The following is a 56868-nucleotide window of genomic DNA, read 5'->3' as shown; positions in this document are numbered from 1 at the left end:
ATCGCTACGGGCGGCCCACAGGGTGAAGTCGCCCTGGCACGCCCGCTTGATCAGCCCCAACAGATACGCAATCGGCTTGCGGATGTCGCCACGGCTACAGCGAACGGCTGCTTCATTGATCACCGCTTGTCGCTGTTCGGGCTCGAGCTGGCGCAGCGCCTGGACTGCGCGGCGCTGTTCAGTCGGACTTAGCTGCAGACCCTCTGGCCAATCGGCGCTGCCATCGGCCGAGGCGGGCGGTACTGTACATTTTTTGCTTTGTTTTTGTACGGTACGGTCGTGCGCTGGATTCCGAACGGCAGCCGGCACTGGGCCTTTTACGCTGGGTTCGGAATCGGCCGAGGACAGTGCGGCAGACCGAACGCTGTGCGCCTCGCCTAGTTCGGAATGCAGGGCATGGCAGTCGACCGGCAGCGGCAAAGCCTGTTGAGCGCCTGTTGCGGGGGGCGAGGTCATCACGGTCAAGGCCTCGTCAGCCACCTCCGGATCCGCCCGCAGCTCCTGGAGGAGATGTTGAGCGAGATCGCGCACGCCTTTGGTGGCATGGGACAGGTTTTGGCTGATCAGGGCCAGGTAGCCGGAATCTTGGTCGATGGCTTGCGCTGGCGTCAGTGGCGCGTCGTGCAGCACGTAGACGCAACCGCGCAGGCAACCCTGCTCATCACGATAACGTTCGCTCAGGCTGAGCCAGCGGGTGGCGCGCAGCACGTTCAGCGCGCGGGCGACGGTCTCGCGCGAAGCCTGTGCGCCACACGGGCTGGTCGCCAGGTACGGCTGCAGGTCCTGATAGCGCGGGGTGCGCATCTGCCGCTCGGTGATCAACCAGCGCAGCACCAACCAGAGATTGCGCTCCACGGGTGTGAGCCGGCGATCCTGCAGCAATCCCCGCGGTAACGGTTCGTGGCTGCCGTGGTACACGAAGCCCGGCCCCTCAGCCAGTGCACGGGCGGCCTTGGCTTGCTCGGCCTGCTCCAGACAGCGCTTGAGCGTGACCATGCTCTGGCGCACCACATCGGCCCAGTCCACGGTGTAGAAGTTCAGCATGGGATACCTCCGTACAGCTCGATCTGCTGCCAGATCAGGGTCAGGCTGATCTGTTGTTCCTCGGCCAGCATCATCATCGCGTCCAGCGGCTCGTTGTCCGGATCTTCAGCTCGCAACTGGCGCCAACGGTTCCACACGGCATGTTCCTGCGCTTCGCTGAGCTGGACAGGGCGACCGCGATGGGTCTCGATCTTCAGGATTCGCCGACGCAACGCCGTGTCGGAATGGTCGAGGCCGAAACAGCGGTACATGATGTTCGAACTCGCCCCGAGCTTGAGGGCACGGTTGATCAGACGCTCGTTCAGTTCGTCGCGTTCGGCCTGGGCGATCAGGCGACGCAGCACCGTGGTGTCGACCTTGATCTCGACCCAGGCGATCGTCGAATGCGCCAGGTGGGACAAGGTCGTGGGCGGCAGCGACTGCAGCACCTCGATGTCCTCGTCGCCGAGGCCCAAGGCCTTGCACCGTTGCAGTCGGCCATGGCGCAGTTCATGCAGGACCTGGTTCAACATGGCGTGGTTCAGCAGATTGAACGACGTGCTCATGCGGCACCTCCGGGTGTCAGCGGGTGGACGACAGCGTGAGTTCGATCAGGCGTCGAGAGAGCCGTATAAGTGAAAACAGTTGCGCCAATTGAGGATCGGGGAGCCGCTCAATCCCGATCGCGAGCGCTGGGCGCTCGATCAGTGGCAGGTCGTAGACACCCAGCAGCAGTTGACCAAACAGCGCTGCCGGGAGCTGCTGACGTTGCTCCCAAGCAACGTCGTCCTGCACGCGCAGCAGCGCGCCCAACAGCAGTTGAATACCGGTGCGGTGGGGTGTCGAAGGCGCTGCTGTATCGGGCGCCAACGAGAAGCCCAGGCCTTCCTCCGTGGCGCAGACCATGTGTGGTGCATTGGCGTAGCCGGCCAGTTCGCTGGCCAGTTGCGCGCAGGCGTGGCGCAGTTGCTCCAGATCTTCCAGAGCGGGCGGTATCGGCCAGAGGGCATCTAGTGAATCGGGCAAGCACTGAAGCCCAGCATTGCCGAGATCGGCAGACTGAGCGGGCGGTGGCGCAGTGGGACTATCTATCTGTTCACGGGCGGCGGCGGGAGGCTGCGTCAGGTCTGCCTGTTCTGGCTTCCTGTCAGCAGGTTGCAGAGGGCAGGCCGGTTCCGGTGAGTCGAGCTCTGTGTGGACTTCTGGCTCACTGCTGAAAGTGCTATCGGTGTCTTGGCCCACGCTCAGCGGCGGGGGCAGGGACAGGTCGGGCGTCAGTGGCTGACGTGATGGCTGGCCGCTATCCTGGATCAGCTCCAACGCCAGCAGGCGTGGTGACTGGTCCAAGGATTTCGCCATCTGTGCGAGCAGTTCGTCCTGCAGCTCGGCGGTGTCCAGCTCGGCGGTTGTGCAGTCGAACGTGGACAGCACCTCCAACCATAGCGCGGTGAAATCCAACTGTGTCGCAACGTATCGATTCCACACCGATTCGGCACGTCGACGCAGGCTAAGGGTTCGCTCGATCGAAGGTCTGCCTAAGCCGGCGTACAAGGTCTGCGGGATAGCCGGCAGCAGGTGCTCCAGCGTGTCCAGCATCCGGCTGATGTGCGATTGCGAGATCGGGTAGCCGCCGGCGGATAGTTGCGCCGCCAGTTCGCGTTGACTCAGGCTACTGCCGTCTATCAGCAGCATGTCGCGGAACTTGGCCACGGCCAGTGCACGCTCGATGAAGGTGAGTTGGCCGTGCAGGTCACTTTCGGCCAGATGGCCCAGCAGCGTATGCAGTTCCGACTGCCAGGGGCGAAACAAGCAGTGGATGCGGAAGAAGCGGTCCTCGCGGGTTTCCTGCCACAGCTCACCGAGGATACTCAGGCGGGTGTTGCCACCGTTGCGGATGATGAACTGCGGCTCACCGGGTCTGCGTGTGATGGATGGGGGCTGATCCAGGCCGCGGTCGCGGATGGAGGCCTTCAATTCCTCGTATAACGGGTTACGGATGAAGCGCGGGTTGTGCTCGTAGGGCCGCAGTTGCTCCAGGGTCACGACCATCGGTGTATCGCAGTCGGGATCGGTGGGCGGCAGCTGTGTTGCCCGCTGTGGGAAGTGCCCGTGCTGGAGCTGGCGCGTGATGTCTTCGGAGGTTGGCGGTTTCATGAACTTGCCCTTGATCTGTCAATGCAGACGGACTGCCCAGGCCTTTCCGATCGGCCGCGTGAGTGAGGCAGCGAGGGATGAACGTGGCACTAAGCTGGTCGGCCGGTGATGCATTCCACTGAGGCAACGCTGTTGGGATAAGAGCGCGCACGGATCCTGGTCTGGGCCAGTCGCTGCTCCCACTCAGGGAACAGTTCATTGGCCAGTGCCCGCATGACATCGGCCGCGCAGCGACTGCGCGATCGAGGGGCGGCTTTCGACTCGACCCGATGCACCGGCAGTCCCAATGACGCGGCATTGAGGTACGCGACGCGATCGGGAATCACCGTGTTGCAGACGCTGACATGCGGGTCGGCGGCAAAGGTGTTGCGCAGGCTCTGCATGATCAGGCAGGTGTCCCGCCGATTGGCGTTCACCTGATTGAGCAGCAGTTTCACCGGGGGCAAGTCCACGCCAAGGTAGCGGTAGGGTTCCAGCTCTTCGAACAGGCCGAGCGTGCCGCGGCGCAGTTCGCGTGCCGCGAGCATTTCCGGTGGCAACGGGCATAGCGCACAATCGGAGGCGAGGATGGCCATCTCTACGACCACGCTGCGTGCCCCCTGGGTGTCGACGATGAGCACATCGTAGCGATCAGCGAACGCTGGCAGCAGGTTGCGCAGGCGCAGTCGGCCATCAGGCGCGTGCAGCAGTACGGTGCCCAGGTGCCCGGCGCGGTCATTGGAAACGATCAGTTCAAGCCGTGGGATGGCGGTTTCGGAAATGATCTGTTCGGCAACCGTGAGCCGCTGCGAGATCAGTTCGTAGCTGCCCGCTTCACGGGATTCGCACAGGGCGTAGTAGCTGGACAACGTCGGTTGACTGTCCAGGTCGAGCAGCAGCACCTGCAAGCCGGCGTCGGCAAGTAGGCCGCCGAGGTTAGCGGCAACCGTGGTCTTGCCGGCGCCACCCTTGGTTGAGATCAGTGAAAGGACTTTCATGGCACTACTCCCGAACAGACAGGCGATCCTGAACCCACTGCTCGATCTCCAGCGAGTCCCAACCCACCGCGCGCGTGCCGATGCGTCGACATTGCGGGAATAGTCCGGCCTTCATCAGGTTGTAGATATGTGAGCGTTTGAAGCCGGTTTTCTGTTCCACCTCATCGCGGCGCATGATGTGGCGATCGGCGGAAGCTGGGGCAGGGCTGGCAGGTTGCATGGTGTCACTCCTTAGCGCCATGTGGCGCCCAGTGGGATGTGACTGTCAGTGAAGGCCGGTTGGTTTAGAAAATCATTGCCAGGCAATGGCGGTCATTGCCTGGCAATTCGGTGTTCTGCCTCTACCGCCTGGGCTAACAGACGGCGAGCCTGTGCAAATTTCCGATCAAGGGTGCGTTTGCTCAACCCAGCAATACCGGGGAACAGGGTAGTGATGGCATCGACTACCGCAGTCTGGGTTTTGTAGATTGATCGCGGTTGGCCGCTTTTCGACTTTTCCAGCATGACCGCGAGCAGGGCGCCAATAATCGTGTGGTGCACCTTGGTGGATGCCTCGGATGCAGGCCCAGCTGCCACAAACTGTGATGCCAATTCGTGCTCTTGCGCTTTATAGGCAGCCATCTCTTCGACGAGCGAATCAAAAGCCTGATGCATTTTTTCGTATTCGCGCGCGTAAAAGTCTCGCTCGGCTTGCACAGCCATAAAAACGCTGAGATTCACGCACTCTAGGTGGTCGGTGTTCTTGGGGAATAGAAACGAGGGTTTATCTTCAGGGTGGTTCAGCGCAAACCACGCCCGCAGATCCGGCCGACGAATAGACCAATACACGCGTTCGGTAGGGTTGCTAGGCGTAATCGGACCTCCTAAGAAGGTTGCCGGTAGCTCGCCGCAGGCTATAGCCTCGTAAATTTGCTCCACATGGAAGTGAAGGAAGGGCCACTGTGGAAAATGCCTGAGTAGCTCACCGGAATGAGAGATCTCGACCTGCAAGATCTCCGCTGTGTGGTCGGTGAGGTCGCACCAAAGGATGGCGGCATCGATAGGGTGATAGCAGCTCCTAACTGAGTCCATGGCTAGCAGCCTCCTGCTGAAAAACCTCCTGATCGCTGGCAGGGGCAACGTTTGCCAGCTTCTGTCAATCATCACTGATTCAAATACGTTTTTTGGATCCAATGGTGATGACCTGAGGTTTTTTAATTGGTTCGGCTTGCTGATTGTGTTCACGACGGGTTTCGACGCGATTAACCAACCTCATCTCTCTCAAAACAGGGGCGGGAGGCGGGGATCTCAACCGGGCCTGGCAACCTTCTAGCTCAGGCTACTCAATAGGTTAGATAACATACGGCTTATCCGACCTTATCGTGGCGTGCAAAGCTTAGGGTCGTCGTACCGCAACTCGATATCTCTGTCACGAGTCAGCAGCCGTTTCCTTGGCCCTGCTAACGTCTTGGTAATCGCTGGCGACCACGCGGTGTGTGGGAGAGTCTGCGAAAAAAATTAGTTGATTTGGATTAATCTCACCCCTGGTTTGATACTGCCAGCGTGCACTCGTCAAGCCAAGGTGGCTGCTGGAAACGCTGAAAACTTAGGAAAGCAGACGAACCTCGGCTGATCCAGAACATGGTTGAAAGGCTTGAGTAAGCACCGCACCCCTGAACTGGGGTGATCGATCACAGATCAGGGATGTCAAAAACCCTGAACTTGTGTACATTCATCGGTGCATTTGTAAGAGGTTGTCGCTTCATGAACTCAGACAAAACCTACGTCACGCGTCGGTTGGCGCTTGATGGTGCTGTGAACTTTCGTGATATGGGGGGGTATGAGGCTTCTTGTGGGCGTCAGATCAAAGGTGGGGTGTTATATCGTTCTGATTCGCTGGCTGAGCTAACAGCCAAGGATATGTCGGCAATCCAGGCTTTGAGGCTTCGTTCTGTAATCGATCTGCGACATAACAGCGAGCGCCTCGCAAAGCCCAATCGGCTGTTGCCGAGCTGGGGCGGGCGGACTCATGCACTTGGTTTTCTGCCCCACGGTGCTACATGCTTATTCGAAGCTGTGCGTTCTCGCAGTATTGATGCAGCCCAAGCCCGAGAATCACTATGCTCGATGTATAGGCATTTACCAACCACACAGTGCAAGCATTTTGCTCAAGTCTTACAAGTTTTGCTACAGGAACACAGTTATCCAGCCCTCATCCACTGTACAAGCGGTAAGGACCGTACCGGTTTTGCCATTGCCGTGGTATTGATGGCACTCGGAGTATCCCGAGAAACTATCATGCAAGACTATCTTCTTACCAATGACTACCGCCGTGACTTGTCATTTATGTTGGGTGAGGAAGTGGAGCCTGAAGTTATGGCTATTATAAAATCTGCATCTGCGGAGTATCTGCAGGCTGCGTTCGACGTCATTGATCGCGTATATGGGAGCAGTGAACTATTTTTGCTGGGCGGTCTAGGTCTTACCTTTGCTGATCTACGGCGGTTGGAACGTTTTTTGCTGGCGTGATACGAAATGATAGGAACCTTGAAGGTAAATGCTTAGTTTAAGATCTTGGCAAGCCCCATCCTATATTCAATTTTGCAGCGTGCTGAAGCGCAACATTACGTAGGTAGGATCACGCCTGTTACCACGTTCTCCCCAGGCAAACTGATCCAGTGGAATCGCTGCGGCAGTATCATCCCAAGTCTCAACTTTGGTCCAGTCTAATACTACAGTGCGCTCTTCAATCTTCCATAAACCTTCACGCTTGGACAGCCTGTCAACATAGCGTGCACCCATGACATCTGCTTTGGGTGGGTTGGTATTGCGACGTACCAGCGTGACGGTCACGTATGCTTCCGACCGCGCGATGCCGTCTTCAGTAATGTCGATCAGGACATTTCCCAGAGAGTGCATGGTGGCAGTGTTGGCTTCCATCAGCCGCTGTACAACGAAGTCGGCGAACTCCCACCCCGGACCAGCCCAATACCCATGATCATCATAGCTGTCCGGATGGTAGGCGGAACGGACCAGTTCGACATCACAGCGATCGACGCCACGGCAGTAGGTCGCGAGCACTTCATAGATTTGTTGCTTGTCCAATAATGATTGGAATTCAGCTTGCATGCATGACCTCCTGTTGTCCTGTTACATCAATCAGTAACTTTCCCGCTACCTCTCGCGAGAGGAGTGCAGTCAGAGCGTCAGGTACCCTTGTGAGTGGGTAGCGCCCGGCAATATGAGGCGTGATCTTGCCGGTGTCGATCAACGTGGCCAACGCTCGGAAGTTTTGCTCATTGAGGTCGGGTGAGCGAGCAAGGAACTGCCCCCAGTACACTCCGATGACTTGATAGCCTTTGAGAAGGGGAAGGTTCATTGATAACTGGGGGATTTCTCCGCTGGTAAAGCCGACAATCAGCAACCGTCCGCCCCAGTTCATCGAACGTGACATAGCATGGAACGCCTGACCACCCAACATATCGATGCATACATCGGCCCCTCGGCCATCAGTGGCCTGCAGTACGCCGTTGCGTATGTCTTCGTCGTCGTAAGCGATGACATGATCTGCCCCCTTTGTCTGGGCGGGCAAGGCACGCTGGTGTGTGCGGCAAACGGCAATGACGTTCGCTCCCAGGGCTTTGCCTAACTCAACCGCAGCGAGCCCGACGCCACCTGAGGCTCCCAACACAACAAGCGTTTCTCCGGCTTGTAGATTCGCGCGCTGGACCAAGGCATGAAACGCAGTGCCGTAGGCGACAAACAGCGCTGCCGCAGAGTGATAGTCCAGTCCATTCGGAATGGGGACTACCTCGTGGGCATTCGCAGCAACCTCCTCGGCGAACGCTCCATAGCCTTTGCTCGCTAGTGCCATCACTCGTTGACCTACGGCTATGTTGGTAACGGTTGGCCCCGTTTCGATGACCTTGCCAGTCACTTCGAATCCAGGGGTGAAAGGTAGTGGCGGCTTGACTTGGTATTCACCCTTGATAATCAAGCTGTCCGGAAAATTGATACCTGCAACCGCGACCTGGATGCGCACCTCGTTATCAGCCAGCACGGGCGTTTGGACCGTTGCTAGGCGCAGGTCGTGTGGTTGACCATACTGCGCACAAACGATGGCCGACATCGACGTTTTCATGCTCATGGAGTCTCCTCACTGCGTAGACATCACGGGACGGCTGCGATGATCAAAATGAATAGTTTCTGAGTTCACGCGCGATCACCAAGCGTTGGATTTCGCTTGAGCCCTCATAGATCTGCGTGATGCGTGCATCGCGGTAGTACCGCTCAACCGGGTAGTCTTCAAGGTAGCCATAGCCTCCATGGATCTGCACAGCGTGAGAGCAAACCCGCTCGGCCATTTCCGAGGCAAAGAGCTTTGCCTGTGAGGCTTGTGTAAGGCACGGAAGGCCGGCAGATTTTAGACGCGCCGCGTGCAACACGAGTAATCGAGCCGCGTTGATTTGCATATGCATGTCAGCGAGCATGTTGGCAATACTTTGATGCTCGACAATGGCTTTACCGAATTGAGAGCGTTCGCGGGCGTAGAGCAGGGCTGCTTCAAAGGCTGCACGGGCAACTCCCAGTGCTTGTGCACCTATACCAATCCTGCCGCCTTCTAGGTTCGATAATGCTATGGCCAAACCTTTACCTCGGCTCCCAAGCAGGTTGCCGTGGTCAATCCTGCAATCAGTCAAAGTCACCGCACAGGTGTCAGAAGCGCGAATTCCTAGCTTGTGTTCAGTACGGTCTACCACGAAACCAGGCGTATCAGTTGGCACGAGAAACGCCGATAGCCCCTTTTTGCCAAGTTCTGGGTCGGTCACAGCAAAAACGATGGCCAGCTTGGCGCGCCGCCCATTGCTCACGAATTGCTTGGCTCCATTGAGGACCCATTGATGACCTTGTAGCTCTGCACGGGTACGCAGGTTGTGAGCCTCAGAGCCTGCGTGGGGTTCGGTCAGACAGAAGCACCCAATGGCTTTGCCTGTCGCCAGCGCATTCAGCCAGGTTTCTTTCTGTGCCGTGCTGCCGTAGTTGAGTATTGGGCCGCATCCTACGGAATTGTGAATGCTCATGAGAGCACCGGTGGCTGCGTCACCTGCAGAGACTTCTTCCACCGCAAGGGCATAGGCGACATAGTCAACGTAAGTACCGCCCCACTGTTCTGGCACAACCATGCCCAGCAGGCCCAGATCCCCCATCTGGGCTACCAAGTCATCGGGTATCCATCCGTCCTTTTCCATGCGCTGGGCATTTGGGGCAATTTCGCCGCGCGCAAATGCCTTTGCCATGTCGCGAATCATCCGTTGATCTTCACTCAGTTCCAGGTCATGCATGTGAGGTATCCCTTGATATGAGCATGAATGGCCATTCAGCACGGGAGTGCGTGGTTAGGCTCGAGTGCTGAGAACATCTGAACCTGAAGGGCCGATCTGGTTGCGAGTGCTGGCGAGATTGGATTAATAAGGCGCACTCACACCAGCACTTTTACGATGATCAGCAGTGCTTAAAGCGGGCAGGGCGTTTCTCAACGAATGCGCGCATGCCTTCTTTCTGATCCTGGTTTGCAAAAGTCGAATGGAACATCCGTCGCTCAAAACGAACACCTTCAGAAAGCGATGACTCGAAGGCCCGGTTGAGGCTTTCTTTGAGCATCATCACTGCCGGCAGCGAAAGCTCAGCGATCTTGTTGGCCGTTTTCAGAGTTTCTTCGAGCAACGTTTCGACCGGGAAAGTACGAGCGACCAGCCCTGTCTGCTCTGCTTCTGCGGCATTCATCTGCCGCCCGGTCATGCACATCTCCATTGCTTTGGCTTTACCCACAGCCCGACTCAGACGTTGCGTTCCGCCGATCCCAGGAATTACTCCCAGCGTGATTTCAGGTAAGCCAAAACGTGCATTTTCTGCGGCATAGATAAAATCGCACATCAGCGCGACTTCACAGCCTCCGCCAAGGGCGTAGCCTGCCACGGCAGCGATCAACGGCTTGCGGCGGGCGGCGATGCGGTCTGCGGCGGAAAAGAAATCGTCCAAAAAAACCTGTGGGGCGGCGAAATCGGCCATTTCCTTGATATCGGCGCCTGCAGCGAATGCTTTGCTCGAGCCGGTGATCACCATGCAGCCAATTGCCGGATTGTGCTCCAACTCATCCAGCGCCAGATTGATCTCGGCGATAGTCTGCGAGCTCAACGCATTCAGTACAGCGGGGCGGTTCAAAGTGATGAGACCAACACGCCCATGAGTTTCCAACAGCAGGGTTTCAAAATGCATGGTTGCTACTCTCCCATTCAGGGTGTGCCTTTTTATTGTGCGAGGGCTTGCGCTGCAGCGCTCAAATGTCGTGATACGAGAAAAAGCCTTTGCCGGTCTTGCGGCCTAGGTAGCCTGCGTCCACCATTTCTTTGAGCAGAGGAGCAGGGCGGTATTTGGGATCGTTGAATCCACCTTGGAAGCTCTGCATTACAGCGAGTAGAGTGTCCAACCCGATCAAGTCCGCCAAGGCCAACGGCCCGATAGGCTGGTTACACCCCAGCCGCATGCCTAGATCGATTTCCTCTGCAGTGGCAAGCCCTTCCTGAAGCGCAAAAACGGCTTCGTTGATCATCGGGCAAAGGATGCGATTGACTGCGAAGCCTGGGCTGTTGCGCGCTGAGATGGCTTGCTTGCCAATGCGCTCTACAACGCGTATAGCGGCCGAATGGGTGGTGTCGGCGGTTTGTAAGCCGCGCACGACTTCAACTAGGGTCATGACGGGCACCGGGTTGAAAAAATGCATCCCGATGACACGCTCAGGGAGATCGACGACTGCCGCCAGCTCGGTAATTGATAACGAAGATGTGTTGGTGGCAATCAGGCACGTAGGGCTGACAACCTGCTCGATCTGCTTGAGAATCTGTTTTTTGACAGGGAGGTTTTCAGTGGCTGCTTCGATGACCAGCTGGGCCGAGCGCATCACACTGTAGTCCATGGACAGCCGAATTCGCTGCATCGCACCAGACATATCGGCGGCGCTGATCTGCTCCTTGCGAAGTTGCCGTTCCAGGTTGCTGGTTAGCGTTGCAAGGCCACTGTCTAAGGCCTGTTGGGTCAGGTCGATCAACGTTACCTGATACCCTGCCAACGCGCAGACTTGCGCAATTCCATTGCCCATCGTACCTGCGCCGATCACTGCGATGTGCTCAATCGTCATCGTTAAAACCTCATGCCCGTTCAAAAATGACTGCGATACCTTGCCCACCACCAATGCACATGGTTGCCAAGGCATAGCGCCCCCCGGTGCGGTGCAGTTCATGGATCGCTTTGGTCGCGATAATTGCCCCAGTGGCACCAACCGGATGCCCCAATGAAATGCCCGATCCATTGGGATTGACTTTGGCTGGGTCGAAGTCCAACTCTTTGGCGACAGCACACGCCTGTGCGGCAAAGGCTTCATTGGACTCAATTACGTCAATGTCGGTAATGCTTAGCCCCGCCCGCTTTAGTGCCAGCTTGGTCGCAGGGATGGGCCCAAGGCCCATAAACTCAGGTTCGACACCTGCATGAGCATGAGCAACCACGCGCGCCATTGGCTTGAGTGCGCTGTTACTCCGCAGTGCAGCGCTGGTTGCAAGCAACAGCGCGGCGGCACCATCGTTCAGCCCTGAGGCATTACCTGGTGTTACCGAACCGTGATCGAGAAACGCCGGCTTCATCCGGCTTAACTGTTCAAGCGAAATGTCACGCGGGTGCTCGTCGATGGCGAACTGGCGTACTGCTTGCCGCTCGTGAATTTCAACTGCGATGATTTGCTCGGTGAAGTGACCGTGCACGATGGCGTGGAGGGCCCGACGCTGACTTTCCATCGCCAGCAAGTCCTGCTCATCCCTGCTGATGCCAAAACGCTGGGCAATATTTTCTGCCGTTATCCCCATGTGCATTTTCTGGAAGGGGTCATGCAGTATGCCAAGCATATAGTCGATGGTTTCAATGTCCCCCATGCGCGCACCCCAACGTGTTTGCGCTTGAACATAAGGTGCGCGGCTCATTGACTCAGCACCGGCAGCAATTGCAACTTCAGTGTCACCGAGCCAGAGACACTGAGCGGCCGAAACCAACGCCTGTAGACCGGAGCCGCAGAGGCGATTCACATTGAAGGCGGGTACCTCTTTCGGCACACCAGCATTGAGCGCCGCTACCCGCGAGAGGTATGCGTCACGGGGCTCAGTGGGGATCACATTTCCCATGACGACGTGACCCACTTGGTGGGGGTCAATGTCCGCTTTCTTTATTGCTGCACTCACGGCGACCGTCGCAAGATCGGATAGCGGTAGATTTTTTAGCGACCCTCCATAACTGCCGATGGCGGTGCGCATGGCGCTGACAACGAATACATCTGGATTATTCATCGTGAGTCCTTATTGCAAGAGCTAGCTAAACCGGCGGTGGTAAAGCGCAGTCATGTGTCAGTGACGCAACGTATGCATGAGGGGGCGCCGGGCAACCGCAAGGTCGTCCACAAAGATGTTGTCGCCTTTGTAGATAGGCAGGCAGCTGTGTTGATCGATTCGAGCGATAAACTGAGCAGCATCGCGGCTGATTTGGATGTCACCGGCTCTGCCTCCATGACTGTCGGCGATGCAGCGACAGATCGATGAACGATATTCGTGGTACACGGCGACTGCGATACGAGAACTCTCGCTGAGGACCCATTCATTCGGCCTGGCGTTAATCAATTGCTCGATCAAATAACCCGTGGTGTAGAGGTCGATTAGGTTCAACCTTCCAACAGGGCTTGCGCAGAGGAAGTCGACGTTTGGCTCTTCATGTGCCAGAAGTCGGGCCACTACCGCAGATGCGTTGAGTAGCGAGGCGGCATACATATACTGAGCACTCGCTGCCAGCTGTATCAAGGCATACGTCCCACTGGTTATTACCCACTGCTGGCCGTGAACCACGGGCCTAAACTGGCCCGATTCATCCCACCCTTTGCAATGGATTAACGGCTCAGTATTGTCGGGGTCTTTAGACCACTGCTGAGCTCTGCGATGGGCATCCAACTCCGAGTGCATCACGTGAACCGCGCTAGCGCCGTGCTCGAGTGCATGGCTGAGCACCGAAGTAGTGCCAATCACGTCAATCAGTACTGCCACATTGACGGACATCCTGCCTGGGTCAACATCTTCGATGCGGAATGTGGTGGTCAGCTTTGGCTTCATAGCGACACCTGATTCAAAAGATGATTAAGCTTGCCTGATCGGGTCACTGCGACAGTGCTTGGGATATGAATCGCAGGACAGCGTTATTGAATGCATCGTTACGGTCACCGGCGACCATATGTCCGGCGCCGCTGACGTTGGTCAGGTCAGCGTGAGGAATCAGGTCAAGCAGTGCCTGTGCCTGAGCGAGGCTTACAACTTCGCTCTCCCGACCACGAACCAGTAAGGTTGGAACCTTGACTTTGCGCGCGGCTGACTCCATACGTTGGGCAAACTGGGGGTTGGGCGAGCGACTGTCGTCTTGCAAAAAACGCGGATCCCAGTGCCAATACAGTCGTCCATCTGTAGCTCGGTTCAGATTTCGAGCTAGGCCTTCAAAGGAGCTTGGTTTCGGCCTGTTCGGGATGAACCGTGAAACTGCTTCGGCTGCTTCTTCCAGGGAGTCAAAGCCTGCGAGGGTGTTTTGCATGAAACTGCGAATGTGCTGGATCCCTGATGGCGACATGCGAGGGACGATGTCCACAAGCACCAACGCTTCAGCAATCGGTGAGTCACTTTCACCTGTCATCAGCAGCGCGGTGGAACCCCCTAAAGAGGCACCTACCAGAACAGGAGGGCGCGATAGAGTGGAAATAATTTGCTTGAGGTCTGCTATCAACGAATCCGTTGAGTAGTCACCTGTGGGCGAGCGTTCGCTGTCCCCGTGTCCTCGACAATCTGGGCATATCACTCGGTAGCCGCGTGCCATTAAGGCAGTAGCGGCTGAACGCCAGGAGTGGCGAGTCTGACCGCCGCCGTGGAGGAGCATCACAGGAGTGCCATTGATGGGCCCGCCCACATCGGCTGTCAGCCTCAGATTTTGCGAACCGGCGAAATACTGGGTGCGCAAACCATGAGGGGTGGCATCAGCTTCCATAGCGCATTTCTCCCTCTACTGGGTACGGCGTTGAATGCCCTTGTGGGCTAACGTAGTCCACCACGTGCAGGTCGAATCCTGAGATGGCGTGATACTTGATAGGGCTACCCATCAGGCGCAATTTGCCGAGCCCTAGCGAACGCAGAATCTGCGAACCGACACCGATCATGAGCGAGCTGCGGTGGTTGGGAATATTACGTTGCCGGGCATGCGGTACATCGCTGCCTACCGACTCAAGGCTTGCGAGCACTTCATCGGCCGATTCGTCCGCAGCCAGTACGACCAATGCTCCACTGCCTGCTCCGGCAATGAACTCCAGGCATCGATGAATATTCCAGCCGCTGCTGCCTGGTACCTGAATGCTCAATGAATCGCGGGCGCACAAGGACTGCTGGACCCGAGCGAGGGTCGGTACTTGCGTAGACAGATTGCCCATGGTCATGGCGAAATGAACGTTGCCATTGATCGTGTCGCGATAACTGTGCAGCGTGAACTCACCGAAATCGGTGGTGACCTTTTGCTGGTTTACATGCTCAATCGTGCTTTCATTGACCACTCGAAAATGGATGAGGTCAGCGATCGTCCCGATTTTTAGACCATGGCGGTCAGCAAAGACTTCAAGTTCAGGGCGGCGCGCCATTTCGCCATCGTCGTTCATGATTTCACAAATGACGGCTGACTCTTCAAAACCGGCTAGGCGGGCCAGGTCGCATGCGGCTTCAGTATGGCCAGCACGGACTAGTACGCCACCAGGTTCGGCGATCAACGGGAAGATATGGCCTGGTTGGACAATATCCCGAGCTGTCGCCCCAATCGCGGCAGCGACCTGTACCGTCCGCGCCCGGTCTGCAGCGGAGATACCCGTAGTAACTCCGCTGGCCGCTTCAATCGAGTTAGTAAACTGAGTGCCATGGCCAGAGCGGTTGTGGCGGACCATGGGGGCGAGACCGAGCTGCTGACTCTTTTTCTGGCTCAGCGGCATGCAGATCAAACCTCTGCCGTAGCGGGCCATGAAGTTAATATCTGCGTCAGTGACGCAAGCGGCCGCCATCACGATATCCCCTTCGTTTTCGCGGTCTTCATCGTCAAGCAGCACCACCATCCTTCCGGCACGAATGTCGGCGATGATTTCGCTAGATGTACTCAGAGGCATAAGAAACTCCTGGCGGTTTCTACTTCAACTGGTGTTCGCTGCCATGGGGCTCGCCACCCGGCCAACGTACGCAGCGCGATTCGGTGAGCGATGTGCCAACGTCTTCCCAAGTCCCAATGTGAATCACTTGGAAACGGCGGCTCGAGAAGCGCCAGATACCGTTTTCACGGACGTAGGTATCGAGGTAGCGAGCGGCACCAAACAAGCTGCGCCCTCCCATCGCCAATTCCAGATGTGCGCCGACCTTTCCGGTGGCGTGATCCTCATTCTGGAATTCGAAAAGCGTCCAGTTCGGCGTATGGATGGTGAGTCCCATGTGGGTGCGCGCTTCGCGAATGAACCCGACAATCCGCTCCGGGCCCAGCAGAGGGGATTGGCCGTGTGCGTGAAAAGTGGCGGTTTCACTGAACAGGGTGGCCAGTGTTGCGAAGTCGTCATCGTCAGAGGCGACGAAATATCGTGCGATGAGGTCCTGAAGGGCCGCCTTGCTTTCAAGGCGTTGTATGCGCAGCTCAAGGTCGGACATGGTGAGATCTCTTGTTTTTTCTGGAGTATGAGCAGGGTAGCATCGTTAGTCAACGCATAAGTTGACTGGCGTTCAGCTGGGGAAATTCCACGTATGGATACAGGATGATAGCTTTCAACAAATCAGTTGACAGCTCAGAAGGCTGGTGCCTAGGATCAACTCGAGCGTTGATTGGTCTCGTCGATCTTAAGGCCTAATGCTGTCATTGCAGGCCTTTGTGGTTGTCGAGGAGGGCTCTCGGCCTCGTGCTGGATGTGCCTTGCAATCCTTGGGAGCGAATAATGAAAATAAGAAAGCGCTGCACGTTTGAAAATCGCAATACATTAGCTGCCGCTGTGACCATGGCAGTTTCTTCACTGGTGTTTCAGGGTTCGGTCCAGGCGTACACCTTTGACACGGGCTCGGATTGGACCACCAATTTGGATACATCCCTGACCTACAACATGGGTTGGCGCGTCGACGGCCGAGACCACAACATCGGAAACGCGCTATCGACTGCCCAGGGCGAATACAAGTTCGACACAGGTGACATGGTCACCAATCGACTTCAGGCCTTGGTGGAGTTTCAGACTGTCTATCAGAACCGGATGGGGATGAGGCTTTCGGGGTCCGTGTGGAAGGACTTTGCTTATGACGATCATGCCGAGACCAATCCCAACCCTGCCTACACGACCGCTTACGACAACAATCGTTACTCGTCCCGGACCAAGAAATATCACATGCGCGGGGCTGAGCTTCTTGATGCGTTTGTCTTCAGTAATTTTGACGTGGGTGAGGTGCCTGTCTATGCCAAGCTTGGTCGTCTGACCCAGCAGTGGGGCAATGCTCTGTTTTTTGGATTTTCGAGCATCTCCTACGGCCAGCACCCCACTGACTTCATCAAGGGTTTCTCCCAGCCAGGTTCTGAAGTCAAAGAGCTGTTCCTACCACGTGCCCAGGCTCTGGTCACCGCAGAACTCAGCCCGCAGTTATCGGTCAGTGCGCAGTACTTCTTTGAATACGCAGCCAACCGATTTCCGGAAGGAGGAACGTATCTGGCGCCTGCTGACATGTTGTACGAAGGCCCTGACAATGCCAGCTTTTTGTTCGGCCCGGGTTTCTCGGCAGGTAAGGCTTATGAGCCCAAGGACATCAGTAATAACTTTGGCGTGAAGGTCGATTGGTCGCCAGAGTGGGCTGGCGGTAATATGGGATTCTACTTTCGTAAGCTTGACGAGACCCAGCCTTGGGCCTTGGCGGAATTTAACCCTCAAGGCGGAGGCAATGTACACCTTTCCTACGCACGAAACGTCAACCTTTACGGCTTTTCTTACGAGAAAACCATTGGTAATACCAGCCTGGGTTTTGAACTCAACCACCGAACCAACACCGCACTGGCCAGCGCATTTACTCGCCCGGATGGGTTAGCGCTTCCTTACCGGGAAGGTGCGCGTGGCGATATTACTAACTTCATCGCCAATGCCTTCGTACAATTGGGCACATCACCGGTCTATGACACAGGCGTGTTACTGGCCGAGATGACTTATACCCACTTGGATAAGGTCACCGAGAACAAGCAATACTACATGGGGCGGGGGTATTCGGCTTGTAATGGCGGTGGGGTCAAGCAGGGCTGTGCCACCAACAGCGCTGTTGCGGTTGCCGTCTTGTTCTCGCCTCAATGGCTACAAGTCTTTCCTTCGATCGATCTCAGCGCGCCGATTTCGGTCACTTACGGTGTAGCGGGAAATCCGGCTTACGCTGCGGGCTCTTTCTACGCACAGGATTCGTTGGTTTACTCAATTGGTATTCGTGCAGACTATCGCCAGACGCAGTCACTAACCCTGGCTTATCAGGACTATTACTGGGATCACCTTGAGTCTGTAGCGGATGCTACACCTGCGGGAAAAAGCTATGCCGGTGGTAACGGCCCGTATAACTTGAATGATAAGGGTTGGGTCTCTTTGACGTATAAAACTTCGTTCTAACAAAGCCTCGTTCTAACAACAAATATAGGTATACGAGAATGTTGAATAACTGGTCATTGCCTCCTAGGTCGTTGGCGTGTGCAATTTTCTGCCTTGGCGTATCGAATGCTTCTCAGGCGGCGGTATCCGAGGCCGAGGCGAAAGCGCTTGGCACTACCCTTACGCGGTTCGGCTCGGAAATGGCAGGAAATGCAGACGGCTCAATTCCGGCCTATACCGGTGGCTTGCAGGCGCCCGCGGGCTACGACGTAGAAAAAAACAAGACCTATCCAAATCCTTACGCCAATGAGAAGCCTCTGTACTCAATCGACGCAAAGAACTTGTCGAAGTACGAAGACATGGTGACGGAAGGCAACAAGGCGATGCTTAGAAAATTTCCAAGCTATCGCCTCGATGTCTATCCCACTCACCGCAGCGTCCGTTACCCCGATGCTATCCAGGAAAACACCGTTAAAAATGCTACCACGGTCGAATTGACCGGCCCAGTAATGGGGGATGGCATGAAAGGCGCTGCTCCCGATGGGCTGCCCTTTGCTGGGGTTCCCTTCCCAATTCCAAAGAATGGCTACGAAGTCATCTGGAATCATAAGCAGTCGTACGCTCCAGCCGTCATGCATCATTTGAGTTCGGCATTCCTGGTTGACCCAAATGGTGGTATTACTGATCTACCGAAAACCAATCAGTATCACCTTCGTCCTTGGTATGACGCAAATAACAAATTGCGCGGAGAAACATTCAACGCCACCACCGGTTTCTCCGCGCGACTGACCACGCCACCTTCCGCGGCAGGGACAGTGTTTCTTAACTACTACTTGCCATCAGGGCAGCAGGAGGTCTGGTTTTATACACCAGGTCAACGCCGCGTTCGTAAAGCGCCCGAATTTGCGTACGACATTCCAATTGCAGCTTATGGCGGTGTACTGACGTGGGATGAGTTGTGGGGGTTCACGGGGCGAACCGATCGCTTTGACTTCAAGTTGGTCGGAAAAAAAGAAATGATCGTGCCTTATAACGTGTTCACCATAACCAATAACGTACCGCTGCGGGGGCAGTTAGGTAAACAGCATGTCAATCCCGATGCGTTGCGTTGGGAAAAGCATCGGGTATGGGTCGTCGAAGCCGATCGTAAAGCTGGCGCGCGCCATGCGTACAAGAAACGCCGCTTTTATATTGATGAAGATTCATGGTGCATTGTTGCCTCAGAGTCTTATGACGATGGCGGTAACCTCTGGCGGGTGGGCAACATGCAAACATTCCCTGCCTACAACGTGGGCGGCACTAACAACGTGGGCTGGATTTTCAACGACCTGATCAAAGGTAATTACTTTGCCGTGAACATGTGGGGCGGCGATGAAGATTCGATTGTGAAGAATTACCCAGGGTCAGAAGGGCTGCGTATTCCAACCACGCCCAGTGCAGTGGCAGCGGGCAGTGTTCGCTGAACACGCGTAAGGCTCAGCAGTGTTTTGGCTGAGAGTGGCCAACGCCGTCGGCACGCGCCGGCGGACGCTGGCAGTTGGCCCAATACAGGTACCCGCAAATGAACAGATACAACGTGCCGCGTGATTTTCTTCGGCAAAAAAACAAGGCAATAACAGCCCGCCTGCTCATCGCTGCGATGTGCTTAATGCCAGGCGTTTTATTCGCCGTGGAGCAAATGCCTTCGAACAGCGTCGCCTTCGAGGACCCCCTGGATCACTCGGCGAAATCACAAACACACTTGCAGGATCGCCCATTGATGGCGGTGACCACTGCAGGTCAAAAGCTGATCGCGGTGGGGATGCGCGGTTTGGTCATCGTTTCCGATGACAATGGTCTGCATTGGCGTCAGGCGCGGGTGCCGGTGCAGAGTGACTTGCTTGCGGTCATGTTTCCTACGGCCAATAAAGGGTGGGCCGTAGGGCATGACGGCACCATTTTGCACAGTCAGGATGGTGGCGAAACTTGGATCCTGCAACTCGACGGCCGCGCTGCCGAGCACCAGTTCGTACCGTTCTATCAGGCCCGTGCTGATCAAGGCGACTCGCGAGCGCAAGCGATAGTGGAGGGCCTGAAGATCAACTTCCGCTCCGGCCCATCACTGCCGTATCTGAGCGTGTGGTTTGAAAACGAGTCGGTCGGTTATGCCGTTGGCTCGTTCGGTTCGATCGTTGCTACCACGGATGGTGGCAAGCACTGGCTGCCTTGGTACGAGCGTATCGAGAACCCCGAGGGACTTAACCTCAACGGGATCTATGGCGTCGGTGCAGAACTGCTAATCGTTGGCGAACAGGGCCATGTTTTCAAACTGGATCGCGACACACGGCAATTTAGAAGCATTCGGACCGGCTATGAAGGCAGCTTTTTCTCCGTGCTCGGTAACGACGAAGTGCTGGTGGCGTTTGGGTTGCGTGGCAAGTTTTTCCGCAGCACCGACCATGGAGAAACGTGGTCGGCTGGGGTGCTGCCCGCCACGTCTACGATCGCCTCGGGGGCAGCGTTAGCCAATGGGGGAGGGTTCGTCATGGTCAATGCGGCCGGGCAGTTGCTACTTGCGGACCCCGGCGCAACTCAGGTGCGGGTAGCCAGCGCCCGAAAAGCCATGAGGCTTACCGCTGTAGCTCCGCTACCAGGTAACCAAGTGGTGGTAGCCGGCTTGCGCGGGATCGGACTGGAGCCTTTGCCGTCCCTGTCATCCCGTTAATGTCTTACGCCAGATCACGGACCCACCCATGGATATTTCAAAAATTGATGCAATGCCAGTTGTTCCGCGGGTTGAAGAATTTGATGGCCGTTCTGGATCCTTTCTGGAGCGGTTGGTTTTCAACCACCGGATCGCGTTGGTTGTGCTGTGCGCACTTACCACGGTTTTCCTCTTCATCCAGGCCTGGCAACTGGAGGTTAACGCCAGCTTCAAGAAAATGATGCCCATCTCCCATCCATTCATACAAAACTACGAGGCCAATGCAGAGGCCCTGCGTGGCCTGGGTAATGCGCTGAGGGTGGTGGTAGAGAACCCTAAAGGCGATATCTACGATCCTCACTACCTCGAAATGCTCAAAGAGATTAATGACAGGTTATTTCTGTTACCAGGCGTTGACCGGTCGTTCATGAAGTCGTTGTGGATGCCTGTCGTACGCTGGACTGAAATCACTGAGCAAGGATTCGATGGTGGTCCGGTCATGCCTGAAACATTCGACGGCAGCCCCGAAGCCCTCAACGCCTTGCGGGATAACGTTCATCGCGCCGGCATCATTGGCTCATTGGTCGCCAATGACCAGCATTCGAGTATGCTCTTTCTGCCGTTGCTTGAGCGTGACGGGGCGAGCGGAGTGGCGCTTGACTATCGATCACTGGGCGAGCAACTGGACGCCATCAAGCAGGAATACTCCGCCAAGGGCGTGAACATCCATGTGATTGGTTTCGCCAAGCTAGCGGGCGACTTGATCCATGGCTTGATCAAAGTCTTCAGTTACTTTGCCATCGCTGCCGGTTTGGTTTCACTCATAATCTACGCCTACACCCGCTGCGTCAGAAGCACACTATTGGTCATCGCCTGCTCGCTGGTGGCGGTGACTTGGCAGTTAGGCTTGATGCATCTGATGGGATATGTGCTCGATCCGTTCTCGGTATTGGTACCGTTTTTGATCTTCGCGATTGGTGTGTCCCATGGCGCGCAGAAAATGAACGGGATCATGCAGGATGTAGGGAAGGGGATCCACCGGTACGTTGCAGCCCGTTATACATTCCGTCGCCTGTTTATCGCTGGTTTGACTGCGTTGCTGGCCGATGCGGTGGGGTTTGCCGTGCTCGCCATCGTCGACATTCCTGCGATACGCGATTTGGCCTTCCAGGCCAGTATCGGAGTTGCAGTACTCATCTTCAGCAATCTATTGCTGTTACCGGTGCTTCTTTCCTATACCGGCGTCAGCCCCAGTGCTGCACAGCGGGCGTTGAGAATGAGCGCAGGCGAGCATCCGTTGCCGTTGTGGTTTGCCCAATTCACCGAGCCACGCAAAGCTAAACTCGTGTTACTGGTGACTCTGGCCGTGACGCTTGCAGGGTTGGTGGTGGCTCAGGGGTTGAAGATCGGTGACCTCGACCCAGGTGCCCCGGAGTTGCGGGCTGATTCTGAGTACAACCGAAGTAATGCCTACATCACCAGTGAGTTCGAATTGTCGAGCGATCAATTTGCAGTGATTGTCAAAACGCCTCCGGGTGGCCTGGTCAGCTTCGAAACGCTCCTTGAGATGGATCGATTGGAAGAACTACTGCGGGATGTGCCAGGGGTACAAACGACGTCATCGGCGGCCAGCGTAGGCCGGATGCTGACGTCGGCCGGTTACGAGGGATCACCGAAATGGATAACGATCAACCGCGACACGTTTGTGGTTTCTGACACGATAAACAATGTCTTCACTGCAGTGCCAGAGCTTATCAACGATACACGCACCGTAGCACCGATCATCGCGTTTCTTACCGACCACAAAGCCGAAACGCTGAGTCGCGTGGTCGCGACGGTGGAGGCTTTTGCCGAAACGCACAATGGTCCTGATCGTCAGTTCTTGCTCGCGGCCGGTAGTGCAGGCATAGAAGCGGCAACCAATAGCACCGTCGAGAAAGCCAATTATCAGATGCTTGCGCTCGTATACGCGGCCGTAATTGTACTGTGCTACATCACGTTCCGCAGTTGGCGAGCCGTGCTGGTAGCGGTCATTCCACTGGCGGTGACATCGGTGTTGGCGGAAGCCTTGATGGTCATTCTCGGCATCGGCGTCAAAGTTGCCACCTTGCCGGTGATCGCGCTCGGTGTTGGGATCGGCATCGACTACTCACTCTACTTGTTGACGGTCTACCTGGCGCAGGCACGGTCGGGTAAGACAGTGCGCGATGCCTACCTTCAGGCACTGGTATTTACCGGGAAAGTGGTAGCGCTGATTGGTATCACGTTGGCAGCAGCGGTGTTCACCTGGCTGTGGTCGCCGATCAAGTTCCAAGCGGACATGGGTGTGCTCCTGGCCTTCATGTTCCTGTGGAACATGGTAGGTGCCTTGATCCTGGTGCCGAGCTTGGCCACCTTCTTGTTAAAACCCTCCAGTGAGGCCGTACCTCCAGTGGCGGTCGAGACAAAAAAAAAGTCAGCACAGACCACGGCGGAGCCCATTTGATTGCGGGCGATGAGTGGCTGAGAACAATATTTTCGTAACCAGTGAGTGCCGGCAGCGGCGTATTAATGCGTCGGTGGTTCTCGGCTAAGGAGATCAAAAATGGCAGAAGCTCAAGAACTCCATCAATTTCGGCCTGATGATGCGAAATGGTTTCGCCAAGTGCTTGGCCAGTATCCAACGGGTGTGTGTGTGGTGACCGCCCAACAAGCAGGAGGTAAACCCACCGGCATGGCAGTTGGGTCGTTCACCTCCGTTTCGTTGAATCCGCCACTGGTAGCGTTCCTGCCGGATAAAAGCTCTAGCAGTTGGCCGCGCATTGAAGAGTCTGGAAAATTTTGCGTGAATATCCTCGCTGCGGAACAAGAACCGGTGTGCAGGCGGTTTGCGGCAAAAACCGAAGACAAGTTCGAGGGCCTGGAATACCGACTGTCAGCCAATGGCTCCCCGATCATCGAGCAATGCGTCGCCTGGATCGACTGCGATATCGACTGTGTGCACGAGGCGGGGGATCACTACATCGTCATTGGCAGGGTGAAGGAGTTGAAGATCGAGTCAGCGGGGCTGCCTCTGTTGTTCTTTCAAGGAGGCTATGGGCGTTTCTCGCCGCTTTCGATGGTGGCACCTGATCCACTCGGTACCATTGCCGGCCCTCTTCGGAGTATTGATCGCGCCCGGGCTGACATGGAACGACTGTGCGAGCGAATCAATGCTCGCTGTGTCGCAACGGTGCGAGTGGATGATGAGCTAATCATTGCTGCAAGTGCTGGCCGACCTCGGACAGGCGTGATTCCGACCTTGGTTGGTCAACGCTTGCCGTTTATGCCGCCGACGGGATCCATCTTCGCTGCTTGGAGCAGTGAGCCGGTCGTTACACAATGGCTGCGAGACACCGGTCATCCTGAGCGACTTGATGAATGCAGGGCCGCACTGGCGATCATCCGCGAGCGGGGATATTCGCTGGGCATGATCAGCGATGCGCAGCGGGCATTCACTTCGGCCTTGAACCAGCGAGCGCAGGACCCCGCCAACAATCAGGATGTTCGCACCTTGGTGCATGACTTGACCTACGATCCGCTGGAGTTTACCCCTGACGTGCACAAAGACGTCAGGCAGATTTCGGTGCCGGTATTCGCCTCGAGTGGCCAGGTCGAGTATGTCCTTACTTTGTATGACTTCCCTGCGCCGGAGAGCGGCGTCGGCGTCACACCATACATCGACGAACTGCAGCACATCGCCGATTGCCTGAGTGAGGGGGCGCAACTCACGCGTTGAGCAGCTACCGGGCGCCGGTCGTGGCCACTTTCTGCAACAGAAGCAAGACGGTCGCCCTGATGGTTACATTGGGGTGACCTTACGCGTATAGTAATCGATTGACTCCATATCTCAGACGTGGACCCCTAGACCGATGATTCAAAAAAGCAACATAGCCCGACGCCGTAAAGCTGCCCAGGCAGAAGGGGGCATAGAATATAAAAATAAGCGCGATGAACTCATCCGGGTCGCGGCGGTATTGTTCAAGGAAAAAGGTTATCAAGCAACCACGCTCAACGAGATCGCCGCTGCCGCCGGGATGGATCGTGCGAGTATCTATTACTACGTCGACAACAAAGAAGAGTTTTTCCGTGAAGCAATCAAGGGCGTCCTTGATGCAAACACCACGGAGGCTGAGCGGCTTATGCGCATGCGCTCACTCAACCCCAAGGAAAAGCTCGAGCAACTGGTGACGTTGTTGATGCGTTCCTACGATGAAAACTACCCGTATATGTACCTCTACATTCAGGAGGAAATGCACGCAGTCGCCGAGCAGGAGTCAGTATGGGCGCAGGAAATGGTGCGCCAGACTCAGCGCTTCGAGAAAGTTGTCATTACGTTATTCAAGAAGGGTATTGAGGACGGCCTATTCCGCAGCGATATTTCTCCTGGGTTGGCCGCCAATGCTCTGTTTGGTATGTTCAACTGGTCACATCGCTGGTACAAACCGGGTACTGGCAAGAGCGCTGAAGCAGTGGCGCAAGCTTTCTGCAAGATATTCTTCGACGGGTTCGAGCAGCGATGAGAGAAGGGGGCTCTGCTGGCAGCCCCCTGCAGGCAGGAGTCACCACTGGCTTTCGGCAACCCTCACCTCGATACCGTCCAATGCTGTACTCATGATGATTTGGCAGCTTAACCGGCTGTTGGCTTGTCGAGGAGCAGATGTACATTCCAGCATTTGGTTTTCGTTGTCAGTCATGGGCGTCAATTTGCCAAGCCAGCTGCCCTCGACATACACATGACACGTTGCGCAACTGGCACTGCCACCACAGTCACCGACAATTTCATGCATACCTTGTGATACGGCAATCTGCATCAAGCTGGTGCCAATCGGTACTTCCATTTCCTGCACGGAATTGTCCGGCAGAACAAACGTGGCTTTGGGCATCTCTTAACTCCGCTTTGTTATTGTTGTTACGGTTGGGTTGGTGTGATGGAAGCAAGGTATCGGTTGACGAGGTCTTTGAAGGGTACGGCGTCATCAGCCAGCTGTACGGGATCTACCGGTGTCTGCAGGGCAATCAATCGTTTGCTCAAGTTGAATTCCACTGCTCGGTTTACTGTATCCACAGCCAGAATGCGCTCATTCTGTAAATAAAAAGCGCAAAAGGACCTGTCCACCACCGAACCGCGAATAACCAGCTGGTCATAGCCAGCGGATAATCCAACCATCTTGAGGCTAAGATCATATTGATCCGACCAGAACCAAGGCGGCCCATCTGGACGGGGAATTTTGCCATTGAGCAGAGCAGCAATTTTTCGCGCTTGTTCCAGGGCATTCGGAACAGACTCTACTCGCACACTACGCTCATAAAGCGTACTGACGCTTCGGGCACAATCGCCGGCTGCGTAAATGCGTGCATCCGCAGTCTGCATAGTAGTGTTGACGACAATGCCATCCTGAACTTCCAACCCAGCAGTGGCGGCCAACTCGATATTGGGCTCAAGGCCGATACCAATGACCACCAGGTCTGCGGGCAGACGGGTGCCGTCCAGACAATGAATCGCTCGAATCGCCATGGAGGTTTCGTCTAGTTCAAAATGGGTGATTTGCTCGCTTGTGCGAATGTTCACGCCGTGCCCACGATGGACATCCTCGTAAAACTGCGAGAGCACTGGAGCCGTGACTCTGGCCAATACGCGCGGTGCGGACTCGAGTATTGTCACTTCCAATCCGGCTTTGATGGCGGTGGCAGCGACCTCCAAACCGATGTACCCACCACCGATGACTATCAATCGATGGCCTGGCATTAAAGCGCTTCGCAAGCGATCGGCATGTTCAGTTGTTCGAAGGTAATGCAGGTTAGCTATGCGTTGGTGATCGAGCCCCCCTAGCGTGCGAGGCTTTCCGCCCGTAGCGAGTACGAGGCGGTCGTAGGGTAAGCAGGTTCCGTCGGTCAGGCTGACGCTACGAGCGCAGCGATCGATTGCTGTTATCCTCACCCCCAGATACAGGTGGATATCAGCGTTTTCGAAGGTGGCGAGCGTTCGCTGGCTGAGCGCGTCTCGCGAGGTCGTGCCGGCGAGGTAGCCTTTGGAGAGCGGTGGCCGATGATAGGGTAAGTCGTGTTCATCACCGATGAGAGTGATACCTCCCTGCCACCCCTCGCTGCGCGCAGCCAGTGCTGTTTCTACGCCGGCACACCCGGTACCGATCACCAGCAATTGTTCGATGGGACGCTCTGGGCTATTGCTTTCCATCGCGTCAACTCCGTTCCAATTGCGGCGAAACACCGCCCATCACGGACAGTCCGCCATCGATGTTCTGAGCTGTTCCGGTGGTGAAGTACGCTTCGTCGCTGGCCAGATAGACCACCAGGTAAGCCACGTCAATCGGCTTGCCCAAGCGCTTCAGTGGTTGGGCGGCCGCGACTGCATCCATCGCGGCCTGGTTTGGAAACGCCTCATCCACCATTGCAGTATGGATGACGCCCGGGTTGATCGAGTTGACCCGGATGTTAAAAGGCGCCAATTCGATGGCTGCGGCTCTGGAAAGTGCATCAACTGCACCCTTGCTGGCGGTGTAGGCAGTGAAGCGCCCGCAGGCGTTCACCGTAGCCAAAGAAGCAATGTTGACAATGGAGCCGATCCCGGCGTTTTTCATGTGAGGGATCACAGTCTGCATGCCGACGAACTGGCTCCAGGCATTCACGTCCATGATGCGCGACCACTGTTCGTAGGTAAGGATGTCGTATGTGGCGGGTGCAAGAATTCCTGCGTTGTTGACCAAGACGTTGATGGGCCCATAGGCATCAACTGCTGCCTCCACGACTGCCAGCCAACTGGCTTTGGAGGCGACATCATGTTTCAACGCCAGCGCAGCTCCGGGGTATTCTCGGTTGATGTCGGCCACCACTGCGCTGACACTTTCGAAGTCGATGTCTGTGGCGATGACTTTGGCCCCGTACTGGGCCATCAGTCGTGCCTCGGCTGCACCTTGTCCTTTGCCGGCACCGGTAACCAAGGCAACTTTTCCTGCGAGTCTGCTCATTGCTGTCTTCCCTTGCTGTTTGGATTTATTGTTTTCAAGTTCAGTAGCGAAACCGAGCGGGAGTCAGGTTAGCGAACCCCGCGGTGAAACGTTGAGCGGCCAGCCAGATCCAAAGCCTGCAGTATCACAGTACGTGTGGCGCCAAGCTTTAGGGCATTACGCACATGTAGTCGTAAGCCAGGCAGGAATCGGTGTGAAGGCGTGGCGTCCACGGCCAGGGAGATCAGCTCCTTGGTGAGCGCACGTAGAGCGCCGGTTTTCCACGGTACCGCGCAGTAATTGAAAAAGGCTTCAAAACCTATCGGTGATAGCCGCAACAGACTATCGAGAAAACCTGGAAACTCTTTCTCCATCGACTTCCAATACGGATCATCACCCACATACTTAGCCAGTAGTCCCTGGCGTTCATCGTCCAGTGGGCAGGTCATACTGGAGTGTTGGGCGTCTTTGAGCATTTGCCCGATTCTGGGGCTTCCAACCAGCAGGGTATGGACGCCTAGGCCAGATACCAAAAGCAGCACTTCATGGACCTGCTCTGCCGTTGCCCCTGCTTCCAGAGCTTGGCTCGCATAGTGCTCCGTTGCGCCAAGGTCCAAAGTTGCCGGGGAAGCGTGCACCGCCAGATTGATCAGCGCGCATTCCAATGCCGAGAGTGGTTCCCCTTCAGCACTGCCGTCGAGCAGCTGGTTAACCTGCAGTTCAATTTCTTGAAACGAGAGAATATCGTCGACTGGCAACATGTGAGGTGTCCTGTCTGCAACGTAGTTGCGTAGATTTCAAGAAGATTGGGCGAGCAACTGTGGGGAGTGTGCGTCTGCGATCAGTGCACGTAGCGCACGCTTATCCACTTTGGTTGCCGACATGGGCCACTGCTCCGACGTCATGAAATACACTGCACGGGGAATTTTGAAGCTTGCGATGCGACCGTTACAGAAAGCGATCAGCTCCGCCGCTTGCAATTCGTGCCCAGCACGTAGCTCGACAAAGGCAATCGGGACTTCGTCCAGACGGTCATCAGGCGAGCCAACGACCTCAGCAAGTTTGACCGCTGGGTGCTCGCAGAGAAACGCCTCGATTTCGATGGCCGCGACATTTTCGCCGCCAACTTTCAGCATGTCCTTCAGGCGTCCGCTGAAGACCAGGGAGCCGTCGACCGTGGCGCTATACAAGTCGCCGGTGTGAAGCCAGCCCTCCCTGTCCATAGCTTCCCGGGTTTTTGCTTCGTCGTTGTAGTAGCCTTCCATGACGCAGTAACCGCGCACCAAGATCTCACCGACCTCGCCCGGAGCGGCGACACCTCCGGTATCCAAGCTGGCAATCTTGACCTCGATACCCGGCACCGCCCGACCTTGAGTGGTTGCTTTGCTGAGCGGTGACTCGTCGACATTGCTGAGGGCAAAAATGCCAGCGGTTTCAGTCATGCCGCAAGCTTGAGCAACCTCTGCTTGCGGGAATAGCCGCTGAACGCGTTCAACCATGGGTTTGGGGCCAATCAGTACTACGCGTTCGATGCTCTTCAAATTTGCTGAATCGAAATCAGGGTGGTCGATCAAGGCCTGGACAATCGCGGGGAACCAAGGCCAGATCACCGTGGCATGGTGTTCGGCAAGCAGCTTCAGCGCACGCCCAGCTTCGAAGTAATGGTCGGTCAGGTATGTTCCGCCTGCGCCGATGCTGCCGACAAAGGGGGCGAGTGAGCCAATATGGAACAGAGGCCCTGCCCCCCAACTCACATCGTGTTCTGCCACCGCCAGGCGCGTGCTGGCTCGGTCGACCGGGCCGCGTGTCATCGCTTCGTGAGACAACATGCAACCCTTCGGGTGGGCGGTGGTGCCCGAGGTGTACATGATGATTGCAATGTCGCGCACGCGAACGCGGCGCCGAAGCTGTTCGATGTCCTCGGCGGAGACCTGTCCAGCGAGTACGTCGAATGCTGGGCGTCCTAGGAATCCACTACGGTCATCCCCACGGAGTAAAACCGTGTTGCGTAGCAGCGGAGCCTGGGTCAATGCGAGGCATGTTGGGTCCGTTTGTTGGGACAATTCAGGCAAGGCTGTGCGAAATACCGAGGTGAAATCGACATATTCCTCAGCATTGGCGGTCGTTAAAATTGCAACCAGGTTTGCGTTGGTGGTGATGTAGGCGAGTTCAGTTGCTTTGTGTCGGGCATTGAGCGGTACCGTCACGCAGCCCAAAAAAGCGATGGCAAACAGCGCTTCAATGAACTCCGGGCTGTTGGCAGCCATCAGCCCAACGTGCTCGCCAGGTTGTATGCCCAAGGCATGCAATCCTCGTGCGATGGTCACAGCACCCTGATACAGCTCGGCATAGGTATGGCAGGAATCGGTGAAAGCAACCGCCACCCGATCGGGATGCTGCTGGGCTCCGCGTACCAGCAAATCGCCAAGGGTCGTGACTTCACACCAATCAAAACGACTTGTCATGCAACCTCCTGCTCCGAATCGGCAAGTCCGCGTGGTGATTGCCGTTCTGTTTTTATTGATCTTGTCCTTAACAATGCCACTGCTCAAACAGGCGGTCAACATTGATGTTGATCTGCTCGCATTCGGGAGTTTTTGTCTGAGTGATCGCGTTGACACGTCTGTTGATTACTGCCTACTATCAACACTCACGTTGACAAAAAAGGTGATTGCAAATGGACCTTCAAGCTGAAAAACAAGAACAAATTCAGAAGCTTATTGACTCCGAGGCTATCCGTCGGTTGCTGTACGAATACGCTTTTCATCTGGACATGAACCATACCCAGCAGTTGGCTGACCTCTTCGTGGAGGACTGCACAGTGATCTATGGGCCGGACTTTGGTGCTGAAGGCAAAGAGGCCTACTGCAAGACCCTGGAGGGTGTAGGGACTTACTTCGTGGCAACCAGTCATCACGTTTCAAATACCGTCATCGACTTCGTAAGTCCGACCGAGGCCAAGCTGTGCTCGGTGCTTTATGCGTGGCACCGCTATACCCGCGAGCGTCCGGATGGCTACCTGTTCGGTCAATACCATGACGTGGTCGTAAAGGTGGACGGCCAATGGCGGTTCAAGCGACGGGAGCTGCGCACTACGGGCGTTCAGGATTTTCACGTCAAATCGACCCTGCCGATCGGTCGTGCATGATGGACCGGCCATCGATCCCAGCTTACCGCACCCTGCGCATCGAGCATGCGGGGCCCTTAACCTGGATCGTGCTGAATAGGCCGGACAAGGCCAACGCACTGTCCAACGAGTTACTTGATGAGTTCTCCGATGCGCTGGAGCGCTTGAAAGACCAGGGCGGGCCGGTTTTGGCCATCCGCGGTGAAGGTGCAGGATTCTCTGCGGGCTACGACCTGGATCAGGTCGGTAAGCTGACTGCTATCAGTGATCCTATTGCTGATCGCGAGCGTCTGCAGCGCAATGTCAACCGCTACCTGGCGATCTGGGATCATCCCAAGCCCGTAATCGCTGCGGTACATGGCTATTGCATCGCGGGGGCAACGCAAATGTGCGTCTATGCCGACATTACCATTGTTGCCGATGACGCCCGCATCGGCGAGCCAGGACTACCAATCGGGGGCGGATACATCGCTCCGTTATGGGCACCGCTGGTTGGCCCAAAACGAGCGAAGGAGCTCGCCTTCGTGCCCGGTAATAGCATCGATGGTCCAACTGCTGTCGAGTGGGGGTGGGCCAACCACAGCGTGCCAGCGGACCAGCTGATTGACGCAGTCAGCAGCCTGGCCGAGCGCATTGCTTTGATCCCCCCTCCAGTGCTTCGAATTAAAAAGCTTGCCATCAACCGCGCATGCGAGGGCAACGGTTTGCGGGCGGCGGCGGGTGAGGTGGCGCAGATGGACGCCTTGTTGCATCTGTCACAGCCGGTGATCGATCTGAAGCATTGGATTACCGAGGTCGGCATGAAGGAAGCCTTGCGTAAGTATCGAGTGCCTCGCACCACTCCGCTTGTTCCCAACCAACAAAAAGAAAAGGAGTAAGACCATGGCTGACGTGGAATACACAGTTGAAGGGCATATCGCCCATGTGCGCCTTAACCGGCCGAAATCACTAAATGCCATCAGTGCAGAAATGGATCGGATGTTGCTGGACGCGTGGACCGATATCAACAACAACCCGGAAATCTGGGTTGCAGTGCTCTCGGCCGAAGGGGAGAAGGCATTTTGCGCCGGTGGAGACATCGCTGCTGAGGCTGAGAACACCGGGCGGTTGGCATTGGGCGGTGGACTGACCGGTGTAGGGGGGCCTCTGCTCAAGCTCAAGAAACCTTTGGTTGCAGCAGTCCAGGGCTATGTGCTTGGCGGCGGCTTTGAGCTGGCCATGTGCGCCGACGTTATTGTCGCTGCAGACACTGCACAGTTTGGCATGCCTGAAACTAAAGCGGGCATTATCGGCGAGGCGGGCATCATGCACCGGGCGATTCGACAACTGCCCTACCGGATCGCAATGGGCATGATCCTGACTGGGGACCGGCTGACTGCAGCAAAAGCATTCGATTACGGCCTAGTTAACGAAGTCGTCGAAATGGATACGCTACTGGAGTCGGCGATGACCTGGGCAAGTCGCATCGCCGGCGCGTCGCCACTGGCGAATCAGGCGGCTAAAGAGGCGGTACTGCGCTGTTTGGCAGATCCACTGGAAGCAGCTTTGAGTACCCGATTTGAATTGATCGAGGCTTACGCCTTCAGCGAAGATCGAATGGAAGGGCGTCGGGCCTTTGGCGAGAAGCGCAAGCCGCAGTGGAGTGCTCGCTGACGATCTAGCTTGCTTGCATTAAGCAAAAGCCCCAGTCGCTGGGGCTTTTGTATTACAGGGCAGTCATGACTGCACTACCAGACCAACGGCAGCGACTCCACAGAACCAACAACTCCCCCGTGGTGTTTGATAATTGCTCCAGGCGCTACCTGAAAGTCAGGGATGCGTTTTAACCATTCCTGCAGCGTGATCACTACTTCCAAGCGTGCCAAGTGGGCGCCAGCACAGTGGTGGGCACCATGGCCGAAAGTAGTATGGGTTACGTTTTCCCGCTGGAAATTTACCGACATAGGGCAGGCATTTTCCCGTTCGTCTAAGCCACTCAACAGTTGCGGCAGCAGAACCATATCACCGGCTTTGAGCAACACCCCGTCAACCTCAGTGTCGGTTTTTACCATACGTCCGTCGGCTACTAAGGAAAATCTACGTAACAGCTCTTCGGTGGCGGCGGGGACTCGGTCAGGGTGTGCTTGCAGTTCGGCACGATGAGCAGGGCTTCCCGCCAGAAACTGCATGACAAAGCTCAAGAAGTTCACCACGGTGTCCAATCCGGCCAACAGCAAAAGCCCACCAATCCGAGCAGCTTCTTCCCGATCCAGAGGACGCCCATCAATACTGCCGTTGATGACTGTGGAGAGTGCGTCGGTACCTGGTTTTCCGCGACGTGCATCAATGATTGGCCGCAGATAGTCAAACAACCCCTCGCTGGCTTCGCGCATGCTCAAGGAGCCATCTGGACGGGTAATCTGATCAGCCAGGTGCTTCAGATAGGGGGCATCACGCTCAGGCAAATCGACCATCATCAGGAACACACGTACCGGAAACGGTTCGGCGTAATCATGAGTGAAGTTGCACGCGCCTTGGTCCTTTATGGCTTCGATCAGTTCGATCGAGAGTTCACGGATCCTCTCTTCCAATCCTTTTACCACCGCTGGGCCAACCGCTTTACTGATCAGGGCGCGGTAGGGGCGATGCTGTGGTGGATCCATGGACGTAGGTATGAATTCGTACTGTTCGCCGGCCTCCTTGGGAATGAAGGGGCATTCGCTGGAGAACCGCTGATGATCCATGAACATGTCGCGAATCAATTTTCCTCGTGTGGCTATCCAGTGCCCGCCGTTGTGGTCGGTCCACACAAGATCGGGCACACCCGGCTGATGTAGGCGGCTCCAAGCTACCTGCAGCCCATCCTCCAGTCCGGGGGGGTTGTACATGTCGAAATTTACGATACGGTTGAGCGGAACGTGTCCGGGGCGTGTACCGGTCGTACTTTGCGGTTGCTGGCTCATGGATGCCTCCTTGTTATTATCATTGTGCGGCTACATTCAGGTACGTGTTTACAGCGAGGGGTCAATGACTGCTTTCAGGGTCTGGCCACCCTTGATGGAGGCCAAGGCTTGGGCTGCGTCTTTGATGGCATATCGTTGACCGATGAGAGCAGCCAGGGGCAAGCGCTCCTGCATGCGGGCTGCGAGGTGCATGGCTTGGTAATAGTGTTTGGGTTTGGGGAAGGTGGCACCGGCAACACGCATATTGCGGATGGTGATATCACGTGGTGCGATAGCCGCATTACCGATAGCACCCCATAACCCCAGAATGATGTAGCGGCCATGTTTGCCGGTCAGGTTCACACCTTCTGGGAATGCAGCAAGGGCGCCGGCTGCTTCTACAACTACGCTCGCACCTTGTGGGCCACACAACTCGCTCACCTGACCTAAGCGCTCCTCGCTGCTGAGCTCGCCCAGTGCTAGAGTCGCTGTTGCACCGAAGCTGCGAGCCACCGCGAGTCGTTGAGGCGAATGGTCAAGAACGATGATCTGACGCGCCCCACAGAGTTGAGCGACCATGACTGCCGCCATGCCTACTGGGCCCGCGCCCTGAATCACTACCGAATCGGTGTAACTGACCGGTCCGCATTGTTCGAATCCGCGCAAGACTGTAGGCAGGGCACAACCTAATGCTGCGATGGCATCGACATCGGCCCCTTCAGGAAGGCGATAAAAGGCCATGCCATTGGGCAGCCAAGCATAGTCAGCGTAGCTGCCCCAATTAGGCTTCGATGCATCTTCAAAGAATGACGAGTTGTCGCAAGGCGTCTCGTCAAGAACGGTGCACGAATGGCAGCGGTGACACAGGGCTATGGGCGACCAATACACCAAATCACCGACGTTGATCGGCACTCCCGCGTAATCTGTAGTGACTCCGCTGCCTAACGTATCGATTCTGCCCACGCCCTCATGGCCTAGGACTACCGGAAAAGGCATCTGGCCTGCCGCCCCTGATGCGATGTGCTCATCACTTCCGCAAACGCCGCCCACCACGACCTGAACAAGAATGCCGCCAGGTTCTGGCGGCATGACGGGTACTTCCCAGGTTTCAATTGTGGCCGTTTTCACCAAAACAGCTGCTTTTCCGTATCTCATGGCAAGCTTCCTACTGCTAGTGTATGTTTTTGATCGGGGAGTTGCTGGTGGGCGCGTTGGTGGCAAGGGGGTGTTTAAGAGGTTGCAATGCGCGCATTACGTTGTGCAACCACGACACCGTGCGGTAACTACCGATCTCGTCGAAGGGAACCCAGCAGCCGGCATCGTTCTCCCAATTGAGGGTGATGGTGTCGACCATGCTGAGAAAATGAAAGGCATGGACTCTCCAGACCAATCCATCGCCGCCCACTAGGTCGATCTGCGCAGTCGCCCCCAGAATTAAGCTGTCGCTACTAATCCCAACCTCTTCCTCAACCTCCGTGACGGCCTGAGTCAATGGTGAGTAAGCGTCGGACAGATAGCCGGTGATGCAATGCCACAGTCCAATATCGCCAGTGACTTGGCGGCTGCGGCGAAACAATCCGATCCGGCCCTGATGCGAGAGAAGGGCTGCCACCACTTGGTGGTCTGCCAAGCGGCAGGGTTGTTCTTCTTCAATAACATCGAATGACATTTTGACCTCCTCACCCCGAGATGAAGCCGCAGACGGCTCCATCCCAAGGATGCATGAGCTGTCTGTCAGCTTTGGTTGACCAGGGGGATCACTTCCTTGGCCAAGCGCTGCAGCGACTCAATGTACGGCTCAGGATTATCAATATTGTCGTGTGAGTTCACGACAATTTGTCCCAAGCCACCGCAGTGCTCAATCATGCGTTCGATCTTGCGTGCTACGGTTTCCGGAGAACCGCAGAGCCAGACATGCTCGGCTAGGAAGTCAAGGTCAACTTGGCTGGGGTCGATGTCCTGGCCGGAGTCTTTGATGATGCCTTCGAAGAGGTTGAACTTCTTGTAGATGGGGAACAGGTAGTGTTTCCAGCTTTCTCCGAGGCCACTGGCAATCGCGCGCCTCTTGGCCTCGGCGTCGCTGTCGGCGACGAAGATGTCCCTGGTCACCCGAAAGCGTGAGCGAGCCGTCTCGAATCCATTCGCTTGCGCTGCGGTCGCCCAGGTATCCCAGTGCGAACGCATGACTTCAAAGCCGCCAAAAAAAGAGATAGGGCTGTAGTTGCGTTCACCGGCCCACTTGAGTGAGGAGGAGTTCTTGGTGAGACCGGTGACGGCAATTTCCATGCTGTCGCGTCCACCGTACGGGCTGTTGTCGGCGAGAATCACGTCGTAGCCGGGCATGTCGTCCGGGCCTGGATACCCGGCCTGGAAATACTTGCCGGTTTCCTGGAATGGTTCGCGCTTCCAAACCTTTTCAATCAGGTCCAACGCTTCGAACATCTGTTCCTGCAACACACTGATGTTGGGGAAGCCATGTAGAATTGCATCAGTATGATGGCCACCTGGGGCGACGCCCAGGAAGTAACGGCCTTCAAGCACCTGCGACAACCAACCCACTTGAATAGCAAGGGTGGCGGGGTTGTGATAAGGCAGCAGGTGCGCCATGGGCGCAAAACGGATCTGCTTTGTCAAATTGGCAGCCGCGCCGATGATGATTTCCGGGCAGGGCACATTTTCCCAAGCCAGCGTCGAATGCTCGCCAATCATGAAATCGGCGTAGCCGGCTTGATCTGTAACAGTTGCCATGAGCAGCGACCAATCGAAGACTTGGCGAGCCGTACGATGGGGAAGGGTGTATGGGGTGTGGAAAATGCCGCATTTCATTGTGCTTCTCCTACGTTTTTATTCTTGTTCAAAACCCAGTGATCAAACGTATATGCCAGTCGCATCCTTGCTGGAGAAGCGCGGCGCAACCAGACTTGCGAATTTCTCCAGTTCCTCGTTGTTCTGATCAGGGTTGAGGTGACCTTGACCGAACATGAGGAACAGTTCGTTGAAGCCCAACCGGTCATGCGCCTCACCAATGCGGTCGGCAATTTCATCGGCTGAGCCGATGAGGACATTGGGCATGCGCTGACCAAACGGGATAAACCACTTGTCCCAGAACCATTGATGTTCAGCCATCAGTTCCTTCGCCTTACCCTTGTCATTGGTGAGCATCAGGAAACCACCCCAGGCCGCAACTTCTTCACGTGGAACTTCGTTGCCTGCCGCCTTGGCGCTTTCGGCATAGCGTTTCCACAAGGCCTCACAGAAATCGAGATCGCCGGATAGGACAATGGGCTTGCCGCCTTCTCGCGCCCAGAAATCGACGGTTTTCATGCTGCCGGCGAAGCCACCATAAATGCGTGGATGGGGCTTTTGGTAGCAAAGGGGGGCAATGCCGATCTGACGGACTATGCCATCCGCATCCATCCCTTTGCCAAACTCAGCATACGCGGGGTGCCCGGCTGAACCGCCATTTGGTGGGAACTGCCAGTGCTTGCCTTTGTGGCTGAACACATCGTTAGTCCAGGCCTTTTTGATGACTTGAAGCGACTCTTCGAAGATTTCCCGATTTAGCTCGTCCATGGCGTCTTTGGACTTGACCATGTCAACGGTAGTCGCTGAAACCCCGCGGATTGCTGCGTAGGAATCAACCCAGCGGGCGTGATAGCCACGGGTAAAACCAACGAACAAGCGACCTTGCAGCATGTGGTCGAGCGTGGCGATCTCTTCCGCGATGCGCACCGGGTTATGAGTGGGCAGTGTGTAGCCCATGATGCCAGCCTTCATGCGCTTGGAATGCATCCCCACATACAGGCTGAACATGCCAGGATGGTTATTGATTTCGAAGCCTTCGATCTGGAGGTGGTGTTCCGGCTGGCAGTACCCCGCATACCCCAGTCCATCGGCAAGGCTCACGTAACCACGAACCTCTTCGAGGAATCGCTGGTACAGCTCAGGCCGTTGACCGGCCATTCCCGCTTCAATTTCGTAGCGTCTGCCAATTACTCCAGTCTGCATGAGATTGAATTTCATCTTCCGGCCTCTTTTTCTTGTCGTCACTAAGAGAATGTGTCAGGTTTTGTGCGCTGTCAACGCAGAAGTTGATTAGCACGGTAATCATTGCGGTCGTCGGTCAACCTTGTCAACTGCGGTGTTGATCGTGATTGCGGACGGTGTAGGATTGACCGGGAGTCGATCAACACAGGAGTTGAAAATGATGCGTGATACGGTTAGCGGTCAGGGAGAAGGGGCTTCCCTCGTGATAGAAGGACGCGTGGCAACCATCACCCTCAATCGTCCAGAGACATTCAATGCGCTGGATATCTCCATGGCTCGCTGCTTGGCGCGGCAGGCACGAGAGGTCGAGTCATGCACGGATGTGCATGTATTGGTGCTCCAAGGAGCAGGGAAAGTGTTTTGTGCGGGTGGTGACATCGGATTGTTTATCGCCAACGCCGCCAATCTGGCCCCGGCTATCTCTGAGCTTCTCACCCACTTGAATGATTTTTTGCTGACTCTAAGGCGCATGCCTCAGCTGGTGATCATGCGCATTCATGGCATAGCTGCGGGGGCTGGAATGTCGCTCGCTGGTATGGGGGATATCTGCATCTGCACTAAAACCAGTAGGTTCCGACCCGCCTATGCAACACTCGGTGTATCACCCGATGCCGGCGCGTCGGTTGGCATAGTGCAATCGCTTGGCGCACCTCAAGCGTTGCAGCTGTTCCTGTTACAGGATGAGATTACGGGCCCAGAAGCCCTGCAGTGTGGGCTGGCGACACAGGTAGTTGATGACGATCAACTCGATGCCGTCATGCACGCTCATGTCCAGCGGCTTTCCCAGTTCAGCTCAGAAGCGATAGCGGCCACCAAGCGTCTGTTCTGGCAATCAGCGCAGACCCCAATGGGGCAGCAGTTGGGGGACGAATTGAGGGCAATCCTGAATTGTATGGCCACCGCACAATTCCACGACAACATCGAACGGTTTGCCGCTCGCCGAAAGTCGTAGACACTGCGCCATCTCAGCCCCCGGCAGGGGGCAATCGCAGTTGAGATTCATGCATCGCCTACCAATCAGGACTCTCCTGCCCGCTCGATCAGGTGAAGCACCTTGGCAACCGCATTGCCTTCTTCTGCACTGATCGCTGAAAAAAGCTGTTCGCGCAAATCTGTAAGAATCTGATCAAGCTTGTTAGCCAGGTCCCGTCCGGCTTTGGTCAAGTGCAGGGTATTGGCGCGGCGATCACTTGGATCACTTTTCCTCTCGAGCAGACCACTCTGTTCAAGTTCATTAAGTGAGCGGACAACCGCTGCAGGATCGATGCCTGCTGCTTCGGCTATGGCTTTCTGCCTCAGGCCATCGCCTTTGTATGCCAGCACCAGTACCGGCGCAGCCAGCGATAGCGAAATCCCATGGGCAGCAAACGCATTACCGACTACCCGTTGCCAGGCCCTCCCAGCCGGGAGAATGGTCCACGTGAGATCCACCTTCCAGTCGCCAGTCGAGTTAATTGTCGAGTCAATCATTGGGGTGTTCCAAGTTTATTGCGCAGTTCGAAGCGGCCAGTGCCTACGGATGCACTCATCCGTCCGTGCGTTGCCGCGGGGAGTAAAGCATGGGCGCGCACAACAGAAAAGCGATGTGAGTCAACCAGGCTGCAATTTAACGGTGAAGGGGGCTCACATTTCCTGTCGTGGGAGTCACGGCTGCGCCACTGAGTGCGCTTACCGCACGGATGGGCTCCACCTGTCGCTGCAAGGGCAAATCCGATGATGGCACATTGAAATAGTTGACGCGTCAATGATTATTCTATTCAATGTTCATGCAAGCTAGGCCTGAAGGGATTCCGCAGGCACGGTCGTTTCCATTAATCCAGAGCAAATCGCCGGGAGGCAGCATGGGCAGAGTTAACGGGAAAGTCGCCATCGTAACGGGTGCAGGGGGTGGGCAAGGCGAAGCTGAAGCTCGCCTGCTCGCTGCTGAAGGAGCGAAAGTGGTTGCTACAGATATTAATCTGGACCGTGTCACACGGGTGGTGGCGGAAATTAACGAGCAATACCCGGGCAGTGCGATGGCCCTCTGGCATGATGTATCGTCGCAATCGGACTGGCAGGACGTGGTGGAACAGACGGTTGCTGCGTTCGGTCCGATCACTATTTTGGTTAACAACGCAGGGATTTTGGCGCCTGCTACCTATGACAAGGTGACATTCGAGCACTGGCAAAAAACCATGAATGTCAATGCCTGGAGCCAATTCGTAGGCATGCAGACTGTTATTCCGCACATGCGCGCGGCAGGTGGTGGTTCAATCATCAACGTTGCCTCGTTAGCGGTGGTTAATGCCTGCGGCCGCTTCACGGCGTACACCGCCAGCAAGGGAGCTGTGGATGCGATGTCGCGGGCAGCAGCGATCGAACTGGCCGGTGATAATATTCGGGTCAACTCGGTCAACCCAGGGGTGATTCACACCGACATGGTCGATGATGCATTCCCAGACCAACAGGCCATGGATGAAGTCATTGCCGCCCAGCCGTTGCGTCGCATGGGGCGACCCATCGATGTGGCTTATCTGGTCCTGTACTTGGCCAGTGACGAATCGTGGTTCACCACCGGCACCTCTCAAACGATCGACGGCGGTATGTCTGTAATGGGCGGCGTTTCACCGCACATTGATCGTTGATCCCTGGCAAAAAATCTGAAATCACGTTCGCACATTAATCGTTTGTCGATTTAAAGGTGTGAAGAACTACGGGCTGCGTAGATTGCATTCCTGTGGTTGTAAGTTGCGCAGCCTTTAGCGCCGGATAGTTATGAATACCAAGTAAGCCTCTCTGTGAGGCTTCTTGGCATACTCCTGCGCTCAGTACATTGATATGAGTATGGCTCTTAGTGCAAACACTGAATGGGCCATATATGTGGAGAAATACAAAATGCGTTTAAAGAGATCTAGAACTATTGCCCAGGTGTTCGTGCCAATGGCAATAGTCGCCGCCCTGAGCGGTTGCAATCAGGAGGAGGCGGTAGTCGCTGCGCCTGCACCCAAGGTCGGGGTCTTTACCGTGCATGCCCAACCCTTGGCACTGACCAGTGACCTGCCGGGCCGCACGGTGGCTTATCGTGTAGCAGAGGTACGCCCTCAAGTATCAGGCATTTTGCAAAAACGGCTATTTGCGGAAGGCGCTCAAGTTCGCGAAGGGCAGCAGCTCTATCAGATCGACCCACGCACCTACGCCGCGCAGTTGGCACGTAGTGAGGCAACGCTGGCAACTACTGGCAATCTCGCCAAGCGTTATGAGCGTCTATTGCAGGCGAATGCCGTCAGTCGGCAAGAGCACGATGATGCGGTGGCAGCCTGGCAGCAGGCGCAGGCCGATTATCAGATGGCCCGAATCAATGTGCAGTATACCAAGGTCATGTCGCCTATCTCGGGACGGATCGGTCGCTCTGACGTCACAGAAGGTGCATTGGTTACCAACGGTCAAGCCCAGCAATTGACCACGATCACCCAGCTGGATCCGATCTATGTGGATGTAACCCAGCCGATCACCAAAATGCTCGGCTTGCAGAAAGCAGTTGAGTCTGGCCGGTTGCAAGGGAGTGGTGAAGAGCAGGCAAAGGTCAGCTTGGTGCTGGATGATGGAAGTACCTATCCGATTCCTGGCGTTCTCAAGTTTTCCGAGGTTCGTGTAGACCCGACCACAGGCTCGGTAACCTTGCGGGCAGAATTCCCGAACCCACAGCACAGGTTGTTGCCGGGCATGTTTGTGCGGGCGCAGTTGACCGAAGGCGTACAACAGCGAGCCATGCTGGTTCCGCAGCAAGCTGTCGTTCGGGATGCTCGCGGTAATCCATCGGTCTGGGTAGTCAAAGCCGATAACAGCGTCGAGCGTCGCGCTGTCGAAACCTTGAGAACCGTGGGTAATGCCTGGCTGGTTGGGAACGGAATCAATGATGGAGATAAGGTAATCACCGAGGGTGTGCAGGCGGTCCGTAACGGCATTGCCGTAGAGCCACAAGCCGCGTCGAATGTAAGCCTGGTCGCAAACTTCGATCAGCCTGCAGTCGCAGCCGACTGAGGAGCTATTGTCCATGTCCCGTTTTTTCATCGATCGACCCATTTTCGCTTGGGTAATAGCGATAGCGGTCATGCTCGCCGGTGCCGTTTCGCTGATCAAGATGCCGATCAGCCAGTATCCGAACATTGCCGCGCCGGCCGTGTCGATACAAGTGTCTTACCCCGGTGCCTCGGCACAAACCGTACAAGATACCGTTGCCCAAGTAATTGAGCAGCAACTCAGCGGTCTTGATGGCTTCCGTTACATGTCGGCTGAAAGTAATTCCGACGGCAGTATGACAATCATCGTGACCTTCGAGCAGGGTGTCGATCCAGACATTGCTCAGGTCCAGGTTCAGAACAAGTTGCAGCTGGCCACTCCAAGACTTCCTGAAGAGGTGCAGCGTCAAGGTCTGCGCGTGGTGAAGTATCAGCAGAACTTCTTTTTGGTTATCGGCTTAGTGGACAAGAGCGGCAATATGTCGAGCTTCGACCTGAGCAACCTGATTGCCTCGGACCTGCAAGATTCGATTTCCCGTGTGGATGGTGTCGGCGACATTTTGTTGTTCGGCGCACCCTACTCAATGCGCATCTGGCTTGATCCTGCCAAGCTCAACAGCTATCAGTTGACCCCAACTGATGTTGCCACTGCGATCAAAGAGCAAAACGTACAGGTCTCTTCTGGCCAGCTGGGCGGCCTGCCAACACGCAGTGGCGTCCAGCTCAATGCCACCGTGATCGGCAAAACGCGCATGACCACGCCGGCTGAATTTGATGAAGTGCTGCTGAAGGTCAATGACGACGGATCCCAGGTTCGGGTCAAAGATGTGGCCAAGGTGGAGCTGGCTGCTGACACATATTCGATCAGCACTAAGTTTGGTGGTCATGCATCGTCAGGGCTGGCATTGCGCCTAGCACCTGGAGGCAATTTGCTGCATACCGCCGAGGCTGTTAGGGCTGTGGTGGAGAAGTTCGAGAAGAACCTACCTGAAGGCGTCGAAGTCAATTACCCCTATGACACGACACCCGTGGTGGACGCATCGATCGAGTCAGTCCTGCACACGATTTTCGAAGCGGTGATCCTGGTGTTCATCGTGATGTACCTGTTCCTGCAAAGTTTCCGCGCAACGCTGGTACCCACCTTGGCGATCCCTGTGGTGTTGCTGGCTGCGTTCGCGGTGTTGCCGATGTTCGGTATCGGCATCAACGTGTTGGTGATGTATGCGATGGTCCTGGCGATCGGCTTGCTTGTGGATGATGCCATCGTGGTGGTCGAGAACGTCGAACGGCTGATGCACCTCGAAGGGTTGTCTCCGAAAGAAGCTACCCGCAAGTCCATGGGGCAGATATCCGGCGCACTGGTCGGTATTGGCATGGTGCTGTCCGCAGTTTTTGTGCCAATGGCTTTCTTTGGGGGCTCTGCCGGCATCATCTACAAGCAATTTGCTGTGACGGTGGTGGTCTGCATGGCGCTGTCGGTGCTGGTAGCGCTGATCTTCACGCCCGCCTTGTGCGCCACCATTCTTAAAGCTCCGCACGCCGGCGAGCATCATGAGAAAAAGGGCTTCTTCGGCTGGTTCAACCGTAGCTTCGACAATGGTACGCAGCGTTTCGAGCGCGGCGTCGGCGCAATGCTACGAAGCCGTGGCAAATACCTGGTGATCTTCCTGCTCATCACGGTCGGTACTGGATTCCTGTTTACTCGCATTCCGAGCGCGTTCTTGCCTGGCGAAGATCAAGGCGTACTGATGGTTGAGGTCCGGATGCCGGCTAATGCTTCAGCAGAACGCACTGAAGCCGTACTTACGCAGGTACAGACATACCTGCAAGAGGAGGAGGGTGACACGGTCAACTCTACCCTCACGGTCAACGGCTTCAACTTCGCCGGCCGTGGGCAGAATGCTGGGCTTGGCCTGGTCATGCTCAAGGACTGGGGGGAGCGTAAAGGTAAAGGGCAGGACGTTGTCAGCCTGGCGGAACGTGCCAACAAATATTTCGCCACAATTAAAGATGCGACAGTGGTTGCCTTTGTGCCGCCTGCCATTTTCGAAATGGGCAACGCAATGGGCTTCGACCTCTACCTTCAGGACGATGCTGGCCGCGGCCATACCGCGCTGATGGAGGCGCGCGATCAGTTCCTGCAACTGGCAGGTGAAAATCCGGTACTACGCTCTGTCCGTGCTAACGGCAAGGATGACGAGCCGCAGTACAAGGTCAGTATTGATGATGAAAAAGCACGAGCGCTGCAAGTCAGCATCCAAGATATCAACGACACCATGTCGGCAGCCTGGGGCTCGATGTACGTCAACGATTTCATCGACCGCGGACGCGTGAAGCGTGTCTATCTGCAAGGTGTGGATACCGCCCGTATTTCGCCCGAGGACTTTGACAAGTGGTATGTCCGTAACAAAGTCGGTCAGATGGTGCCATTTTCCGCCTTTGCCAAAGGCGAGTGGGTCTATGGATCGCCCAAGTTAGAGCGCTTCGGTGGTATCTCAGCCGTACAAATTCTGGGTGAACCAGCTCCAGGTTACAGCTCCGGCGAGGCGATGATTGCGATCGCGCAAATCATGCAGAAACTGCCTGACGGCGTCGGCTTGAGTTACAACGGCTTGTCTTATGAGGAGATCAAGACTGGCAGCCAGGCGCCCATGCTCTATGCCTTGACCGTACTGATCGTGTTCCTCTGCCTGGCTGCTTTGTATGAAAGCTGGTCCGTGCCGGCGGCCGTGATGCTGGTGGTACCGCTGGGGGTTCTCGGTGCGGTACTCGCTACCTTGTGGCGTGATCTGACCGCTGACGTGTACTTCCAGATTGGTTTGATGACGACAGTAGGCTTGAGTGCGAAGAACGCCATCCTGATCATTGAATTTGCCAAAGAGCTGTACGAGCGTGAGGGCATGCCACTGGTGAAAGCTGCGGTCGAAGCAGCACGGTTGCGTCTGCGTCCCATCGTGATGACATCGCTTGCTTTCACCTTCGGTGTCTTGCCTATGGCTTTGGCAACTGGTGCAGGCTCCGGTAGCCAGCACTCGATTGCCACGGGTGTGGTAGGTGGGATGATCACCGCGACGGTGCTCGCTGTGTTCTTCGTTCCCCTGTTCTATGTGGCTGTCGTGTCGCTGTTTGAGCGTCGCAAGAAATCCGCATTGGTTGAGGGAGAGCAAGCATGAAATTCACTATCTTGCCTCTAACCTTCGTCATGGCCCTAGGTGGGTGCTCACTGATACCTGACTACCAACAGCCGGACTCGCCCATTGCGAATACGTGGCCACAAGGCGAGGCTTATTCTGCGTCAGCAAGCACGAACACCGCACAGTCGCTTCAGTGGCAGCAGGTATTTCGTGACCCGGCGCTGCGCCAACTCATCGGCTTAGCCCTCGAGCATAATCGCGATTTGCGTCAGGCGGTATTGAACGTCGATGCTTATCGTGCGCTGCACCGCATTCAACGCTCAGCGCTTGCGCCGAGCGTTGAAGGAGGATTCGCCAGCAGTCGCACGCGCTTGCCGAAAGACCTCTCCACCACTGGGGAGTCGGGCATCCAGAGTGAGTACGATGTGACGCTGGATGTTGCCTACGAGGTCGATATTTTCGGCCGCCTGCGTAGCTTGAGCCAGGCCGCTCAGGAGGAATACCTTGCTTCTGAGCAGGCACGGTACGGCGTTCAAATCACGCTCGTTGCCGATGTGGCCAACGCCTATCTGGCCTGGGTAAGCAAACACTCTCAACTATCGCTTGCTCGATCATCCCTACGTAACTACACAGCCAATCTCGAGTTGATCGATCAACGGTTTGGGTCGGGTACCGCTTCTGAGATTGACGTTCGACAGGCCAAGAGCTTGGTCGGGGAAGCGCAGGCACGCGAAGCGCGCTACCTGAGGGAAGTGGCGCAGGCGGCTAACGCCCTGGAGGTGCTGATCGGCACTCAATTGCCGAATGCAACCGCACCACGCGATAGCCTGGATGAGGAGATGATCGCGCAATTCCCGGCGGGTCAGCCTTCTAGTCTGCTGCTGCGGCGACCGGACATCAGCGCTGCCGAGCACCGACTGTTGGCTGCGAATGCCAACATCGGCGCTGCCCGGGCCGCTTTCTTCCCCAGCGTAACACTCAGTGCCGCTGCGGGTACTGCAAGTAGCGACATCGGTGGGTTATTCAACGGCGGTTCAGGTGTGTGGCAATTTGTCCCGCAAGTTAATATTCCGATCTTCAACGCAGGACGTTTGAGTGCCAATCTGGACTATGCGCAGATTCAGAAGGACATCAATGTTGCGCGCTACGAGAGCAGCATTCAAAGCGCCTTCCGAGAGGTCGCAGATGGCCTGGCGGCGCGAGCGACTTACGGTAAACAGCTGCACTCGCAGTCGATGTTGGTGGATAACAATCAGCACTATTTCAGCTTGGCTCAACAACGCTACAGCGAAGGCGTGGACAACTACCTGGCTGTGCTCGACGCCCAGCGCGAGCTTTTCAGTGCCCAGCAGCAACTGATTGAGGATCGACTGAATCAGCTACAAAGCGAAGTGAATCTGTTCAAGGCGCTCGGCGGGGGCTGGCAGAGCGAACCTTCGTCGCTGGCTAAGGATGCTTCCTATTCAGCTCCGGCCGCCTAGCGGAGTACGTTTTTCTTGCCACGTGCAAGTCGCCAGTCAAGGGAGTGGCTGGCATTTTTTTTGCGTCCGAGTATGCACAGAAGCATGCGAGGGGAGCGATGGAAGCAAAGACTCAAAATATTACCGTCTCAGCGAAGTGCGTTGATGGTGAAACTCATCGCAGGGGCAGAGTGAAGCGGATAGGAGGGCTAATGGATATCTTCAACGCTATTAATGTATTCGTTCATGTTGCAGACAAGGGCAGCCAAAGCGCTGCGGCGGATTCACTCCACTGTTCCAAGCCTCAAGTGTCGAGGGTACTGTGTGAGCTGGAGCAGCATTTACAGGTGAAGCTCATTCATCGAACAACCCGCCAGCAGGCGCTGACGGATGCTGGCGCACGCTTCCTGCAACGCTGCAGGCTCCTGCTGGAGGATCTCGAGTCTGCTCAATTGGAGGCTGTCCGTTCGCGGCAAGAAGTGGCAGGCACATTGCGTATGCATGCACCCAACGGAATAGGTAAGCATTACATCATCCCGTTGATTGCCGAATTCCGCCATCAACATCCCGATTTAAGTATTGATCTTACGCTGAATCCAACTCCGCCGGACATGCTGGCTGGTGGGTATGATGTGGTCATTCTGGACAGCTGTGAGATTCCGGACTCTGCATTCATCTGCCAAACACTAGGGCGCTCGTACAGTGTGATTTGTGGGGCACCAGAATATTTGGCGAGACGAAGCGTACCTCACACCTTGTCTGATCTTTATTCGCACACCTGCCTTGAATTGGATGACGCAGCATTTCCGCATGGGTGGGAGATCGCTGGGCTGGATGTTGCTAAGTTTGAGCTTGGTCAGCAAGCCTTCAAAACCAACTTGGCCGATGGGGTAGCTGAAGCTGCGAAAGCTGGTCTCGGTCTGGCATTGCTCCCAGGTCACGCGGCAGCAGCAGGTATACGCTCGGGAGAATTGATCCGGGTGTTACCGGACGTTCAGGCCCATCATCGAGGAATCACTGCGCTCTATCCCTCTCGACGTTTCCTTTCGGCCAACGTGCGTAAGTGGATCGAGTATCTCAAAGTACAGATCCCCGCGCGTCAGCAAAAAGATAACGAAATCTTGAGCAGGTTCACGCGATCTGATCTATCGCGTCCGGCATTGCATAAAGTACCTGTTTATAATTGGTAACGCGTAGAGTATGAACTAGAGCTTACAGATGAATGCTGCCTTTACATACCCGACAAAAAAACCAATAGGAGGGTGTATGAGTTGTCTTATTTGCGCAGGCCATGCTCAATCGATCGATTGCCCGGCAGGTTGGGAGGAGCGGAGCTGCCCGGCATGTGGGGACTACCTGATGTCGCATGCACTGATCATGATGATGATGGAAGAAGGGCAGATTTTTGATACCCGCCGCATGCGTGAGTGGCTCAAGATTCGACGTAGGGTGACGCTCAAGCCGACCGTCGATGTGCTGGAAGCCATTTTGCTCAGTTAGGAGAGGGGCGCGGAGGCCGGTTCTTTGATGACGACTGGCCCCCTCACACGTACGTCACCCAGGACGTCGACGAAAGAGTTTTTATGATTTGCTTAGATGACTCAAAATCCGCTCTTCAAAGGCCCGCAGGGTTCTGACGGCTGATTCAATTTCATCAGGATCAATGCCTGCAAACATTTCTTCGCGCAGTTCAGCTAACTGGTGTTCTACGCGAGTGGCCAATACTTTGCCTGCGGGCAGCAAATGCAGGGGCTTGATTCGTCGGTTGTTCGAAATTTCCCGCCGCTCACAAAGCCCCAGGGCTTCTGCCTGGTCCAATGTCCGCAGCATGGCTGCGGGGTTTACTCCCGCCAATTCTGCTAATGTGCTTTGTTGTGCACCGTCTCCAAGACGTGCCAGCAGAACGACTGCAGTCGCCACCGGAAAAGGTATCCCACTGTCCGCTGTTGCTGCTGCTGAAGCCTGTATCCACGCTCTCCTGACCGGTTGCAGTGCATTAGTAAGTTCAAACAGCCAATTTGATTCGCTCATCTGAAAGACGTCCTGAAATTATTGCCTTGTAAATTATATGTCTTTGTCTCCTCGAGTCAAAAGCGGACTGATCTGCGGGCTGCGATGCTCTCATTGGTTGGTAATTCCTTACAACGACGGTAATTCCGGCCACGCTACCAGCCTCCGCCGAGCGCAAGGAAAATTTGCACGCGGTCGTCTGCCAATTGGCCGCGAGCGGCCACGAGTGCGCTCTCGGTGGCTGCTAGTGTGCGCTCAGCGTCGAGTCGATCGAGGGTGGACACCGTCCCGCCAATGCCTCGGCGGTGGACAATATCCAACGACTTGCGACTCTCTTCACGTGCGACTTCAAGATCACGATACCAGTCCAGATGGCCTGCATAGGTCGCCAGCGCATCTTCCGTTTCCTGCAACGCCTTGAGCACTACGGCATCGAAGCGCGCCAGTGCAATACGCTCTTCTGCACCAGCCGCATCGATGCGTGCATGAGCGAGCTGCCGGTTAGGCAATGTCCAGGATATGACCGGCCCCAGACTGTAGTGAATGGCGGCATTGGCTAATGCATCGGTACCCATGCGGGCTGTAGTGCCAAGCCCGGCGCCCAAGCTTATAGAAGGGTATAGTTCAGCCGTTTCCACCCCGATTTTTGCCGTAGCGGCAGCTAATTCGCGTTCGGCTGCGCGCACGTCGGGGCGACGCCTGAGCAAGGTCATTCCGTCTCCAACGGGGATTGGTCGGGTCAATTGCGGAGGTGTAACGCACTCCTGCAATTGTGTAGGGAAATTTTCCGGACGACGGCCCAGCAACACCGCCAACTCATAGAGCGAAGACTTGCGTTGCGCTTCCTGCAATGGGATCTCAGCTCGCAACTGGGCGAGGAGTGCGCGCGCACGGGATAGGTCCAGTGAGGAATAGATGCCAGCCGTCGCACCGCGCTGCAGCAGCGTCAAGCTCTGTTGTTGGAGAGCAACCGATTGTTGTGCAACGGCTTTCCTCTCACCTAACGAACAGATTTTGCCATAGGCCCGCACGACACGGGCAACAACTGTTGTGCGTGCTAAGTCGCGAGCGGCGGCAGTTGCTTGCAAGCTGGCTGTGCTCATCTCAAGAGTACGGCGCAGCCGCCCCGCGACATCGACCTCGTAGGAAATGCCAAGGGAAATATCATACTGACCGTGCGCTTCACCTGCGGGGGAAAGACCTTTATTGGAGGATTGTGTCCAAGCAATTGCCGGCGCACCTTCGGGGGTGGCGACGTGCGTCTGTATGCTGCCTTGGCTCTGAACACCACGCAACGCAGCCTCGGAGACTTCGATGTTAGCGATAGCGACGCGAAGGTCCGTGTTGTGCGCTATGGCCTCTGCAACCAAATCGTCCAGCGCTGGAGCAGCATACAGTCGCCACCAATCTGACGGTAAATCTTGAGATTCATAGATGAGCTCATCCGAGGCTTCAAACTCCACCTGTGGCTTTTGCGACAAGCCCGCAGGCAACTGCGGTAGTTGGTAGTCCGGTCCTACTGCAGAGCAGGCTGAAAGTAACATACAGACAGCCGGTATGAATCGCGGTAGCCATCGACGCGGAGCTATTATCGGCATGCTCATTGCGCCATTTCCATATCTTCAAGCTCTATGGTCGCGGTGCGTCCGGCAATCAGGTGAACGCCTTCTGGCACCTCATCCAAGGTGATGCGCACTGGAATTCGCTGTGCTAAGCGGACCCAACTGAAAGTGGGATTGATGTTGGCCAGCATCGAGCCGGTCGATGTGCTGCGCTCCCGATCTTCAATGCCGGCCGAGAAACTTTCGACATGGCCCGACAGCGGGCGCGTTTCACCCATTATCTGGACTTTTGCCAAGCTTCCCGTGCGTATGCGTGCGAGCTTGGTCTCTTCGAAATAGCCCGCGATGTAATAGCTGTCTTCATCTACCAACGCCATGACGGGCTGGCCGGCCATGGCATAGGCGCCGGGCCTGAGTGAGAAATTGGTGACGATCCCGTTGACTGGGGCGCGCACCCTCGCACGGTCGAGATCAATTCGCGCACGCTCAAGGTCTGCGGCTGCCTGCTGGCGCCTTGCTGCGGCTTCTTTGGCCGCGGTCACACGCTGGTCGAGTGCTTGCGGTGGGACCACGCCTTGCAAATTACGATATCGGCGCTGCTCGCGCTGCGCTGCTTCGTTCTGCGCTTCAGCAATAGCCAAGACAGCTTCAGCAGTTTTAAGCGCATTGCTCAACCTGTCTTTATCGACCGTGAACAGCAGTTGCCCTTTTCGTACGCGCTGGTTGTCGCGTACTGAGACCTCGTCGACGCGGCCCGATACATCAGCGGCAAGCGCGACTACATCCGCGCGCACTTTTCCGTCGCGCGTCTGCGGGGCATATGTGTAGTACACGTAGATATACCAGGCAGCCGCCAAGGCCAGTGCACTCACGCTGAGCGTACCAGCGGTCTTCAGTAATCGAGACGACAAGTTGGAAAAGACACTCATATCAGGGATCAGCCATGTAGCCAGTGCGGGGTGGCAACCAGAACTACGAAGGCCAACCCCACCAGGACGAAGAAAACAGAAAGATCGAACAGCGTCCGACGCCAGATGTAGCGATAAAGATCAAGCGCGGCTAACAGGCGCGACAACAGGAGGCGACCGAGGAATGCGATCATCAAACAGAGCATCAGAGGCGAGAAGAGTACGCCTGCCACATTCAGTTCACCCGTCATACCGGCTCCTTTACAGGCTGCTGCGCTGCGCATAGTGCAAGTCGTAGCCCTATGAGCCCCCTTACCAGGCTATCGGGATACGGCCTGGCCTGGCGCCATACAAGGGCGATGGTCGTATCAATGGCATCGGTGAGCTCTGGGGTAAGTGCGAGTTCGTCACCCTTCAACGCTTCTCGTATGCGAGCGAGCAGACCCTCGCATACCCGACGGCGTTGGCCAGTCACGCCCTCCAGCGCTCGACGTGTGCTGCCGACCGCCATCCCAAGGCGCAGCCAGGCCAGCAGGCCAAGGCGTTGATATTGCAGTTGGTCATCCGCAGTGATCCGTGTTGCCAAGGCTGCTGCACGGTCCAACGCGCGGTTGGCATATTCGCCCAAGCTCCTTGCATCAGCGCGGTAGCTCAGTTTCAAGACATCGCGTCTCTCGAGCTTTATGAACCGTTCGCGCAGGTGCGCCGGTCCCATGTGGCGAATGGTTACCAAACAGAAGTAGCCCGTCAGGATACCCAATAAGCTGCCGCTGGCCGTATCAAGGAAAACCCCGAATTCCAGAGGCGTGTACTGAGCTTGAAGATTGATATTGCTCAGCGCGATGGCCATCATCAGCACGGCCATTGGATTGGTAGCGGCCCAGGCGCCGAGGGGCAGCATTACCATGGCCAGGACGAGCGCCAGGGAAGGGAAGTCTTGTGCGAAGGGCAGCAGTCCATAAGCAACCACCGCCGCCAGCGCAAGGGCTAGAGCGTTGAACTTGCCGAATTTACCAATAGCCTTGCCGGCTTCGTCCAGATGACCAAAGAACCCAATTGCCACCATGCCCATTAGCGTCGCGTTGGCGCCCTGAGTCCAGCCGGTAATACACCACAGTGCAGCAACGGCGCTATAGGCCAGCGCAGCTGCCAGAAAAACCCGCCGGGCCATATAAAAGTCCGGTTGCAGGGGAAATGGCGCAGTTCCATGTACCAGCGCTTTAAGCGCTGGGTTAAGCCGTTGGGGCTTTGCCAACCCCTCGGCAAGATGCTGGATGGTGCCCCAGATGCGCAGCACATCGCCGGCGACGTGTCGCAGATTGAGTTCTATCAACGTCGGCCATTCGTCTGCGGCGCTTGGCGTTGCTTCTGGTGAGCGCAGGTGCTCGTCAAGCTGGCTGTCCTGTGTGTTCGCCACTCGCCAGGTTGCTTCCAGCCACGCCAGCATTCTGCTCCGGCGATCTGGCTCAAGGCAGTCGAGATGCCCCCTGATTGAAGAGAGCATGGGCATCAACTGCAGCAGCCGATGCTGGATGGCCACTGCGTATTCTCGCTCCTGCCGATTCACCATCGGGTCGTAATCCAATTGGCTCACGAGCAATGACAGTGAGGTGATGTCGGTGATGCTCTTCTGTTGTTCAAGGCGGCCCTGTTCGCTATTGGGGCGGACGAGAAATTCGTCTTCAAGCCAACTACGCATATGGGGAATCCATTGACGGATCCGTTGGTGCAGTACGGGAGCTAATGAGCGTGGTGCAAGGATGCTATCGACTATCCAGCAGCAGAAGATGCCCAGGCCGATCTCCAGAACGCGCGCTACAGCGGTGTCGAACATCAACTGCGGTTGATCGATGCTGGCCAGTGCAACCAAGAGCAGTGTGACGCCGAAGAGTTGGTAGCCATAAGCCCTCGGTGTACGGTCAAGTACGGCCCAGGCAAAGGCTGCACAAGCTATCAGCCCGCTGACGGCCACCAGCATCAAAGGAATGGTGCTCAACATCCCAGCCAGTATGAGGGCACTTACGCCACCACACAGCGTGCCGGTGAAGCGATAGACGCTCTTGGAATAGACACCGCCCGTGGTCGGATTCATCACTACGCAGCAGGTCACGACGGCCCAATAACTCTGCGGCAGTGCCAGATGGACTGAGAGCCAGTAGGCCAACATGGCAGCTAAGAATAATTTAATGGAAAAGGTCCATCGGGACCGTTCGAAGAACATCGGCCTTACACTCGCGAAGCGTGCTGCACGCACACCGGTTCAACTGAGCCGGAGTTCGCTTCGGAGCCAATAGCCACAAGTGGAGTGGGCATCGGACGTCGGTCAGTACACCCTTGATCAGTTAGCATGGAATGCCTCTGCCATCACGCGTCGAAGTCATGCTGAATCGGTCGCTCATCAATGAATCGAGAAGAATTTACAAGATAACGATTTACAAGGCAACTGTTAGCATGGCATCTATTTATTCCTGCTCAGTCTGCAACGCTCGAAGGTTGGCGACGCCCTACGCTAGGTGAGGATCGACAGTGGCAAGGGGAATGCAATGAATTGATCTTGATGGATGGCCACCTTGATGGGGCTGCCCTGGACATGCGAGTACCCTGCTGTCTGATGCAACGTGGGGGAGGTTGAGAAGGGACACTGGCTGCCGCTATTTTCTGCCAGACCCGAGGCGATGCAGCGCAGGGCCGCGCTTCGGGGGCAATTGCAAGCGTGCATCAGTAGGTCGTGCGAGCAGGTCGGTCGTGAGGACCTGCTCGTCGCAGAGGGAGAAATGCTGGGCCCATCGACTACCGGTGTGCCTCACATCCAGTCAAATCAATACTCTAGAGAAAAAAGTCTTCTACCAATTTCACCCAGCACGCAGAGCCCAGGCTGATCAGTTCATCATTGAAGTCATAGTGCGGGTTGTGTACCGAGCAGCCATGAAATTCGCCTTCACCGTTGCCGAGCATGAAGTAGCACCCCGGCACTTCGGTGAGCATCCAGGCGAAATCCTCGGTGCCCATTACCTTGCGACCGCGGGTATTCACCTTCCCGTCCTTGAATAGCGGCGTTAGGCTCTTTTGCACGAAGGCTGTTTCGTTGGCATGGTTGATCAGTGCGGGCGCCAGCGGGGTAAAAGACAATTCGATCTTAACGTTGAACAGCACCTCGTGGCCTTGGACAATCTCCATGAAGCGTTGATTAATCTTGGCCTGGGTCTGTGGGGTGTCGGTGCGTACGCTGACCAGCATTGATGCTTCATCGGGGATGATGTTATACACGCTGCCGGCCTGGATCATGCCGATGCTGAGGACTGCGAATTCCTCCGGCGCCAGGTTGCGCGACTTGATAGTCTGGATGGCGTTGATCAAGCTCGCCACCACCGGCACCGGGTCGATCGAAAGCTCTGGCATGGCGCCGTGGCCGCCCTTGCCGGTGATGTTGATACTGACCCGCTCGGAAGACGCCATCACCGGCCCCGGCTCGATCACCACCGTGCCCACCGGGTAGCCCGGCATGTTGTGCAGGGCGAATACCGCATCGCAGGGGAAGCGGCTGAACAACCCGTCGTCGATCATCGCCTTGGCCCCGCACAGGCCTTCTTCGTCAGGCTGGAAAATCAGGTTCACGGTGCCGTCGAAGCTGGCAGTGGCCAGGCGGTAGGCTGCCGCCAGCAGGATCGCGGTGTGCCCGTCATGGCCGCAGGCGTGCATGCGGTTGGGGATGGTGCTGGCATGGGCGAAGCGGTTCTTCTCCTGCATGGGCAGGGCGTCCATGTCGGCGCGCAGGCCGATGCGGCGCGGGCCATCGCCTTTTTTCAGCACGCCGACCACACCATGGCCACCGATGCCGCGGTGCACGTGGTAGCCCCATTGTTCCAGCAACGAGCCAACCAGCTCGGCGGTGGCTGGCGTTTCCAGGCCCAGTTCCGGCGCTGCGTGGATCTGGTGGCGAATGGCAATGAAGCGCTCTGCGTCGAATTCAGTGGCTTGAGTAGTCATGGGTCAGTCTCGTCCAGTGTTTTCAGGGAGTAGTTTCAGGCACACCAGGCTTACCGCGCCCCCGGCCAGCAGGTAGAAGGCTGGGGCGGTGGGGGCGTTCAAGGTGGCGGTCAGCCAGGCGGCGATCAGCGGGGAGAAACCGCCGAACAGGGTCACCCCGACGCTGTAGCTCAGCGACATGCCCAGGCCGCGCTGCGACTTGGCGAAGGATTCCATGATCATCGCCAGGAACGCACCGCAGCCAACGCAGCCCGGCAATACCAGCAGGGCGACGATCAGCATGGCGCTGTACAGGTTGGTGGTGTGCGACAGCAGGTACAGCGCCGGCCAGCCGGCGAGCACCGGCAGGCTGATGGTCCATACCAGCAGCTTCTTGCGCAGCCGATGCCGGTCGGCATAACGGGCGGCGATCGGCGAGATCACCGCCAGGCACGCACTGGCCACGCAGGCGATGGCCAGGGCACTGCGTTGCGGGTAGTGCAAGGTGGTGATCAGGTAGGAGGGCATGTAGAAGATGAACAGGTACATACCGATGGTGCCGCTGGCCAGAAGCCCCGTGGACAGGACGATCGAACGCAGGTCGAAGCCCTCGCGCCAGTGCTGCCTGGACTGAGGGCTGGCCTCGAAGGTTTCCGGCACGCAGCGGCGGATGTACCAGCCCACGGGTCCGATCAGCAGCCCGACCATGAACGGCAGGCGCCAGCCCCAGCTTTCCAGGTCTTCGCTGCTCAGCACGCTGGAAAGCAGCAAGCCGACGCTGGCGCCCAGCAGCGCCGCGTAACCCTGGCTCGCAGACTGCCAGCTGACATTGCGGCAGCGTTGGGCGGTGGCGCTCGACTCCATCATCATCACCGAGGCAGTGCCAATTTCGCCGCCGGCAGAGAAGCCCTGGATCAAGCGCCCGGCCACCAGCATCAAGGTGCCGAATACGCCTATCTGCTGGTAGGTGGGGGCAAAGGCGATCAACGCCGTGCCGATGGTCATCAGCAAGATGGTCAGGCTCAGGGCCGCCTTGCGCCCCTTGCGGTCGGCCATGCGGCCGATGATGAAGGCGCCGACCGGGCGCATCAGGAAGCCTGCGCCGAACGCGGTGAGCGACATCAGCAACGAGGCGATGGGCGACTGCGCGGGGAAAAAGTGCTTGGCGATGATCACTGCGAAAAAGCTGTAGATGGTGAAGTCGTACATCTCCAGGGCGTTACCCAGTGCACAGGCCACGGTGGCCCTGCGTGAAGCGCCGGCGGAACGATCAGGGCTGGACACCGTGACTGCCAGTGGGGTGTCCGTATGCAAGGTGCTCATGACTGCCTCCCGAAACATTTGCGTGGTCGCAAGCACTATCGAGCAAGGGGGAGGGGGAATCACTTGCCTGTTGAGTAGGCAATTAACCTGCAGGCATGGCCTTTGTGCGCTGGCCTGCACATTGCGCTTCATCGCAGTGCAGGCGGGGCGCAATACAGGCTGCGATGCACCAAAGGGTCGCTTGTCGTTGGCCCTTGCAGGGCGATGGCCCGGCTCGCTGCGGCCCTTTGGCAGCATCTGGCAGGCCAAGGCATACGTTATCGAGCGCAGGGCATAACGACTGGGCATAACCTCGGCACAAGGGTAATTTCCGCTGCATTTTATTTTGCGAAACGCTGAAGCCACCTGATCGCAAGCTCTAGGAGCTTTGGCATGAGCAAGTCCCCTGTGTGCACTGCAACACTGGCAGCCCTGGTGGTCGGCGTAGGTTTGCCGGCAACCGGCCTTGCCGACGGGTTTCCGGCTATCGGCCGGGTGGCCTCGGGTTTTGGCTACTACAACGTCGACAAGGGCTTCGATGACAAGCTCAAGGTCTACGGGACGCTGGACGCATTCGTGAACTACCAGGACTCCGACCACCACTCAGGTTATCGGCTAGCCGGTGGCGGCGCCTGGACCAACAAGCTCGGACTGTACATGCGCAAGGCCGTGGATGCCGACACGGTGCTGGAACTGGACGTGGAGGAAGGCTTCAACCTCAACCGCGATACCCTCGGCGAGCACTGGAAGCAGGTTGGCACCCTGCGCCTGGCGGTGGCGGCGCTGCGCACCCGCGAGTACGGCAAGCTTGAATTCGGCAAGACCTACGGCATGGGGCCGCCCACTTTCGCCGACCCGTTTCTGGCGGTGTATGGCTCACCCTACACTTA

General features: G+C 56.5%; 52 protein-coding genes (2 of these 52 running past the window's edge). 18 read left to right on the top strand and 34 right to left on the bottom strand.

Annotation, left to right across the window (positions count from 1 at the left end; translation table 11 throughout):
- The 6 genes from E8E68_RS08160 to E8E68_RS08135 form a co-directional block, all read right to left on the bottom strand.
- Positions 1–1044: the 5' portion of an STY4528 family pathogenicity island replication protein gene (locus E8E68_RS08160; protein ID WP_280340576.1), read on the bottom strand. 150 nt of this gene lie to the left of the window's left edge; only the first 1044 of its 1194 coding nucleotides appear in the window; it begins with the start codon at positions 1042–1044; its stop codon lies off the left edge, out of view.
- On the bottom strand, positions 1038–1589 hold the full coding sequence (locus E8E68_RS08155) for a DUF2857 domain-containing protein (RefSeq protein WP_280340574.1): 552 nt from the start codon (positions 1587–1589) through the stop codon (positions 1038–1040). The genes E8E68_RS08160 and E8E68_RS08155 overlap by 7 nt, the downstream gene beginning before the upstream one ends.
- A gap of 16 nt (positions 1590–1605) precedes the next feature.
- Positions 1606–3177: a ParB family protein gene (locus tag E8E68_RS08150; protein WP_280340572.1), complete on the bottom strand. Its 1572-nt coding sequence runs from the start codon at positions 3175–3177 to the stop codon at positions 1606–1608.
- Between the two features lie 89 nt (positions 3178–3266).
- Entirely contained in the window at positions 3267–4154 is an 888-nt protein-coding gene (locus E8E68_RS08145) for a ParA family protein (RefSeq protein ID WP_280340570.1), read from the bottom strand.
- Positions 4155–4158: 4 nt separating this feature from the next.
- Positions 4159–4374: an AlpA family transcriptional regulator gene (locus tag E8E68_RS08140; protein ID WP_010799440.1), complete on the bottom strand. Its 216-nt coding sequence runs from the start codon at positions 4372–4374 to the stop codon at positions 4159–4161.
- A 92-nt stretch (positions 4375–4466) separates the two neighbouring features.
- On the bottom strand, positions 4467–5378 hold the full coding sequence (locus E8E68_RS08135; RefSeq protein WP_280340568.1) for a hypothetical protein: 912 nt from the start codon (positions 5376–5378) through the stop codon (positions 4467–4469).
- Positions 5379–5897: 519 nt separating this feature from the next.
- Between E8E68_RS08135 and E8E68_RS08130 the strand changes: the two genes are divergently transcribed.
- Positions 5898–6662, top strand: coding sequence for a tyrosine-protein phosphatase (locus E8E68_RS08130; RefSeq protein WP_280340566.1), 765 nt, complete (start codon positions 5898–5900; stop codon positions 6660–6662).
- A gap of 66 nt (positions 6663–6728) precedes the next feature.
- Here the strand turns inward: E8E68_RS08130 and E8E68_RS08125 are convergent, their stop codons facing one another.
- From E8E68_RS08125 to E8E68_RS08080, 10 genes are all read right to left on the bottom strand, one after another.
- A complete protein-coding gene (locus E8E68_RS08125; RefSeq protein WP_159266440.1) occupies positions 6729–7262 on the bottom strand; it encodes a nuclear transport factor 2 family protein in 534 nt (177 codons plus the stop codon).
- Positions 7252–8280 carry an NADPH:quinone oxidoreductase family protein gene (locus tag E8E68_RS08120; protein ID WP_280340563.1) on the bottom strand — a complete coding sequence of 343 codons (1029 nt, stop codon included), beginning with the start codon at positions 8278–8280 and terminating at the stop codon, positions 7252–7254. Before E8E68_RS08120 ends, E8E68_RS08125 begins: the two co-directional genes overlap by 11 nt.
- Before the next feature lie 43 nt (positions 8281–8323).
- The gene (locus tag E8E68_RS08115; RefSeq protein ID WP_280340561.1) at positions 8324–9475 is read right to left on the bottom strand and encodes an acyl-CoA dehydrogenase family protein; all 1152 of its coding nucleotides are present in this window, start codon (positions 9473–9475) and stop codon (positions 8324–8326) included.
- Positions 9476–9635: 160 nt separating this feature from the next.
- The gene (locus tag E8E68_RS08110) at positions 9636–10409 is read right to left on the bottom strand and encodes an enoyl-CoA hydratase (RefSeq protein WP_159266438.1); all 774 of its coding nucleotides are present in this window, start codon (positions 10407–10409) and stop codon (positions 9636–9638) included.
- 61 nt (positions 10410–10470) lie between these two features.
- A complete protein-coding gene (locus E8E68_RS08105; protein WP_159266437.1) occupies positions 10471–11328 on the bottom strand; it encodes a 3-hydroxybutyryl-CoA dehydrogenase in 858 nt (285 codons plus the stop codon).
- 10 nt (positions 11329–11338) lie between these two features.
- On the bottom strand, positions 11339–12523 hold the full coding sequence (gene bktB / locus E8E68_RS08100; RefSeq protein ID WP_280340559.1) for a beta-ketothiolase BktB: 1185 nt from the start codon (positions 12521–12523) through the stop codon (positions 11339–11341).
- Between the two features lie 57 nt (positions 12524–12580).
- Entirely contained in the window at positions 12581–13333 is a 753-nt protein-coding gene (locus E8E68_RS08095) for a 2-phosphosulfolactate phosphatase (protein WP_280340557.1), read from the bottom strand.
- A gap of 43 nt (positions 13334–13376) precedes the next feature.
- Positions 13377–14249: an alpha/beta hydrolase gene (locus E8E68_RS08090; RefSeq protein WP_280340556.1), complete on the bottom strand. Its 873-nt coding sequence runs from the start codon at positions 14247–14249 to the stop codon at positions 13377–13379.
- The gene (gene ribB, locus E8E68_RS08085; protein WP_280340554.1) at positions 14239–15402 is read right to left on the bottom strand and encodes a 3,4-dihydroxy-2-butanone-4-phosphate synthase; all 1164 of its coding nucleotides are present in this window, start codon (positions 15400–15402) and stop codon (positions 14239–14241) included. The genes E8E68_RS08090 and ribB overlap by 11 nt, the downstream gene beginning before the upstream one ends.
- A 19-nt stretch (positions 15403–15421) precedes the next feature.
- On the bottom strand, positions 15422–15928 hold the full coding sequence (locus E8E68_RS08080) for a nuclear transport factor 2 family protein (RefSeq protein ID WP_159266432.1): 507 nt from the start codon (positions 15926–15928) through the stop codon (positions 15422–15424).
- A gap of 281 nt (positions 15929–16209) precedes the next feature.
- Here E8E68_RS08080 and E8E68_RS08075 point away from each other — a divergent pair, with 281 nt between their 5' ends.
- From E8E68_RS08075 to E8E68_RS08050, 6 genes are all read left to right on the top strand, one after another.
- Entirely contained in the window at positions 16210–17895 is a 1686-nt protein-coding gene (locus E8E68_RS08075) for a DUF1302 family protein (RefSeq protein ID WP_280340552.1), read from the top strand.
- Between the two features lie 38 nt (positions 17896–17933).
- The gene (locus E8E68_RS08070; RefSeq protein WP_280340550.1) at positions 17934–19337 is read left to right on the top strand and encodes a DUF1329 domain-containing protein; all 1404 of its coding nucleotides are present in this window, start codon (positions 17934–17936) and stop codon (positions 19335–19337) included.
- A gap of 98 nt (positions 19338–19435) precedes the next feature.
- Positions 19436–20578, top strand: coding sequence for a YCF48-related protein (locus tag E8E68_RS08065; RefSeq protein WP_280340548.1), 1143 nt, complete (start codon positions 19436–19438; stop codon positions 20576–20578).
- 28 nt (positions 20579–20606) lie between these two features.
- Positions 20607–23042 (top strand): MMPL family transporter, encoded by a 2436-nt coding sequence (locus tag E8E68_RS08060; RefSeq protein ID WP_280340546.1) that lies wholly within the window; start codon positions 20607–20609, stop codon positions 23040–23042.
- 99 nt (positions 23043–23141) lie between these two features.
- A complete protein-coding gene (locus E8E68_RS08055) occupies positions 23142–24314 on the top strand; it encodes a flavin reductase (protein ID WP_280340544.1) in 1173 nt (390 codons plus the stop codon).
- Positions 24315–24447: 133 nt separating this feature from the next.
- Complete coding sequence (locus E8E68_RS08050; protein WP_159266426.1) at positions 24448–25098, top strand: TetR/AcrR family transcriptional regulator; 651 nt, start codon at positions 24448–24450, stop codon at positions 25096–25098.
- 39 nt (positions 25099–25137) lie between these two features.
- Here E8E68_RS08050 and E8E68_RS08045 read toward each other — a convergent pair whose 3' ends face one another.
- The 5 genes from E8E68_RS08045 to E8E68_RS08025 form a co-directional block, all read right to left on the bottom strand.
- On the bottom strand, positions 25138–25461 hold the full coding sequence (locus E8E68_RS08045; RefSeq protein ID WP_280340542.1) for a 2Fe-2S iron-sulfur cluster-binding protein: 324 nt from the start codon (positions 25459–25461) through the stop codon (positions 25138–25140).
- A gap of 26 nt (positions 25462–25487) precedes the next feature.
- On the bottom strand, positions 25488–26774 hold the full coding sequence (locus tag E8E68_RS08040; RefSeq protein ID WP_280340540.1) for an FAD-dependent oxidoreductase: 1287 nt from the start codon (positions 26772–26774) through the stop codon (positions 25488–25490).
- Between the two features lie 4 nt (positions 26775–26778).
- Complete coding sequence (locus tag E8E68_RS08035; RefSeq protein ID WP_159266423.1) at positions 26779–27564, bottom strand: glucose 1-dehydrogenase; 786 nt, start codon at positions 27562–27564, stop codon at positions 26779–26781.
- A gap of 68 nt (positions 27565–27632) precedes the next feature.
- Positions 27633–28304, bottom strand: coding sequence for a carboxymuconolactone decarboxylase family protein (locus E8E68_RS08030; RefSeq protein ID WP_179027746.1), 672 nt, complete (start codon positions 28302–28304; stop codon positions 27633–27635).
- A gap of 36 nt (positions 28305–28340) precedes the next feature.
- Complete coding sequence (locus E8E68_RS08025; RefSeq protein WP_159266421.1) at positions 28341–30008, bottom strand: class I adenylate-forming enzyme family protein; 1668 nt, start codon at positions 30006–30008, stop codon at positions 28341–28343.
- A 212-nt stretch (positions 30009–30220) separates the two neighbouring features.
- Here E8E68_RS08025 and E8E68_RS08020 point away from each other — a divergent pair, with 212 nt between their 5' ends.
- Genes E8E68_RS08020 through E8E68_RS08010 form a run of 3 tightly spaced genes read left to right on the top strand, consistent with a single transcriptional unit; the run spans position 30221 to position 32323 of the window.
- On the top strand, positions 30221–30691 hold the full coding sequence (locus E8E68_RS08020) for a nuclear transport factor 2 family protein (protein ID WP_159266420.1): 471 nt from the start codon (positions 30221–30223) through the stop codon (positions 30689–30691).
- Positions 30607–31548 carry an enoyl-CoA hydratase-related protein gene (locus E8E68_RS08015; protein ID WP_280340538.1) on the top strand — a complete coding sequence of 314 codons (942 nt, stop codon included), beginning with the start codon at positions 30607–30609 and terminating at the stop codon, positions 31546–31548. Before E8E68_RS08020 ends, E8E68_RS08015 begins: the two co-directional genes overlap by 85 nt.
- A gap of 4 nt (positions 31549–31552) precedes the next feature.
- Positions 31553–32323 carry an enoyl-CoA hydratase-related protein gene (locus E8E68_RS08010; protein WP_280340536.1) on the top strand — a complete coding sequence of 257 codons (771 nt, stop codon included), beginning with the start codon at positions 31553–31555 and terminating at the stop codon, positions 32321–32323.
- A 74-nt stretch (positions 32324–32397) separates the two neighbouring features.
- On the opposite strand, the gene E8E68_RS08005 is transcribed toward E8E68_RS08010, so the two are convergent.
- The 5 genes from E8E68_RS08005 to E8E68_RS07985 all read right to left on the bottom strand — a co-directional run bounded on the left by E8E68_RS08005 (position 32398) and on the right by E8E68_RS07985 (position 37614).
- A complete protein-coding gene (locus E8E68_RS08005; RefSeq protein WP_159266419.1) occupies positions 32398–33612 on the bottom strand; it encodes a cytochrome P450 in 1215 nt (404 codons plus the stop codon).
- Between the two features lie 48 nt (positions 33613–33660).
- A complete protein-coding gene (locus E8E68_RS08000; RefSeq protein WP_159266418.1) occupies positions 33661–34746 on the bottom strand; it encodes a zinc-binding dehydrogenase in 1086 nt (361 codons plus the stop codon).
- Positions 34747–34762: 16 nt separating this feature from the next.
- On the bottom strand, positions 34763–35260 hold the full coding sequence (locus tag E8E68_RS07995) for an NUDIX domain-containing protein (RefSeq protein ID WP_280340534.1): 498 nt from the start codon (positions 35258–35260) through the stop codon (positions 34763–34765).
- Between the two features lie 65 nt (positions 35261–35325).
- Positions 35326–36417 (bottom strand): LLM class flavin-dependent oxidoreductase, encoded by a 1092-nt coding sequence (locus E8E68_RS07990; protein ID WP_179027742.1) that lies wholly within the window; start codon positions 36415–36417, stop codon positions 35326–35328.
- A gap of 42 nt (positions 36418–36459) precedes the next feature.
- Entirely contained in the window at positions 36460–37614 is a 1155-nt protein-coding gene (locus tag E8E68_RS07985) for an LLM class flavin-dependent oxidoreductase (protein ID WP_159266415.1), read from the bottom strand.
- A 181-nt stretch (positions 37615–37795) separates the two neighbouring features.
- Here E8E68_RS07985 and E8E68_RS07980 point away from each other — a divergent pair, with 181 nt between their 5' ends.
- A complete protein-coding gene (locus tag E8E68_RS07980) occupies positions 37796–38590 on the top strand; it encodes an enoyl-CoA hydratase/isomerase family protein (protein WP_280340532.1) in 795 nt (264 codons plus the stop codon).
- A 65-nt stretch (positions 38591–38655) separates the two neighbouring features.
- On the opposite strand, the gene E8E68_RS07975 is transcribed toward E8E68_RS07980, so the two are convergent.
- Positions 38656–39108 (bottom strand): MarR family transcriptional regulator, encoded by a 453-nt coding sequence (locus E8E68_RS07975; protein ID WP_044288738.1) that lies wholly within the window; start codon positions 39106–39108, stop codon positions 38656–38658.
- A 371-nt stretch (positions 39109–39479) separates the two neighbouring features.
- Between E8E68_RS07975 and E8E68_RS07970 the strand changes: the two genes are divergently transcribed.
- From E8E68_RS07970 to E8E68_RS07945, 6 genes are all read left to right on the top strand, one after another.
- Complete coding sequence (locus E8E68_RS07970; protein ID WP_280340530.1) at positions 39480–40262, top strand: glucose 1-dehydrogenase; 783 nt, start codon at positions 39480–39482, stop codon at positions 40260–40262.
- A 250-nt stretch (positions 40263–40512) separates the two neighbouring features.
- Complete coding sequence (locus E8E68_RS07965) at positions 40513–41658, top strand: efflux RND transporter periplasmic adaptor subunit (protein ID WP_159266720.1); 1146 nt, start codon at positions 40513–40515, stop codon at positions 41656–41658.
- A gap of 13 nt (positions 41659–41671) precedes the next feature.
- Positions 41672–44809 carry an efflux RND transporter permease subunit gene (locus E8E68_RS07960; RefSeq protein WP_280340528.1) on the top strand — a complete coding sequence of 1046 codons (3138 nt, stop codon included), beginning with the start codon at positions 41672–41674 and terminating at the stop codon, positions 44807–44809.
- Positions 44806–46251 carry an efflux transporter outer membrane subunit gene (locus E8E68_RS07955; protein ID WP_280340527.1) on the top strand — a complete coding sequence of 482 codons (1446 nt, stop codon included), beginning with the start codon at positions 44806–44808 and terminating at the stop codon, positions 46249–46251. The genes E8E68_RS07960 and E8E68_RS07955 overlap by 4 nt, the downstream gene beginning before the upstream one ends.
- A 191-nt stretch (positions 46252–46442) precedes the next feature.
- A complete protein-coding gene (locus E8E68_RS07950; protein WP_280340525.1) occupies positions 46443–47420 on the top strand; it encodes a LysR family transcriptional regulator in 978 nt (325 codons plus the stop codon).
- A 169-nt stretch (positions 47421–47589) separates the two neighbouring features.
- On the top strand, positions 47590–47730 hold the full coding sequence (locus E8E68_RS07945) for a hypothetical protein (RefSeq protein WP_179027738.1): 141 nt from the start codon (positions 47590–47592) through the stop codon (positions 47728–47730).
- Between the two features lie 81 nt (positions 47731–47811).
- On the opposite strand, the gene E8E68_RS07940 is transcribed toward E8E68_RS07945, so the two are convergent.
- The 7 genes from E8E68_RS07940 to E8E68_RS07910 all read right to left on the bottom strand — a co-directional run bounded on the left by E8E68_RS07940 (position 47812) and on the right by E8E68_RS07910 (position 55999).
- Positions 47812–48261 carry a MarR family winged helix-turn-helix transcriptional regulator gene (locus E8E68_RS07940; RefSeq protein WP_179027737.1) on the bottom strand — a complete coding sequence of 150 codons (450 nt, stop codon included), beginning with the start codon at positions 48259–48261 and terminating at the stop codon, positions 47812–47814.
- A 134-nt stretch (positions 48262–48395) separates the two neighbouring features.
- The gene (locus E8E68_RS07935; RefSeq protein ID WP_179027736.1) at positions 48396–49784 is read right to left on the bottom strand and encodes an efflux transporter outer membrane subunit; all 1389 of its coding nucleotides are present in this window, start codon (positions 49782–49784) and stop codon (positions 48396–48398) included.
- Between the two features lie 56 nt (positions 49785–49840).
- Positions 49841–50731, bottom strand: coding sequence for an HlyD family secretion protein (locus E8E68_RS07930; protein ID WP_280340523.1), 891 nt, complete (start codon positions 50729–50731; stop codon positions 49841–49843).
- 8 nt (positions 50732–50739) lie between these two features.
- Positions 50740–50961 carry a DUF1656 domain-containing protein gene (locus tag E8E68_RS07925; protein ID WP_159266407.1) on the bottom strand — a complete coding sequence of 74 codons (222 nt, stop codon included), beginning with the start codon at positions 50959–50961 and terminating at the stop codon, positions 50740–50742.
- Entirely contained in the window at positions 50958–52931 is a 1974-nt protein-coding gene (locus E8E68_RS07920; protein WP_280340521.1) for an FUSC family protein, read from the bottom strand. The genes E8E68_RS07925 and E8E68_RS07920 overlap by 4 nt, the downstream gene beginning before the upstream one ends.
- 605 nt (positions 52932–53536) lie before the next feature.
- On the bottom strand, positions 53537–54697 hold the full coding sequence (locus E8E68_RS07915; protein ID WP_159266405.1) for a M20 aminoacylase family protein: 1161 nt from the start codon (positions 54695–54697) through the stop codon (positions 53537–53539).
- A 3-nt stretch (positions 54698–54700) separates the two neighbouring features.
- Complete coding sequence (locus tag E8E68_RS07910) at positions 54701–55999, bottom strand: MFS transporter (protein ID WP_280340518.1); 1299 nt, start codon at positions 55997–55999, stop codon at positions 54701–54703.
- Positions 56000–56371: 372 nt separating this feature from the next.
- Here E8E68_RS07910 and E8E68_RS07905 point away from each other — a divergent pair, with 372 nt between their 5' ends.
- Positions 56372–56868, top strand: the beginning of a protein-coding gene (locus E8E68_RS07905; protein WP_280340516.1) for a porin. The gene runs 643 nt beyond the window's last position; only the first 497 of its 1140 coding nucleotides appear in the window; it begins with the start codon at positions 56372–56374; the stop codon falls past the right edge of the window.

The organism is Pseudomonas sp. BN607 (assembly GCF_029871175.1).
Taxonomy (GTDB): domain Bacteria; phylum Pseudomonadota; class Gammaproteobacteria; order Pseudomonadales; family Pseudomonadaceae; genus Aquipseudomonas.
The sequence above is the reverse complement of the archived record's forward strand: the minus strand, read 5'-3'. Positions and strand labels throughout refer to the sequence as shown.

What these genes read in the sequence shown, in the direction of transcription:
- E8E68_RS08155 (WP_280340574.1), bottom strand. Translation starts at nt 1,589, where the DNA reads ATGAGCACGTCGTTCAATCTGCTGAACCACGCCATGTTGAACCAGGTC.
- E8E68_RS08150 (WP_280340572.1), bottom strand. Translation starts at nt 3,177, where the DNA reads ATGAAACCGCCAACCTCCGAAGACATCACGCGCCAGCTCCAGCACGGG.
- E8E68_RS08145 (WP_280340570.1), bottom strand. Translation starts at nt 4,154, where the DNA reads ATGAAAGTCCTTTCACTGATCTCAACCAAGGGTGGCGCCGGCAAGACC.
- E8E68_RS08140 (WP_010799440.1), bottom strand. Translation starts at nt 4,374, where the DNA reads ATGCAACCTGCCAGCCCTGCCCCAGCTTCCGCCGATCGCCACATCATG.
- E8E68_RS08130 (WP_280340566.1), top strand. Translation starts at nt 5,898, where the DNA reads ATGAACTCAGACAAAACCTACGTCACGCGTCGGTTGGCGCTTGATGGT.
- E8E68_RS08125 (WP_159266440.1), bottom strand. Translation starts at nt 7,262, where the DNA reads ATGCAAGCTGAATTCCAATCATTATTGGACAAGCAACAAATCTATGAA.
- E8E68_RS08120 (WP_280340563.1), bottom strand. Translation starts at nt 8,280, where the DNA reads ATGAGCATGAAAACGTCGATGTCGGCCATCGTTTGTGCGCAGTATGGT.
- E8E68_RS08115 (WP_280340561.1), bottom strand. Translation starts at nt 9,475, where the DNA reads ATGCATGACCTGGAACTGAGTGAAGATCAACGGATGATTCGCGACATG.
- E8E68_RS08110 (WP_159266438.1), bottom strand. Translation starts at nt 10,409, where the DNA reads ATGCATTTTGAAACCCTGCTGTTGGAAACTCATGGGCGTGTTGGTCTC.
- E8E68_RS08105 (WP_159266437.1), bottom strand. Translation starts at nt 11,328, where the DNA reads ATGACGATTGAGCACATCGCAGTGATCGGCGCAGGTACGATGGGCAAT.
- bktB (WP_280340559.1), bottom strand. Translation starts at nt 12,523, where the DNA reads ATGAATAATCCAGATGTATTCGTTGTCAGCGCCATGCGCACCGCCATC.
- E8E68_RS08095 (WP_280340557.1), bottom strand. Translation starts at nt 13,333, where the DNA reads ATGAAGCCAAAGCTGACCACCACATTCCGCATCGAAGATGTTGACCCA.
- E8E68_RS08090 (WP_280340556.1), bottom strand. Translation starts at nt 14,249, where the DNA reads ATGGAAGCTGATGCCACCCCTCATGGTTTGCGCACCCAGTATTTCGCC.
- ribB (WP_280340554.1), bottom strand. Translation starts at nt 15,402, where the DNA reads ATGCCTCTGAGTACATCTAGCGAAATCATCGCCGACATTCGTGCCGGA.
- E8E68_RS08080 (WP_159266432.1), bottom strand. Translation starts at nt 15,928, where the DNA reads ATGTCCGACCTTGAGCTGCGCATACAACGCCTTGAAAGCAAGGCGGCC.
- E8E68_RS08075 (WP_280340552.1), top strand. Translation starts at nt 16,210, where the DNA reads ATGAAAATAAGAAAGCGCTGCACGTTTGAAAATCGCAATACATTAGCT.
- E8E68_RS08070 (WP_280340550.1), top strand. Translation starts at nt 17,934, where the DNA reads ATGTTGAATAACTGGTCATTGCCTCCTAGGTCGTTGGCGTGTGCAATT.
- E8E68_RS08065 (WP_280340548.1), top strand. Translation starts at nt 19,436, where the DNA reads ATGAACAGATACAACGTGCCGCGTGATTTTCTTCGGCAAAAAAACAAG.
- E8E68_RS08060 (WP_280340546.1), top strand. Translation starts at nt 20,607, where the DNA reads ATGGATATTTCAAAAATTGATGCAATGCCAGTTGTTCCGCGGGTTGAA.
- E8E68_RS08055 (WP_280340544.1), top strand. Translation starts at nt 23,142, where the DNA reads ATGGCAGAAGCTCAAGAACTCCATCAATTTCGGCCTGATGATGCGAAA.
- E8E68_RS08050 (WP_159266426.1), top strand. Translation starts at nt 24,448, where the DNA reads ATGATTCAAAAAAGCAACATAGCCCGACGCCGTAAAGCTGCCCAGGCA.
- E8E68_RS08045 (WP_280340542.1), bottom strand. Translation starts at nt 25,461, where the DNA reads ATGCCCAAAGCCACGTTTGTTCTGCCGGACAATTCCGTGCAGGAAATG.
- E8E68_RS08040 (WP_280340540.1), bottom strand. Translation starts at nt 26,774, where the DNA reads ATGGAAAGCAATAGCCCAGAGCGTCCCATCGAACAATTGCTGGTGATC.
- E8E68_RS08035 (WP_159266423.1), bottom strand. Translation starts at nt 27,564, where the DNA reads ATGAGCAGACTCGCAGGAAAAGTTGCCTTGGTTACCGGTGCCGGCAAA.
- E8E68_RS08030 (WP_179027746.1), bottom strand. Translation starts at nt 28,304, where the DNA reads ATGTTGCCAGTCGACGATATTCTCTCGTTTCAAGAAATTGAACTGCAG.
- E8E68_RS08025 (WP_159266421.1), bottom strand. Translation starts at nt 30,008, where the DNA reads ATGACAAGTCGTTTTGATTGGTGTGAAGTCACGACCCTTGGCGATTTG.
- E8E68_RS08020 (WP_159266420.1), top strand. Translation starts at nt 30,221, where the DNA reads ATGGACCTTCAAGCTGAAAAACAAGAACAAATTCAGAAGCTTATTGAC.
- E8E68_RS08015 (WP_280340538.1), top strand. Translation starts at nt 30,607, where the DNA reads ATGGCGGTTCAAGCGACGGGAGCTGCGCACTACGGGCGTTCAGGATTT.
- E8E68_RS08010 (WP_280340536.1), top strand. Translation starts at nt 31,553, where the DNA reads ATGGCTGACGTGGAATACACAGTTGAAGGGCATATCGCCCATGTGCGC.
- E8E68_RS08005 (WP_159266419.1), bottom strand. Translation starts at nt 33,612, where the DNA reads ATGAGCCAGCAACCGCAAAGTACGACCGGTACACGCCCCGGACACGTT.
- E8E68_RS08000 (WP_159266418.1), bottom strand. Translation starts at nt 34,746, where the DNA reads ATGAGATACGGAAAAGCAGCTGTTTTGGTGAAAACGGCCACAATTGAA.
- E8E68_RS07995 (WP_280340534.1), bottom strand. Translation starts at nt 35,260, where the DNA reads ATGTCATTCGATGTTATTGAAGAAGAACAACCCTGCCGCTTGGCAGAC.
- E8E68_RS07990 (WP_179027742.1), bottom strand. Translation starts at nt 36,417, where the DNA reads ATGAAATGCGGCATTTTCCACACCCCATACACCCTTCCCCATCGTACG.
- E8E68_RS07985 (WP_159266415.1), bottom strand. Translation starts at nt 37,614, where the DNA reads ATGAAATTCAATCTCATGCAGACTGGAGTAATTGGCAGACGCTACGAA.
- E8E68_RS07980 (WP_280340532.1), top strand. Translation starts at nt 37,796, where the DNA reads ATGATGCGTGATACGGTTAGCGGTCAGGGAGAAGGGGCTTCCCTCGTG.
- E8E68_RS07975 (WP_044288738.1), bottom strand. Translation starts at nt 39,108, where the DNA reads ATGATTGACTCGACAATTAACTCGACTGGCGACTGGAAGGTGGATCTC.
- E8E68_RS07970 (WP_280340530.1), top strand. Translation starts at nt 39,480, where the DNA reads ATGGGCAGAGTTAACGGGAAAGTCGCCATCGTAACGGGTGCAGGGGGT.
- E8E68_RS07965 (WP_159266720.1), top strand. Translation starts at nt 40,513, where the DNA reads ATGCGTTTAAAGAGATCTAGAACTATTGCCCAGGTGTTCGTGCCAATG.
- E8E68_RS07960 (WP_280340528.1), top strand. Translation starts at nt 41,672, where the DNA reads ATGTCCCGTTTTTTCATCGATCGACCCATTTTCGCTTGGGTAATAGCG.
- E8E68_RS07955 (WP_280340527.1), top strand. Translation starts at nt 44,806, where the DNA reads ATGAAATTCACTATCTTGCCTCTAACCTTCGTCATGGCCCTAGGTGGG.
- E8E68_RS07950 (WP_280340525.1), top strand. Translation starts at nt 46,443, where the DNA reads ATGGATATCTTCAACGCTATTAATGTATTCGTTCATGTTGCAGACAAG.
- E8E68_RS07945 (WP_179027738.1), top strand. Translation starts at nt 47,590, where the DNA reads ATGTCGCATGCACTGATCATGATGATGATGGAAGAAGGGCAGATTTTT.
- E8E68_RS07940 (WP_179027737.1), bottom strand. Translation starts at nt 48,261, where the DNA reads ATGAGCGAATCAAATTGGCTGTTTGAACTTACTAATGCACTGCAACCG.
- E8E68_RS07935 (WP_179027736.1), bottom strand. Translation starts at nt 49,784, where the DNA reads ATGTTACTTTCAGCCTGCTCTGCAGTAGGACCGGACTACCAACTACCG.
- E8E68_RS07930 (WP_280340523.1), bottom strand. Translation starts at nt 50,731, where the DNA reads ATGAGTGTCTTTTCCAACTTGTCGTCTCGATTACTGAAGACCGCTGGT.
- E8E68_RS07925 (WP_159266407.1), bottom strand. Translation starts at nt 50,961, where the DNA reads ATGACGGGTGAACTGAATGTGGCAGGCGTACTCTTCTCGCCTCTGATG.
- E8E68_RS07920 (WP_280340521.1), bottom strand. Translation starts at nt 52,931, where the DNA reads ATGTTCTTCGAACGGTCCCGATGGACCTTTTCCATTAAATTATTCTTA.
- E8E68_RS07915 (WP_159266405.1), bottom strand. Translation starts at nt 54,697, where the DNA reads ATGACTACTCAAGCCACTGAATTCGACGCAGAGCGCTTCATTGCCATT.
- E8E68_RS07910 (WP_280340518.1), bottom strand. Translation starts at nt 55,999, where the DNA reads ATGAGCACCTTGCATACGGACACCCCACTGGCAGTCACGGTGTCCAGC.